This is a genomic window from Sorangium sp. So ce131 (assembly GCF_051519095.1).
Taxonomy (GTDB): domain Bacteria; phylum Myxococcota_A; class Polyangia; order Polyangiales; family Polyangiaceae; genus Sorangium.
In genome coordinates, this window is sequence record NZ_CP150455.1 from 4534558 (window position 1) to 4592228 (window position 57671).

The following is a 57671-nucleotide window of genomic DNA, read 5'->3' on the forward strand; positions in this document are numbered from 1 at the left end:
GCGCCGTCGTCCTCGCGCCCCGCTTCGAGCCCGCGGCGGTGCTCGCCTCGATCCTCCGCGACCGCGCGACGCTGCTCTCCGTCGTGCCGACGATGCTGCTCGCGCTGCTCGAGGCCGACGGCGACGGCGCGCTCGCCCGGCTCCGCGCGGTGCTCGTCGGCGGCGCGGGCGCGCCGGCGCGGGCGCTCGACGAGTGCGCGCGGCGCGGCGTCCCGGCGCTCACCACGTACGGCCTCACCGAGGCGTGCTCGCAGGTGACCGTCCAGCGCCCGCGCGACCCGCGCGCCCGCGAGCCGGGCTCCGGCGCGCCGATCTCCGGCGTCGAGCTGCGCATCGGCGGCGCCGGCAGCGACGGCGTGGGCCGCATAGAGATCCGCGGCCCCGTGCTGTTCCGGGGCTACTTCCGCGGCCCCGAGCGCGCGCCGGAGCTCCCGGTCGACGACGATGGGTGGTTCAGCACCGGGGATCTCGGCGCGATCGACGCGGCCGGGCGGCTGCACGTCGCGGCGCGCCGGACCGATCTCATCGTGACGGGCGGCGAGAACGTCTACCCGGCCGAGGTGGAGCAGGTCCTGGAGTCCTGCGCGGGCGTCGCGGGCGCGGTGGTGTTCGGCGTGCCGGACGAGCGGTGGGGGCACGTCGTCGCGGCCGCGATCGTGCCCGACGGCGCCGCGCCCTCCGGGGCGAGCGGCGGCGTCCCGCTCCCGCCCGCGCTGGTGGAGGTCGTCGCGGCCGCCGTCGCGGCGCGGCTCGCCCCGCACAAACGCCCGCGCCGGCTCTGCGCCGCGGCGGCGCTCCCGCTCACGGCCGCGGGCAAGCTCGATCGCGCCGGCGCGGCCGAGCGGTTCGCGGCCGCGCTCGCGCCGTTCCCCGCGCGCGCCCTCGCCTAGGTGAGGGCGGCGCGGAGGTCGTCGGGGAGCGGGCGCGGGGTGAAGCGCGCGCCGTCGATGCACACGTGCACCGTCTGCCCGACCGCGGCGACTCCGCCCGCGGTCGTCACGCGGTAGCCCACCGTGAACGAGGTGTCGCCGAGCTTCGGCGCGAGCACCTCGACCTCGATGGCGTCCCCGTACCGGAGCGGCAGGAGGTAGTCGGCCTCGGCATGCACGAGCGGCAGCTTGATCCCGCCGCCCGCGATCATGCCGGGCACGTCGACGCCTCGCTCCTTCAGCGCCGCCAGGTACGCGTCGCTGAAGTACTCGAGCACGCGCGGGTAGAAGACGATCCCGGCCGCGTCGACGTCCTGGAAGCGCACGCTCCGGCGCTCCACGGCGAGGCGCGGCGCGGCGTGCTTGAGCTCCTCGGCGCTGAAGGCCCGCTTCATCGCGCCGCAGGCTAGCGCAGGCCGGCGCCGCGCGCGCCGCGAAGCGCGCGGCCGGCCGCGTTTGTCCGGCCCCGCGCCCCGCGATCCCGCCCTCCGCGCCGCCGCCCCCGCGCCGCGCGGATCTCCACGCCGGGGGAGATCTCGCCGGTCCGTCCCTTTCCGCTCGCCGCCGCCGGCTGCGCGGGCCATGCTCGCCCTCGATGGCTGACCGATGTCCCGGCGGCCTCGGGGTCGGGTCCCGCTCGCCGGGTCGCGCCCCTGCGAGAGGCCGCGCCCCGGGCGCGACGCGACGTCTCGGGACCTGCACGTTGCTCCTTCGAGGCGTCGCCGCGGCGTCCGTGTGCCTCCTGCCGGCCGCGTGCGACCCGACCCCGGCGCCGACCCCGGCGCCCACGCCTTCCCAGAGCCCGCCCATCGCGTCGCTCGCGGCGCTCCCGCGGCCGCCGTCCGCGGAGGCCGCGGCGCCGACCGGCCCGGCGCACGCGTCGAACCCGCTCAACCTGCCGCCGTTCACGCTCAAGCTCGATCAGGGCCGCCGCGTGTTCACCTTCTCGGAGCGGATGCTCGCCGGGGCCAGACTCGGATCGACGCTCGTGCTGTACGCCGCGACCGTGGTCGGCTTCGAGGGCGACGACCTGATCATCGAGGGCCGGGGCGGCCCCTCGTACAAGGTCCACCCCGGCTACGTCATCCCGGTGCCCGACGTCCCCCGCCTCCGTCCCCACGATCCGGTGCTCACGGAGTGGAACGGCGTGATGAAACACGCCGTCGTCACGCGCTTCGTGAAGGACAAGATCGAGGTCCGCTACACCGACATGGACGCGCGGACCCCGCTCGGGCTGCTCAAGGGCGCCCGCTTCGTCCGCCAGGCCGAGGGGCTCGCCCCCGGCAACTTCGCCGCCTGGAAGGACGGGGACACGTGGCGCCACGTGCTCCTCGTCTCGCGGCTCGGCGGTCCCGCGGAGGCGCCGGCCGCCGCCCCGGCCACGCTGCCCGCCGGCTCGGCGCGGTGGTTCGCCCTCGCCTACGGCGGCGCCGCCTCGATCGTCGACGAGGCGTCGCTGCGCCCCATCCCCATCAAGCCCCAGCTCAAGGTCGGGGCGAACGTCTGGGCCGAGTGGGTGGGCGCGCTGCGCCCCGCGGTCGTGCAGAGCGCCGACGAGACAGGCCTCTACACCGTAAAATTCGAGCGCGCCGGCCGGCCCGCCACGGTCGGCTGGGGGTTGCTCACGCCGCCGCTCGTCGGGCCCTAGCCAGCGGCGAGCGACGCGCGCCGCGCACACCGCAAGTGCGCACGGTGCTACGCGTTTTCGCCAGACATGGAGAGTGGTAAGCGCTGTAGGATGGATCTCAAGAGCGCATGGCTGGCGACGCGCCAGTGGGTCCCCTTCGCCATCAGGACCATGGCTTACGGCACCGTGTCGCTGACGCTGGGGCCGCTCACGTCGGATCGCTCGGCGAGCCTCTGGGCGATGCGGCGCTGGTGCAGGTCGAGCGCGCGCGGGCTCGATATTGAGATCGAGGCGAGCGGCCTCGAGAACGTCCCTCCCGGGGTGTTCGTCTACTGTTCCAACCACCAGAGCGTGCTCGACATCCTGGTCCTCGGCGCGGTGCTGCCGGGCGATTTCAAGTGGGCGGCCAAGCGCTCTCTCATGAAGATCCCGTTCCTCGGCTGGCACCTCCGGCTCGCGGGCCACGTGCCCGTGGACCGCACGGTCGGCTCGCGCGCCGCGGTCGACGCGATCGCGCGGTTCGAGCAGGTGCTCCGGAGCGGCAAGCCGCTGCTCGTGTTCCCGGAGGGCACGCGGAGCGAGGACGGCATCCTCCGCGAGTTCAAGAACGGCGGCTTCTACGCGGCGGTGCGCGCGGGCGTGCCCGTGGTGCCGGTCGCCATCGAGGGCACGCACCTGCTCATGAAGAAGGGGGCCATCGACACGGGCGACGGCACGATGCGGCTCGTGCGCGTCCGGGCCGGCGCGCCGCTCCACGCGCGACAGGACGGCCGCGAGGGGGCGCGGGTGAACGATCTGCGCGCGCGCGTCTACGCGGCGGTCAACGAGCTGCACCGATCGATCGGCGGCCAGGCGGAGGCCCCCGCCGGAGGCGCCGCCTCCTCGGAGCCGCCGGCGAGCGGCGTCCGGGCCGAGCAGACGCCCAGCTGACACGCGGCCGCGCGGCCGTCGAAGCTCAGTCGCAGAGGCTCGGGAGCGCCTCGAGCTCCTGCATCAGCTCGCCGTAGTCGTCGATCCGCCGGCCCCCGAAGACATCATCGAGGAACTGGTAGAACACCCGCTGTCCGAGGGGCAGCACGCCGGCGTTGTTGTACGCCTCGGCGTCGGTCGCCGTGTTGCCGAAGGCCCACGCCGGCAGCATCCCCCTGTCGCGCAGCTGGAGGAGCTCCTCCGTCTTGTACTCTGCCGCGCTCTCGCCGAGCGCGCCGGTCAGGTCGAGCGTGGTGTGCACGACGCCCGGCGGGAAGCCGTACGTCTCGAGGAAGTCGCGCGTGCGCTGGACGAGCCAATCGGGCCGCGCGGTCAGGTACATCGGGCGGTAACCCTTCGACGCGAGCCGGTGGAACGCCGCCGCGGCGTGCGCGTGCATCGTCGGCAGCTGGCCCGTGAGCAGCGCGCCGAACTCCTCCGTCTCCGTGCCGGTCAACGTCCCGTCGACGTCGCTCACGAACATCGGGGCGCCCCGAGGGACGACCTCGATGAAGAGGTCGGTGCTCGACAGATCGCCCCGGACGACCAGGTGGACCCGGTGCCTGCCAGGGCCGAGCCGCTGCGCGGGAGGGATCTCGAAGAAGACGCGGCCGCCGCTGTCGCTGACGCCCTCGACCTCGGGGTGCGCCTCGTCGTCCTCCGTCGTGTTCGTCGAGCCGAGGTACTCCCAGTCCTCGCCGCAGTCCCGGAGCAGGTAGACGTCGACCTGCTCGTCCTTGAGGTCCTTGTCGGTGAGCCCGTAGGCGAACTTGCCGAGGATCCACTGCGGGTCGTCCGGCGTCAGGAAGAGATCGCGCCCGCGGTGGTTCGCCGTCCCCGCGCCAGCGATGATGTACGAGGACGTGTGGTTCCACGAGAGCTCCTCGCCCGGATCCGGCGGCGGCGTGTTGCACGCCGGGAGAGGCTGGCAGAAGACGCCCGGGACGCCGCCGCCGCCCTGACCCGCGCCGCCGCCGCCCTGGCCCGCGCCGCTGCCGCTGGTCGCGCCGCCGCCCTCGCCTGCGCCGCCGCCGCCCTGGTCCGCGCCGCTGCCGCTGGTCGCGCCGCCGCCGGTGCCACTCTGGCTCGACGTCCCACCGCCCGTCGGCGCGCCGTCCGGCGCGCCCTCCGTCGTCGCGTCGGCCGATCCACAGCCGATCGCGAGCGCTGTTGTGCACACCACAAGAAGGATCTTCATCTGCATCACGGCCGATTGTGGCCGAGTTGCCCGGCATCGGACAGCGGCCTTTCCGATCGTCGTCGCCGCGCAACGCGCCCGCTCGCCCCTTGCGCGCGGGGCGAACTCCAGGCAATCGTAGCGCTCCCAACGATGCCCAAGCCCAACCCGAAGGTGCTGCTTCGCCACGCCGGTGACTACCTCAAGGCTCACCCCGAGGAGATCGGGAGAGCGCTGCGCGGCGCGCTCGGCCTGCGCCTCGGCGTCCCGATCGATGCGCTGCGCTATCTGGCGCGGGAGCTCGCGGGCGGCAAACGCGCCCCGAAGGACATCGTGATCGAGGCCGCGCCCCCCGGCCTGCGCCTCGCGCTCACCATCAAGGCCATGGGCACGCCGATCCGGGCCTCGTTCACCGTCTACGCCGAGGAGCTCGACGTGCGCGCGGACGCCATCCAGGTCGGCCTCCGGGTCGAAGGCCTCACGCTCAACGTGCTCGGGGACGAGAGCTCGCCGCTCGCGGGGCTCATCAGCTCGGGGGCGATCGATCTGACCAAGCCCGGCAACCTCGTCTCCTTCATGCCGAAGCGGCCGGCCGCCCTGGTCGACGCGAAGGACGACAGGTTCACCCTGGATCTCCTGAAGATCCCCGCCGTCGGCGGCAATCCCGCCGTGGCGCGCGCGCTGCGCATCTGCGCGCCGGTGCTCGGTGTCCGTGCGCTGAAGACCAAGGATGACCACCTGGACGTGCACCTCAAGGCCACCCCCTCGGGGATCGGCGCCGCCATCGCCGCGGCGCGCGCGGGCGTCTGAGGCTCTTTCCGGTCAGGGCCGTCGCCCGCTAGACTTCGGCGTGCATGTCTCGGCTCCCAGAGCCCGCGCCGGCTGCGCTCTCGTTCCAGTTCCTCGCCGAGATCGCGTCCGGAGCGACCACCCGCGTTGATCTCTGCAGGTCGGTAGGCCCGAACCGGCCCGGGGAGCTGCTCGCCGTCAAGCGGCTGCACCCGCACCTCGCCGAGGACGCGACGGTGTCGACCCGGTTCTTCGACGAGGTGCGCACGACCGCGGCGCTCAAGCACCCCAACGTGGTCGAGGTCGCCGGCTGGGGCACGGACGAGCAAGGGAGCTACTTCGCCGTCGAGCTCGTGCAGGGCGTGAGCCTCGCGCGGCTGATGAAGACCGTCTTCGACACGGGCGAGGTCTTCCCCGAGCGGCTCGTCGTCCACCTCGGCGCGACGATCTGCCGCGGGCTCGCCGCGGCGCACGAGCTCCGATCGTCGAGCGGCCAGCTGCTCAACCTGGTGCACCGCGATCTCACGCCGGGCAACGTGCTCGTCGGGTTCCAGGGCGAGGTGAAGATCGCCGATTTCGGCCTGGCCAAGTCCGCGCTCCGCGTCGCGACCACCGCGATCGGGGCGCGGCGGCGGAGCGTGACGAAGTACATGGCGCCGGAGCAGGCCCGCGGCGGCGCCGCCGACAGGCGCTCCGATCTGTTCTCGTTCGGCGTCATGCTGTTCGAGCTCTTCGCGGGCAAGCACCCGTGGCCCGCGACCAGCGACTACGAGCTCCTGCGGGCCATGGCGACGCAGCCGCCGGCCGACCTGCGCGAGCTCCGGCCGAAGATCGACAAGGAGCTCGTGGCGATCGTGACGCGCTGCCTCGAGAAGGACGCGCCGGCGCGCTTCCAGAGCGCCGACGAGATCCTCGCGCGGCTCGACGGCTGGCTGCGCAGCCACGGCTACCACGAGGGGAACGAGGAGGCGCTCGGCCGCTTCGTGCGGCGCAACGCGATGAGGCAGATGCGCTGGTTCGAGCGCGCGGTCTCCATCGGGCCCGCCGGGGTCGCCGAGGCGCCGCGCCCCTCGCTCTCCGGCGCGGCGATGGTCCCGCGCCGGGCGCCCCTCGACCCCCGGCGCGACAAGGGGTCGAGCTCCTCGAACCGGAACGTCGGATCGAACCGGAGCGTCGGAAACGGCGCGGCGCGCGTCGAGTTCGAGGAGCCGACCGACCTCGAGCCGCGGACCGCGCGCGCCGCCGCGCCGCCGAGCCCCTCGCACCGCGAGCCGGACCCGCTGGACGAGGACCTGCGCCGCGGGCCGCCGGCCTCCGCCGAGACGTCCGACGAGAAGACGGTCGTCGTCGGGAGCAGCGGCCGCGGCCGCGAGGGCGCGCCGTCCGCCGCCGCGGGCGGCCGGTCTGCGCGCGGCAGCCTGCCCTCGTACGGCTCGATCACCGCGGCGGACGGCGACCTCCCCCTCCCGGCTTCGCCGAGGGCGGCGCCTCACACCGAGCCCTCGCGCGGCGCCGCGGCGGCCCCGGGGCGCGCCGCGGAGCGCGACACCGGCGCCGCTCCCCCGGCGCCGGGCACGCCGGAGGGCGACGCGCTCCTCCACGCGGAGGTCGATCGCCTGACGACCGAGGCGATCCGGCTCCGCGAGGAGGCGCGCTTCGCGGTCGCGCACGCGGAGCGCAAGCTGGCGATGGCCAAGGCGGCGGCCCACCTCTCGTCGATGGCCGCCGAGGCGCAGCGCCTCGCCGCGAGCTCCGACGTGCACGGCGCGGCGCGCCGGCTCGACGATGCGCACACGCTCGAGCGGGCGATGCACCGGGTGATGTCGGCGCCGCTCACGCTCTCGCCCGAGGCGGCCGCGGGACCGGTCTCGTGGAGCGGCCACGAGCAGCACGACGTGCTCGCCCAGCTCGGCCTCGAGCACCTGGCATCGCCCGCGGCGTCGCAACCCCCGGAGCTCTGCGAGGCCACGCGCGGGCGCCCCGCCGCGCCCGCCGCCGCCACCGCCGCTGCGGTCGCCGCGGCCCCGGCGATCGCGAGCGCGAGCGCGGCCCGCGCGTCCGGCGGCGTCGCGCCCGGCGCCGCCGCCACGACCGCCGTCCGGGGCGTCGCCGCCGGCGCCGACATGCCGCCGCTCAGCGCGCCGAACACTGCCGAGGCCATCCAGTTCCAGGCCAGCCTCCGGCCGATGCTCCTCGGCGTGCCGCGCTCTCTGGCCCTCGCCGTCGCGGCGGCGGCCTTCGCAGCGTTCGTCCTGCTGGCCTGGTTCTACTCCTGAGGCGCTGCGCCGCCCCGGCGCGCGCCGAGAAGCGCCCGCGATCGACGCGCGCCGCCGCACCGCCCACGCGCCGCCGGCATATCACGCGTCCGTCGTCCGCGGAGACGTCGCTTGTCCCGGCGAGGCACGGCGGGTACCGTCCTTGATCATGAGCGAGCAAGGCGACTGGGTGCTTATCGGCTTGGACGAGAACACGGCGCGCCGGCAGGGGATCCCCGCGCGCATGCCGGTACCTCGGAGCGAGTTCGAGGGGCTCGCCGACAAGGGGCTCGGCATCGACGCGGCCCGCAAGTGGATCAAGGATTTCCTCACGAACTCGGAGCCGGGCAAGAGCGGCGTCTGGCGCAAGCAGAACAGCGCGCTCGTCTCGCAATTCGAGGCCTTCCTCGACAAGGCTCCCGTCTGGGAGCGCGCCCAGAAGGCGTTCGCCGAGCGCGATTACGAGAAGGCGATCTCGGCGCTCAAGCGGATCACGGTCATGGATCCCGACGATCACGCCGCGCGGCTCAACCTCGCCTCGGCGCAGGCGAACATGGGCGACCACCCCGCGGCGCTGAAGAGCTTCCAGGCGATCCGGAAGACGTTCCAGGGCGACGCCGACTACCACGTGGCGGTCGGGCAGGTGCACCTCGCGATGCAGAAGAAGGACGCCGCCCTCGACGAGATGGTGCTCGCGCTCGAGGCGAAGCCCGACTGCCAGCCCGCGCTCGACGCCATGGTGCAGCTCGGCGTGCTCGTGCCGCTCTACGAGAACCCGCGCGACGCCGCCTCGCTCACGTACGTGCGCTCCGACTCGGTGCTCGCCTACCTCACGGGCCAGTGGGACGAGGCGCCGCGCGACAGCGCCTTCTTCCTCGAGCAGCTCGCCTACCACGAGCGCGAGCTCCGCCACGACGTCGCGCTGGCCGCGGCCGAGCGCGCCATCGCCGCCGGGGCCGAGGGCGAGCGCGGCGAGCGCGCGCAGCTCGCGCGGATCGCCGCGCTCCGGGCGCTCGGGCGCGTCGACGACGCGCTCGTCGCGGCCGAGGCGTATGCCGCGAAGACGCCGACCTCGTCGGGGGCCTGGGTCGAGCTCGCGAAGTGCCTCTCCCAGGCCGGCCGCGGCGAGGAGGCGCCCGCCGCGATCGAGCGCGCCCTGGAGAGTGATCCCGGGGACCTCGCCGCGCTCTCGCTCCGGTTCTGGCCCCAGGATCCGGCGGACATCCAGCAGGTCAACGCGGCGATCCCGGCGCTCGCCGCCTTCGTCGCGGCGCACCCCGACAGCGCCGGCGCGCGCCGCTCGCTCGCCCGCGCCGAGCTCGTCGCCGGCCGGATCGACGACGCGCTCGCCGGCTTCGCGTCGGCCGTCGCGCTCGCGCCCGAGGACGACGACCTCCGGGCCGAGTACTGGAGCGAGCTCGGCAAGCAGCAGCGTTACGAGGAGATCCTCGCCGACGCCGCGAAGATCACGGACATGGGGAAACGCGACTGGAAGCTGCGCTGGAACGAGGCCGAGGCGTACGCCGCGCTCGGGAAGAACATCGAGGCGCGCGGGGCGTTCTCGGCCATCAATTTCGACGAGTCGCTGCACGTCGACGTGCGCCGCCGGGCCAAGCGCGCGGTCAAGACGATGGACGAGACGCCGCCGGTCGCGACGTGAGGACGCCGGCCCGCCTCAGAGCGAGCCCGAGACGCCGAGCCCGACGGTGTCGCCGGTCACGATGGGCTTGACCGACAGGGCGATGTCGTTGCGGACGAGCTTCTTCTGCGGTGACACGACGCCGCCGATGATCATGGCGGCGCCGGCGACCTGCGCCAGCCCGTCGACCATGAGCACGAAGACGCCGGGGCCCTCCGCGTCTGCCGTTCCGATCGTGATGAAGGGGCCCGCGAGCGGGATGACGAGCGGCATGTAGCTGTCTCCGCTGCCGCCGTTGTCGCGCTCCGCGGTCTCCGCCGCGAGCCCGACCATCGCCGAGAGCACGTAGGTCACCCCGAGCGTCACCGTGCCGCCGATGATCAAGCCGCGGCGCACCCTCGTCTGGACGCGGTAGCCCTCCGGGATCGTCTGGCCCTCTTCGTAGTCGAGGACCCTCGGCCCGACCTGCGCCGCTCCGGGGGGCGGACCGTACCCGGGGGGCGGACCGTACCCGGGATACGGGCCGTAGCCGGGGGGCGGGCTATAACCCGGCGGGGGACCGTAGCCGGGAGGCGGGTAGTAGCCCGGAGGCGGGTAGTAGCCGGGCTGCCCCTCCTGGCCATACGCGGGGGGCGCGCCGTACGGCCCCGGGGCTCCGTAGGGCCCAGGCGGCGGCTGGGCGCCCGGCTGAGCGGCAGATCCCGCCGGAGCGGCAGATCCCGCCGGAGCGGCCGAGCCTTGCCGCGGCGCAGACGCCTGCGCGAAGGCGGGTGACGCGCTGAGCAGGACCGCGACGAGAGGCGCGGCCGTCATTGCGGCCGTCATGAAGAGAGTTCGTGAGCGCTGCGCGGAGGAGCCCTGTCCGGGGTGAATTTGCATGGTCCACGACGCTAACGCAGCTCGCGCGCCGAGATCCAGACAAGCGCACAATGCCGCTGCGGCGCTACGCGCGCGTGGTCGCGTGCTCGACCACGGGGAGGCTCCGGGCCGCGCCGTCTTCCCGGTGCGGCTCGATCTCCCGCGGGCGTCGATCCTCGAGCAGGCGCGGGGTCTCTCCCGTGATCAGCCGCGCGCCGCGCTCGTAGGTCAGGTACGACAGCGCCCACGAGAACAGCACCAGGACGCGGCTGCGGAAGCCGATCAGGAAGACGATGTGGATCACGAGCCACGCGAGCCACGCCGTGAACCCGGAGAGCTTCACCCTGCCGAAATCTCCGACCGCCGCGGCGCGCCCGATCGTCGCGAGGGAGCCCTTGTCGCGGTACCGGAACGGCAGCCGCGGCAGCCCCTCGAGGGTGCGCATGATGTTGCGCGCCGCGTGGCGCCCCTGCTGGATCGCCGCGGGCGCGACCCCCGGCACGGGCTTGCCGTCCGCCTGCTTCAGCGACGCGAGGTCGCCGATGACATAGATGTCCTCGTGGCCGGGCACCGTCAGGTCCGGCTCCACCAGCACGCGCCCTGCTCGATCGAGGGGCACGTCGAGCGAGCGGACGAGGGCGGAGGCGGCCACGCCGGCCCCCCAGAGCACGGTCTTGGCCTCGATCCGTTTGTCCCCGACCGAGACCCCCTCGCTGTCGATCCGGGTCACGAGGGCGTCCGTTCTCACGTCGACGCCGAGCTCGATCAGCTGCTCGCGCGCCTTCTGGCCGAGCTCCGGGACGTAGGTCGGCAGCACCTGGCCGGCGCCCTCCAGCAGGATGATGTGCGCCTCGATCGGGTCGATGTGCCGGAACTCGCGGCGCAGCGTGTGCCGAGCGAGCTCCGTGAGCGCCCCGGCGAGCTCGACGCCGGTGGGGCCGGCGCCGACGATCACGAACGTCATCCAGGCGCGCCGCCGCGCCGGATCGGGCTCGCGCTCGGCCGCCTCGAAGGCGAGGAGGATGCGCCGGCGTATCTCGAGCGCATCGTCGACGGTCTTGAGCCCCGGCGCGTCCGCGGCCCACTCGTCGTGCCCGAAGTAGGAGTGTGACGCCCCCGCGGCGACGACGAGCGTGTCGTACCCGATCTCGCCGTCGTCGAAGATCACCCTCTTGTGGACGGGGTCGATCGCCTTCACCTCGGCGAGGACCACGCTCGTGTTCTTCTGCCGGCGGAGCACGCGCCGGATCGGCGCGGCGATGTCGCTCGCGTTCAGGCCCGCCGTGGCCACCTGATACAGGAGCGGCTGGAATGTGTGGTGGTTGTGCCGGTCGATCACGGTCACCCGCACCGGCGCGCGCCGGAGCGCCTTCGCCGCATAGAGCCCCCCGAAGCCGGCGCCGATAATCACAACGTGCTCCATGCCGTGGCCCTGCAGCTCGTGCTCCCCGCCAGCAAGAGCCAGAACAACAGATCTCTCGACTCAGCGATGGACGTGCAGGCTCAGGCGCTCACGTGAATGAAGATGGACGGAGGGAACGGATACGAGAGGTCCACTCGTCGCTGCCCCGCGGCGCGTCGGCCGCTGGCCTCTTTGCCGCCTGGCCCGCCTGGCCGCGCGCAGCGCGCAGCGCGGCCAGCGGACGCTCGATCTGGGCCCGAGGCCATCCGGCAGGACGGCTACAGCGTCTTGCCCTGGGCGAGCCACTTGTTCATGTACACAGCGCTCGACTCCCACCCCTTCCGCAGCTCTTTCTCGGCGGCGCTCTCGATGAGGCCACCGACCCCGAAGATCTTCGCCTCGATGACGAGCTCGGCGGTCCGACGAACCTTGTTGTCGCCGATCGCCTCGGCGCGGACGGTCCCTTCGTTGCGCAGCTTGTCTGCCAGCGTGCTCGGCGTCAGCTTGAAGGTCCACACCTTCGTCGCCTTGTTGAACCTGCCTTCTTCGGTGTAGCGGAAGCCGGAGCCGAGCACCTTGAGCACCGGCGCGGGCAAATCCATCTTCGGCTGCCCCTCCGACCTGCGGATTACCTCGGACTCCGTCTCGATCTGCTCAACGATCCTGAACTCGGGAAAATGGAGCTCCTCTCGGTAGAGCGTCTCATTGAATCCCTTGTCCAGGAACAGCTTCCAGAACGTCTCGAGGTTGCAGTTGATCTCGTTCGTGACGGTGAACTTGCCCATGGATCGTTCCTTTGCGCTGCCGGTGTGGTCTTGCCCTGCGTCTACCGCACCCCGCCGGTGGCGTCCATGTTTCGCCTCGCGCGCTGGACATAGAAGCTGCGGTGACGGCGCGTCCGTCTCCGTTGCGCGTTCATTTCGTGCTGGTCGTACCGGGAGCCGCGGCCGCTGGCGCGGAGCGGGCGTGGGGGCGGAGCCGAGGTGGGGGCGGAGCCGAGGTGGGGGGCGGAGCCACGCCGGAGGACAGGCCCAGTGCCGCGCCCGTCAGCGTATGGCGCACGCCGCGCGTGGCTTGGTCAAAGACGCGCGTTCCTGGAGGCGGCGACATCCGCGTGGGGCTTCCAACGCACCCTGGGGCATGCGATCATCACCATGCCGTGACGTGTATCCTCGTCATCGACGACGACGCCGCGATCCGAGGCATGTTCGCGCGCGCGCTCCGTTCCCTCGGCGACGTGGAGGAGGCGAACGGCGGGGCGCCGGCGCTGCGCCGGCTCTCGACGCGCAAATTCGACCTGGTGCTGCTCGATCTTCATATGCCGCTGGTCGACGGCTTCAGCGTGCTCGAGTCGCTCTCGGCCAAGGGGGGGCCGAACCGGGACACGCCCGTCTTCGTCGTGACCGCGGATGAGTCGCAGCAGGCGCGCGTCCGGGCGCTGCGGAGTCACGCGATCTTCCTGCTCTCGAAGCCGGTCCACCTCGCGACGCTGGTATCACTCGCGGAGTCGTCCCTGAAGAAGGCGGCGGCGCGGGTCACGCCGGCGCCTCCTCCGCCGCTCGAGAAGTTGCCGCCCGACCGACCGAAGAAGGACTGAGGTCGCCCCCCGTCGACCTCGTGGACCGCCCCGACCGTGGGCGGAGCCGTCGTCCTTGTCCTGCGGGCGCAGCGCTCCCCGGCCGGGAGCCGCTGCGGGCCGCTACCGTGGCGCGAGATCGAGATCGATCGGCGGGGGCTGGCGCGGTGGGGCCTGGGTCGGCGCCGGCGGGCGCGGCGTCCACCCGGGCTGGACCGGGGGGCGCGGCGGGGGGAACCCGGTGGCGGGCGGGGTGGGCATCGGTCCCGGGACGCGCGTGGCCGGGGCCGCCGGGAGTGGCGTTCCCGGGGGCACAGCGCCGGGCGCAACCGCGGGCTGCCCGCTCCCGAAGGGGACCGCGGCGTCGGCCACGCCGGCGTCGGCCACACCGGCGTCGGCCACACCGGCGTCGGCCATACCGGCGTCGGCCATCCCGGCGTCGGCCATCCCGGCGTCGGCCGCCCCCGCGTCGACCGCGGCGGCTGCCGCAGCGTCGGCCATGTCGGCCGCCCCCGCGTCGGCCGCCACGTCGACCGCGGCCGCAGCGGTCGCGGCCGCGTCCGGCGCCGCCGCCGTGCCGGCGCCGGCGTCTGGCAGCTCGGCGGCGGGTGCACGTGCGCTCTCGTTCGCCCGCGGTGAGCCCCACGTGCCCGGCAGCAGGCCGCCGGGCAGCAGCCCGCCGGGCAGCTGGATGCCTGCCCGCTGGATGAGCAGGAGCGAAACGATCGCGGCCACGCCGAGGGCGAGCAGCGCGATCACCACGTTGCGGCCGAACGACCCCTTCGCAGGGACCGGACGCGGGCGCGCCTCGGGGAGCGACGCGGCGACATCGGTGGGGTCGTTCCCGAGCGCCGGTTGCCCCAGTCGCAGCGGCGGCGGCGGCGGGCCTCCGTGCGCCCCGGGCTGGGCGCCGAGCGCCGGTTGTCCCACCCGCAGCGGCGGCGGCGGCGGGCCTCCATGCGCGCCGGGCTGGGCGCCATGCGCGGGTTGCCCCACACGCAGCGCCGGCTGCCCCACATGCATCGGCTGGAGGCCTGCCATGAGCTCGATCGGCGACGCCGTCGCGTCCGGGTGCGACTTGCGGCTTGCATCCGGGCTCGACTTGCGGGTCGCGTCCGGGTTCGACTTGCGCGAGCTCGCCGGGCTCGACATGCGCGAGCTCGCCGGGCCCGACATGCGCGAGCTGGCCGGCCCCGACATGCGCGAGCTCGCCGGCCCCGACATGCGCGAGCTCGCCGGCCCTGCGCCGGACGAGGTCGGCGTCGCGTCGGCCGCCGCGCCCTCCTCCAGCATCCCCTCCGGCCCGTCCTGGAGGATCGGCAGCATGGAGATGCGCCGCAGCATCACCTCGGTCGCGTCCTCGGGGCGCGCGGCCTGCGGCTTGTGCGGCTGGTTCCGCTCCGCGATGATCCGGTCGAGCTCGTCGATCGCCTGGTCGATGCGCTCCTTGCGCGCCTCAGCCACCCCGGGGAGCAGATCGCGCACGAGCTGGCCGACCTGCTTGTCGGTGTAGCTCTCGCGCACGGCGAGGCTCACCTGCTCGAGGTCGCGGCGCAGCTCGGCGGCCGTCTGGTACCGGTCGTTCGGGTTCTTGGCGAGCGCCCGCATGATGATGCGATCGAGCTCCGGGTGGACCTCGGGCATGATCTCGCGCGGCGGCTGCGGGTTCCTGTTGGCGATCTGCTGCATCGCCTCGAGCGGGCCCTTGCCGCGGAACGGCGTGTGGCCCGTGACGAGCAGGTAGAGCAGCACGCCCACCGAGAAGAGATCGCTGCGGCGGTCGAGCGCGCCGCCCATCACCTGCTCGGGCGAGAAGTACCCCGTCTTGCCCTTGATCGCCCCGACGCGGCTGATCTGCGCGCGCGCCCGCGTCTTCGCGACGCCGAAGTCGACGACCTTGACCATGCCGTCGAAGGTCACCATGACGTTCTCGGGCGTGACGTCGCGGTGGATCAGGTTGAGCAGCTCCCCGGTGTCGTCGCGGACCTCGTGCGCCGCGTGCAGGCCGGCGCACGCGGCGGTCATCACGTGGAGCACCCAGCCGAGCGGCAGGAGCGCGCGCTTCGCCTTCTGGTTCGAGAAGATCTTCGCGATCGGCGCGCCGTCGATCCACTCCATGGCGAGGTACGGCCGGTCGCGGACCTCGCCGTACGCGAGGATGTGCACCACGTTCGGGTGGAGGATGCGCGACGCGGTGCACGCCTCGTCGAGGAACATCGCGCGCGCGTCGTCGTCGCCGCGCATCGCGTCCGACAGCAGCTTGACGGCGACGATCTGGACCGTGCCGTTCGGCCGCCTGAGCCGCGCAGCCCAGACGGCGGCCATGCCGCCCACCGCCGCAGGGAACAGCAGCTCGTAGGGGCCGATCGTATCGCCCGGCTGGAAGTTGCCGGGATCGTCGTCGTTCCAATCACTCCACGGATCTTTGGCCACGCGCTCCCCCACCATGTCGGAAGACGTGCAGCGCGACAAGACCTGGCGCTCAGCCCCGTCTTCCCGCGCGGCTGCGCGGCGGCGCCGGTGTCAGGCCCGCCGACGCTCGCCTACCATGCGCTCGAGCCGCCCGAGCGCCCGGGCGAGGACGTCCTCGCTCGGGCCGAACGAAAAGCGGACGTGATGGCGGAACCGTGACGGCCGCCCCGCCCGGCGCTTGCCTGGGTTGACGTCGAAGAACTCGCCCGGCACGACGATGACCCGCTCCCCGAGCGCCGCCCGGAAGAATCCGTGGCCATCGGAGAGCCCCGGGGGCAAGTCGGCGACCGAGCCCCAGACGTAGAACGTACCCTCCGGCTCCACGTCGAACGTGACGCCGAGCCTGCGCAGGCCCGCGAGCATCAGATCGCGCTTGCGCGAGAACGTCCGGTGGATGGCCGTCGTCTCTGCGCGGGTGTGCTCGATGGTGAGCAGCTCTGCGGCGGCGCGCTGCATCGGCTTCGACCCGCCGCCGTCGAGGAAGCTGCCGGCGCTCGCCACCGCCTCGATGACCTCGCGCGGCCCGATCGTCCAGGTCACGCGCCAGCCGGGGTAGCGCCAGTTCTTGGTCAGGCCGTCGAAGATCACCACGGGATCGCGGTCGACGTGCTCGACGTAACGCGCCGCGCTCTCCATGGGGGCGACGTCGCCCATGCCGTAGACGTAGTGCGAGTAGAACTCGTCGAGCAGGAGGGCGCAGTCGAGCTCCTTCGCGGTGCGGACCCAGGCCGCGAGCTCCTCGCCCCGCACGTGTTTGCCCGTCGGGTTGCAGGGGTTCGAGGCGAGGATCGCGCTCAGGCCGCGGCCGAGGATCTCGCGGCGGAGGTCGCCGACCGAGAACGCGTAGCCCCGCTCGCCCTCGAGCAGGATCGGGATCGGCGAGAACAGGCGGAAGACGTCGAGCAGCTCCTCGTACGCGGTGTAGTCGGGCAGGAAGTGGCCGAGGTTGATCTGCCCGAGCGCCGCCGCGGCGCGGGTGAGGGCGATGCGGCCCCCGCCGGACACGGCGACGTTCTCGGCCGTGTAACGCGACGGCATACCCCGCCGGTACGTGCGGTTGTACAGCGAGGCGATCGCCTCGCGCAGCTCCCACAGGCCGGCGACCGGCGCGTACTCCTGGTCGTCGCCGGCGATCGGCACGGCCGCGCACCGCTCGGGCGCGCCGGGGATCGGGCCCGTCTCCGGCTGACCCTGCCCGAGGTTGCACCAGCCGTCCGGCCCTTCGGCGTCGTGGCCCGGGTTGAACCCCAGCCGCGCGGCCTCGGTCGTCACGTAGATGACGCCCGTGCGCGGCACCTTCCGGAAGGCGTGGACCGCCCGCTCGTCGCGCTGGGGCGGCTTGTCGTCGCGCTCGGTCAGCGCCCCCGGGTCGGCCGGCGCCCCCGGGTCGCTCGGGCGGCCCTCGTCGGAATGGGGATCACCGGGATCTTCAGCGTGCTCTCGCTCTGCGTCCATCATCGTTCGTTTCCAGGGTTCACGAGGTGCGCGCCCGAGGTCGCCCGGCGCGTCCGGTCGGGCTCAGGCCTTGGAGGTGGCCTGGTCGCCCTCGTCGCCCACGGCCGCGGTCTCGGGCTCGCGGCGTCGCTCCCAGGGCATCGGCTTACCCGAGAACACGCACAGGAGGTAATAGCAGAAGGCGAGTGAAACGGCGGTCAGCGCCGTGTACTTGTCGTCGTTCCAGTAGGACGCCATCCAGATGAACTGGCTGAGCGCGGCCAGGCCGAACAGGGGCACCTCGATCTGCCGCTTCAGCCGGGTGAGCGGCGCGCACAGGATCATGAAGGAATAGTAATAACAGGTGAGCTGCGAGAGCAGGATGATGAAGACCTGGCCGAGGCACTGCGCCACCCACAGCGAGCGGATCCGCCGGCACACGTAGACGAAGGCGGCGAAGCTCGCGGCGATGACGGCGTAGGCGACCCAGCGGTACTTCGCGTAGCGCTCGTTGCGCATCCGCTTCCAGACCTCGAACGGATCGACGAGCTTCGTGTCCTTCGTGTACTTCATGCGGCCGGACTCGACGCCGGTGCCGGGCTTGTGGGCGATGAGCACCCGGAGGCCCATGTGGTTCGTCAGCGGCGTCTGGTCGTGCACCTCGAGCGTGTGCTCGTAGAACTGCCGGTACGAGTCCTTGCCGGAGACGGCGATGCTCGCCGGGATGAGCACGGCGGCGGCGAGCACGCCGCCGATCAGCACCTGCACGTGCGTCCGCGCCATGCGCTTGTGGCGGGCGATGTAGATCCCGGCGACCGTGAGCCAGCCGATCACCGCGAGGCCCGGGAAGATGCGCAGCAGGCCGGCGTAGACCATGCTCGCGCCCGCGAGCTTGTAGTAGCGCTTGCGGATGAGGCAGGCCGACAGGACGAGGAAGAAGAGCCAGTCCTGCCGGAGGAACGCGCCGCCCGTCCAGTAGAACGGCGCCGACGCCTGGCAGCCCCAGAAGATCGCCGCGACGGAGAAGACCCTCCACCCGAAGGCCCAGTAGATCGCGGCGAACATCCCGAGCAGATAAAGAATGTCGAAGCTCGCGAGGAACTGGAGGTAAGTCGTGCTGGCCGGGTGCAGATCCGCCCAGAACTTGCCCATGATCGTCCAGACCGGCGGCGGGTTGTAGCCGTGGTCCTTCTGCATGTCCTCCCAGTAGGTCTTGTCGGAGGACGTGCGGAAGAACTGCACGTCGCGCTTGAACATCTCCCAGCGCTCGGGCGTGAAGTGCGCCCGCGCCTCGGCCGGCACCGGCGCGCCCTCCTTCGGCGCCGCGTTCGGGCTGCAGACCTCGGGGTGGGCGAGCACCTCGCTCGCGGGGAGCAGGAGGTTGTCGCCGCCGAGGTTCCGGATCTTCTTGTCCGGGTGGCGGACCTCCTTCGCCATGTCCAGCCGGACCTGGCGCCCGGTGTCCTCGTTCGTGTACGTGACGAGCCCGAGCTCGTCCTGCGCGATCAGGGCGCATTTGTAGAGCCCGTCGTACCCCATCTCCGGGAAGTACTTGGCCCCCATGTAGTAATGGAACTGATCCCAGCGGTGGTAATACTTGGGATATCCGAAACGGAAGCCGTTGAAGTAGCTGACGATGGCGGCGACCCCGAGCGCCACGCCGACGAACCGCTTCCAGCGCTCCGCGATCGGCCGGCGCATCCCCTCGCGCTGCGCCTCGTAGAAGACGCAGAGCGCCGCGCCGAGCGCGATCAGCACCTTCGTCAGGTCCACGGCGCGGGCGTGCTCGTCGATGTACCGGTGCAGGCCATAGAAGAACAACGCGATGCCCACGGCGACCGTGCCGTACCGCGCCTGCGCCCGGAAGCGCGCCGGGAGGAACGTGTTCAGCGCGTACGCGACGCCGAAGTAGACGCAGAACGCGACGACGATCTCGATGAGTTGTTGTGACGTGAGCTTCATTGCCTGCGGTTCGGATGGGAAGCGAGGTGACGCGGGGGGCGCGCGGTCCGGTCTTTCGCCGGTCCCGCCGCGGAAGCGCGCCCGGCGCGCGGGCGCCGCCGCGCCCCGACCCGCCGCTGCGGGCTGGAGCCCGTCCGTAAGGGGGCGGCGCCGTACGTGCAGGGCGCACCCCGTCCCGGACGTGGCTCCACGGGGGAGGCGGCGGCCACCTTAGCCGAAATCCTGGGAGCGTGGCGGTCTCGTTGAGGCGGCGAGCCGGGAGCGCACACAATTGTCGCGTGTGGCCGGGGCGCATACCCCGGCCGGGCCCGGCGAGCCGCCGAGGGAGAACGTGTGCTGCGCAATTGAGCGGGCTTCCTCCGCGGAGCGGAGCTCGTGTATCGTCTCCCTTCGTGTCGACCGACGGTTTCTCTTCCGCTTCCTCGGGGGGCTCCGAGCGAGAGGGGGCTCGCGGCCCCTACGGTTTTCTCGTCCAGGTGGAGGGCGCGCCGCCGCTCTGGTGCCGGGAGGTGCGCGGCTTCCACCGCGCGGCCGTGGCCGCGGCCGACCCCGACGCGATGCCGCCCGCGCAGCTCGTCCTCGTCGGCCTCGACGAGGCGACGCGCGCGTGGCTCGCGGTGTGGGCCGAGGACAGCGAGCGGGTGCGGCGCACGCTGACGATCCGCAGGCTGCTCGACGACCGGGAGGCGACCGCGGTGGTGACGCTGGCGTCCTACGGCTACGGGGTCGAGACGGCGCTCGCCGTGGAGTCGATCGCGGTGCCCGCGGGCGAGGGCCCGGCGGCCATCCTGCGCAGCGGCGTGCACACGAAGGAAGAGATCGACGCGATGCTCGCGGTCCTCGCCACGGCGCTGCCGGAGGGCGAGGAGGCGGGCTGGTTCATGCACGTCTAGCGCGCGGCGCGGTCGGCGCCGGCTCCCGCGCGGCGCCTCGGCCCAGCCCGCAGAACGAAGCTGCACCCCGCCGCCGCGCAGCGCTTGCGAGCGTCCTCGACGGTGCCGTCGCGAGCGTCCTCGACGGCGCTCTCCAGCGCTCGGGCTGCGTGACCTGCGAGCGTCCTCGACGGCGGTCCGCAGCGCTCGGGGCTGCGTGACCTGCGTGCGTCCTCGACGGCGCTCTGCAGCGCGCGACGCCGCGCTACGAAGCTCGAGCCCGCGCGGTGAACTTTGGATTCTTTCGTGCCCGAGCCCCTTGCTCGCCTGAACAGCGGTGATACCTTGGTCCTCGGCCCCGGACGGAGCAGCCGCTCCAGGATTGGTCCTGCCACGGAGCACCGTGGCGCCGAGGTCGACACCAGATCGGCGGGTTCTCTGCCGATCCGTATCGAACACCCTAGCCATGCCGGACGATCTCGTTCGATCCGGCGCAGGGTGCCGGCACGCCGGAGGAGGGATGGACACCATGCATAGTACCAGTGGCTCTTCTACACCGGAGGCTGGGAACAGCTGACCCTCGCGGAGCGTGGCGCACGGTCATCATGACCTTGCGAGGCGCGCCCGCGCTCGGCCAGGTCCGGCGCGTGACACTCTGTTGATCGCCATCGCGAGCTCTGCGAGGCCGGCAGAGGGATCGAGGATGACTCGGGTCATCCGGAACCGATCCCACCGGCGCCCCGGAGTCAGTCGGAAGTCGCGATGGGGGTGACTGAGGCGCCGCACAGGCAGGTTCAAGCGGGTCCAGAAGGCCTCCGGTAGAGGCCCACGGGACGGGTCGGGTGCGAAGCGACGCACCCGGCCCGTTTTTTCTTTTCCATCACCAGCGCGCCGTTTCTTTGCCCTGGCGCGCCTGCGTCTGGTAGCGGGCGCCGATGCGGATGGTGCTGCTCGCGCTGCTGCCGGCGCTGCCTGGGCTGTCGGCCTGCGCCGAGCTCGTCGGGGATCAGGACGCCCACGCGCCGGGGACCGCGCTCGGGACGTTCCACGTGGTGGGGGAGCAGCGGAGGAACTCCTGCGGCGAAGGGGCGCTCGGCGCGACGCCCTCGTGGAAGTTCGACGTCGCGCTCGCGCGCGACGAGGGGGTGCTCTTCTGGAACAGCGGCGGGAGCGTCGTCCAGGGGGTGATCGAGGACGATCAGGTGAGCTTCTCGATCGAGGCGCGGGTCGTCGTGGACATGCGCACCGGCGACGCGCCGCCGGGGCCGCCGTGCTCGGTCGAGCGGCGGGACCGGGCGCGCGGGGAGCTCGACGCCGCGGGTGATGACGTCGCGGCGTTCGAGGCGACGTTGTCCTACGACTTCGCGCCCACGGCGGGATCCCGCTGCGAGGACCTCGTGGCCTCCGATCTCAGCGTGGCGCCGGTGTTCGACGCGCTGCCGTGCGGGATGGACTACGATCTGACCGCGACGAGGGGCGCGACGCCGCCCGAGTGAGCGTGGACCTCCGGGCGCGCGCCGCGCTAGGGTGCTGCGACCGTGAAGCACGTCATCCATCATCTCGGCGGGCGCGGCGGCGAGCGCACCGTCCTGGTCCACGGCGGCGCGGGCAACGTGGCCCCCGAGCGGAGGCCGCTGCACGCGGCGGGGTGCCTGCGGGCGGCGCGCGAGGGGGCGCGCGTGCTGGCCGCGGGAGGGAGCGCGCTCGACGCGGTCGAGCGCGCGGTGCGGGTCCTCGAGGACGATCCGCTGTTCAACGCGGGCACGGGCGCGTGCCTCAACGAGGAGGGGCACGTCGAGCTCGACGCGTCCATCATGGAGGGCCGCGGCCTGCGGGCGGGCGCGGTCTGCGCGCTCGCCGGCTTCGCCGAGCCGATCGCGATCGCGCGCGCGGCGCTGGAGGACGGCCGGCACGTGCTCTACGCCGCGCACGGGGCCGCGCGGTTCGCGCTGCAGAAGGGGTTCTCGCCGGTGGACGAGGCCGCGCTCATCACCGAGGCGGCGCGCGAGGCGCTCGCCGCGGCCCAGCGAGGCCAGGGCGCCGCGGGCTCCTGGGCCGGGAGCACGGTCGGGGCGGTGGCGCGCGACGCGAGCGGGCTCTCTGCCGCGGCGACGAGCACCGGCGGCACCGTGAACAAGCGGGTCGGGCGGGTCGGCGACTCGCCGATCATCGGCGCGGGGACGTACGCCGACGACGAGGCCGGCGCCGTCTCCACGACCGGCTACGGCGAGGGGATGATCCGGCTCGCCGTGGCGCACTCGGCCGTGGAGCGCATGCGCGCCGGCGCCGAGGCGACGGAGGCCGCCCGGGCGCTCATCGCGCACCTCGCGGAGCGGCTCGACGTGACCGGGGGGCTCATCGCGATCGATCGAGGCGGGCGGTTCGGGCTCTCGCGATCGACGGCGACCATGTCGTGGGCGGCGGCCGGCGACTGGGGCGAGGAGAGCGGCGTGTAAACGGTCTTTACGAAGCGCTCCCCGTCGACTGAAGTTTCTGATAAGGCTGCTGCTCCACACGGGTGGGCAGTTAAGGCGTACATCCCGGCGCAGTGACGGCGGCCGCCTTCCGGCCGTCTGCGTCCTCCGGCCGCCGCCGCCCGGGCGGCCGTCACCCGCGGCGCTTGCGCAGCGCCGCGGCGACGGCGGCGAACATCAGCACGCCGAGCTCCGTGGCGCCGCGCCGAGCGGGCTCGGCCGACGCCGCGGCGGCCAGGCGGCAGCCGCCCCGGTCGACGTAGCCGCCGTCGGGCGGCGGCGGGACGCAGTCGTGCGCGTCGCAGACGAAGCCGTCGGCGCAGTCATGGACCGACGTGCAAGGCTCCGTCCGCCGCCCGGTCTGGGGCGAGCAGGCGAACGGCAGGTACTCGGGGTGCAGCGGCGTGCAGACGCCGTCCGCCGACGCGCCCCGGTGCTCCGAGCACGCCTCGCAGAAATAGGTGGCGCAGCGCTGATCGCAGCAGACACCGTCGGTGCAGAAGCCGCTCTCGCACTCGGCGGCCGCCGTGCAGATGGCGCCGTTCGGCATCGGGCGGAACAGCTCGGCGGCGCTCAGGAGATCTCCCGTGGTGCCGACGCGGCCTCCGGCCACGAGGATCCGCCCGTCCGGCAGCAGCGTCGCGGTGTGGGCGTGGCGCTCGACCGGCATGCGGCCGACCGGGAGCCACGTGTCGGTGGTCGGCTCGAACACCTCGGCGCTGGAGAGCGAGCTCTGGTTGTCCATGCCTCCCGCGACGAGCACACGTCCGTTCGGCAGCGGCGTCGCGGTGTGGCGGTGACGGGCGGTGAGCATGGGCGCAAGGAGGAACCACATGCCCAGCGCCGGCGTGTACACCTCGGCGCGGTTGAGCGCCCCCTGATAGCCGTTGCCGCCGGCGACGAGCACGCGCTGGTCGTCCAGCTCCGTGGCGGTGTGCCCGTCGCGGCCGGTATCCATGGGCACGAGCGAACCCCACCGGCCCAGGGCTGGGTCGAGCAGATCGGCGTTGTCGAGCGAATGGTTGTCGACGATCCCGCCGGCCACGAACACGCGTCCGTGCTCCGCCGGCGTGAGGCCGTTCTTCAGCACCGTGGCCGTGTGCCTGGCGCGGGCGGTGCTCAGGGGCGCGAGCGAGGACCAGGTCCCGTCGGCAGGGTCGAACACCTCGACGCTGTCGGTCGAGTCGCGATCGGAGTGCGCGCGGAAGCCGCCGGCGACGAGCACCCGGCCGTCGCCCAGCAGCGTCGCGGTGTGCGCGTGGCGGGCGACCTTCATGGGCGCGAGCGCGCGCCACGTGCCGGCCTCCGGGTCGAACAGCTCGACGAGGTTCAGCGGGACAGGCTCGGGTACAGGGGAGCCGTCGACCTTCGCATAGGCGACCCCGCCCGTGACGAGCACGCGCCCGTTGCCCAGCACCGTGGCGGCGTGCCCGGAGCGCGTGGTCGCCATGGGCGCGAGGAGCTGCCACCTGTTGACGGACGGGTCGAACGCCTCGGCGGAGCGCTCGGGGGTATCGTGGTCATTGCCGCCGAGCAGGAGCACCCGTCCATCGCGCAGCAGCGTCTCGGTGTGCCCTCCGCGGGCGGCGTGCATCGGGTCGAGCGACATCCAGGGGGTGGACGCGGGATCGAACACCTCGACGTCGTCGAGCGCTTCCCTGAAGCCGTCGCCTCCCGCGATGAGCACCCGCCCGTACGGCAGCAGCGCGGCGGTGTGGCTGGAGCGGGCGATGACCATGGGATCGAGGCGGCGCCACGCGCCGGAGGCCGGATCGAACTCCTCGACGCTGGTGAGCGGCTCCCCGGCGCCGCGCCGGCCCCCGGCGACGAGGACGCGCCCGTTCTCCAGCAGCGTCGCGCTGTGGGCGTAGCGAGGGTCGTTCATCGGCGCGTGCGACCACGTATCCGTCCTCGGATCGAAGATCTCGGAGGTGTCGAGCCCGTCCGCGCCGAGGTCGGTGCCGGTGACCAGCACCCGCCCGTCCCGGAGCCGGATCGCCGCGTGCTCGGCGTGGGGCGCGCGCATGGTCGCCGCGTCGGACCAGCCGCCGGTCGCCGGATCGAACACGCGGGCGTCGTCGAGCGAGCCGCGGGCGTCGCTCCCCCCGACGATGAGCACGCGCCCGTCCTCCAGCAGCGTCGCGGTGTGGGCGTGGCGGGGGGCGAGCTGGGAAGCGAGCTCGGTCCAGGCTTCCCCCTCGCGCTTCGGATCGAACACCTCGACGCTGGCGAGCACGTCCGATCGGCCGAGGCCGCCGGTGACGAGCACGCGCGCGTCGCGCAGCAGCGTCGCCGTGTGTTGTCCGCGCGCTTCGTTCATGTGCCCGGCGCCAGACCAGCGGCCGGTCTTCGGATCGAACACCTCGACGCTGGCCAGAGGGCCCCCTTCGAAGTAGCCGCCCGCGACGAGGACGCGCCCGTCTTCCAGCCGCGTCGCGCTGTGCATGGAGCGGGGGCCGCTCATCGAGCCGCCGCCTCGCCACGTCCCGGACTCCGGGTCGAAGATCTCCGCCGTGGCGAGCTCCTCGGTCCTGCCGTGGCCGCCGACGACGAGGATGCGGCCGTCGTGCAGCTCCGTCGCGGTGTGCCCCTGGCGGGCCTCGCCCAGGTTCCGCTTGAGCTTCCACCGCGGATCCACGAGCACGGTCTCCCCCTCGGCCTCCACCCACAGCTCCAGCCGCGCTCCGCGCGCGACGAGCCTCGCCCCGACCGGCCTCCCCCCCGCCGCGTACGCCTCGGGCGCCGTCACGCGGATCTGCGGCGCGCCGCGTGCGTCCGCGAGCTCGACGGCCTCGCCCTCCTGGCGCAGCGCCGCCCCGTCGACCCGCCAGACCGCCGCCGGCGCGTCGCGCCGCACCGCGCTCGCGTCGAGCAGCAGCCACTCCTCGTAGCCGTCCTCCAGGGCGGTCCAGAACGACGTCCCGCCCGGTCGCGGGTAGGCCAGCGCGCTCTCCTCGACCGCGCCCGCCCCGGCGGCGCCGAGCTCCTGCACCGCGGCCTCGGAGCCGTCCGGCAGGGCGAAGCGGACGGCGCCGCCGCCGTGGCGCGGGAAGCGGGGACGCAGCCCGGCCGCGGCGGACAGGGCGGCCGCGGCGGACAGGGCCGCGCGCGCGTCGGACGGCGCGAGGGCCTCGAACCCGTCGCCCGCGGCGGCGAAGGCGAGCGGCCCTTCCAGGATCGCGTCGGCCTGCTCGGGGAACTGCCGCCGCAGCGCGCGCGCGCCCAGCGGATCGGCCGCCTCGCTGCAGCCGAGCAGCGCCGCGAGCGCGCCTGCCCCGAAGCGCGCGGTCGTCCGCTGGACGAGCGGGCGTGTCGATCCGGTCACGGGCATCAAGGGGCCACCTCCGCCGCGGTCAGTCGAACTCGTAACGAACGCCGATCCCGGGCGCGACCGTGAGGATCACGGAGCCGGCGAGGGTCTCTTTTGCCGCGAATGTCCCGCGGCCGTCGGAGCCCGCCGGCACGACCTGGGTCACGTCCCACTCCGCGTGCTGGAGGTCGACGAGCACGGGCAGCGCGACGCCCGCGTTCAGCTGGAGGCGCCGGGCGATCGGGATGCCGATGCGCACTTCGGGGGTCGCGTAGACGAAGAGGGCCGTGTGCTTCTGCGTGAAGGTGCCGAGCTTGTACGGCTCGCCGTCGCTCGCCGTGAACAAGCCGTTCGCGCGCTCGTCCAGGAGCGAGCCGACGAGGGCGCCCGCGCCGAGGCGGAACTGCAGCGGGAAGCGCTCTGCCAGCGGCAAGGTGAAGCCGAGCCACCCGCCGAGCAGCACGCCGCGCACCGTCAGCTCATCGTCGACCGTGCCCTGGTTCTCCCGGAGGCCGACCGGGGTGATCTCCGTGACGCGGCCGACGAGCTCCTGCGACGCCGCGGCGTAGCCGGCGGTGATCCCGAAGCCGAGGCCCACGCCGAGCTCGTAGCCCGCGTGGAGCACGGCGGCGACGCCGGTCCCGAGGGCGACGTCGCAGCCGCGGATGCAGGTGCCGGCGACGCCGCCGCCGAAGCTCGGCACGAGCACGCCCTCGAGGACGGCCTCGGCGACGAAGCGCGGCGGGCGCGCGGGCTTGCGCCAGAAGGGGGAGCTCGGGTCGCGCTCCAGCGTCACGCGCGCGACCTCGATCTGGTCGCGCCCGAGGACCACGCGGCGCGACTCGGGCAGGAACCCGGGCGCGGCGATCTCGACCCGGTGCGCGCCCGCGCGCAGCCGCCCTTCCCAGAGGCCGCGGCCCACGGTCACGCCGTCGACCGCGACGGTGGCGTTGACAGGCACCGGCTCGACGCGCAGCGCCGAGGCGAGCTCTTCGGCCGAGAGCGTCAGCGGCACCGTCTTGTCGACCTCGACCTGGACGCGCACCGGCGGCGTGCCGAGGTTGCGCTCGCCGCGCAGCACGACGGTGTGCTCGCCGGGCGCGAGCAGCCCTTCCCAGGGCGCCTTGGCCATGACGTTGCCGTCCACCACGACGTCGAGCGGCCGGCCCCCTCGCTCGACGACCCGCAGGCGCCCCATGCGCAGGAGCGGCCGGAGCCGCGCCCGGACGCGCACGAGCCGGTCGCCCGCGACCTCGACGCGCTGCTCGAAGGGCTCGAAGCCCTCCTTGAACACGCGCACCCAGTGGCTGCCGGACGTGAGCCGGAGCGGCGCGGGGAGCGGCGCCTCGCCGCGAGGCCGCCCGTCGACCGCGATGAGCGCGCCGGGCTCGGCGGCGTCGACCTCGAGGATGCCGACGAGCCGGCGCAGCTCGTCCAGCTGCCGTTGCGCCGCCTGCTTCGCGGCGGCGGGCAGCCGGTCGCCGAAGTCGCGGAGCAGCGTCTCGAACATCTCCAGCGCCTCGTCGTCGCGCCCGAGCTGCGTCAGGCACAGCGCGGCGCTCGCGGTCGCGGTCCAGCTCGGATAGAGCTGCCGCGCGGCGATGTACTCGGCGAGCGCCTTGGACCACTCGCGCTTGTCGTAGAAGGCCCGGCCTCGCGCATAGTGCTCGGCCGCCTGCTCCCGCGCGGCAGCCTGCGGCGCATCGGCGGCAGGCTGCGGCTCATCCGCCGTGGGCTGCGGCGCATCGGCGGCAGGCTGCGGCTCATCCGCCGTGGGCTGCGGCGCATCGGCGGCAGGCTGCGTCGGGGCGGCAGGCTGCGTCGGGGCGGCGGGCTGCGTCGGGGCGGCGGGCTGCGTCGGGGCGGCGGGCTGCGGCGCGGCGGCGGGCTGCGGCGCGGCGGCGGGCTGCGGCGCGGCGGCGGCAGCGGCCATCTCCCCCGGCGCTGCTGCGAGCAGCAGCGGCAGCGTCGCGGCGGCGAGCTTGCGCCGGCGACGAGATCCGCGGTGGCGTTCGGGCAAGGTGCGGGGACAGGTCAAAGCGTGCCTCGGGGCAAGGATTCTGTGCGCTGGGTCGGTGAGCGAACGTCGCGAGCGCGTGGGCGAGCAAGGGAGAACCAAGGCGAGGTGACCGTGGCCGATGCCGGCGTCTCGCCCTCGAGGCGGGCCGCGAAGCGGGGAAGCTCAGACCGGCGCACAAGAAGGCCTACGTGGCAGCCCCTAGGCGACACGATAGGCGGTGCTGCCGCAAGTAGCCTGTGAGGCCGCGAGGATCTAGGCTGCCGGCCGCAATGACGACGACGCCCGCTGGCCCGCTGCCCATCCTCCCGCTCACCTCGCCGCCCGAGCTCACCTGGCGTGTCCCCGGCTCGAAGAGCATCACCAACCGCGCGCTCGTGCTGGCGGCCCTGGCCGACGGCGAGAGCACGCTGGAGGGCGTGCTCCACAGCGACGATACCCGGCACATGCGGTCTGCCCTGGAGGCGCTGGGGATCCGGATCCGGGACGCCGGGCCGGACACCCTGGTGGTGGAGGGGGGACGGCACCGGCTGCGCGCGCCGGAGCGCGAGCTGTTCGTCGGGAACAGCGGCACGACCGTGCGCTTCCTCGCGGCGCTCGCGTGCCTCGTGCCCGGCGAGGTGGTGCTGGTCGGCGACGAGCACATGGCGAAGCGCCCGATCGCCGATCTGGTCGACGGCCTCCGGCAGCTCGGGGTCGACGTGGCGTGCCCGACCGGGTGCCCTCCGCTCCGCATCCGCGGCGGCCGGCTGCCCGGAGGCGCGCTCACGATGCGCGGCGATCGCTCGAGCCAGTACTTCTCGGCGGTGATGATGGCCGGCCCCTTCGCCGAGGCCGCCATCGACCTGCGCGTGTCCGGCGCGCTGGTGAGCCGCCCGTACGTCGAGATCACGCGCCGCATGGTCGCGGACTTCGGCGGCCGCATCGACGAGGCCGAAGGCGGGTTCACGGTGCACCGCGCCGAGGGGTACCGCCCGCGGACCTACCGGATCGAGCCGGACGCGTCCTCGGCGAGTTACCCGTTCGCGCTCGCGGCCGCCTCGGGCGGCGCCATCACCGTGCCCGGCCTCGGCGAGGGCGCCCTCCAGGGCGACTACCGGTTCGTCGATCTCCTGGAGCAGGCCGGGGCGCAGGTGACCCGGAAGGCCGACGCGACCACGGTGCGCGGCGGCGGGCGCCTCCGCGGCGTCGACGTCGACATGCACCACATCTCGGACACCGTGATGACGCTGGCGGCGATCGCCCCGCTCTTCGAGGGCCCGACGACGATCCGGAACGTGGCAAACATCCGGATCAAGGAGACCGACCGCCTCGCCGCCACGGTCGCGGAGCTCCGCCGCCTCGGGCAGGAGGTGACCCACGGCGACGACTGGCTCCGCATCGAGCCGCGGCCGCTGTCGCCCGCGCTGGTGCAGAGCTACAGCGACCACCGCATGGCGATGAGCTTCGCCGTCCTCGGCCTCTGCCGGCCCGGGGTGACGATCGAGAACCCGGCGTGCGTCGCGAAGACCTACCCGACCTTCTGGGAGGACGTCGCGCGGTGCCGCGAGGCGAGCCTGCCGAGGTATTGACCGATACCCCGCGAGGCACCGCGCGGTCCCTGCGGAGGTATCCATCCCTACCTCACGAGCCATCGCGCGGTCCCTGCCGAGGTATTGCGCGGTCCCTGCCGAGGTATTGACCGACACCCCGCGAGGCATCGCGCGGCCCCTGCCCAGATATCCAACGATACCTCGCGAGCCATCGCGCCACACCTGCTGATGCATTGACCAGTGCCTCGCGAGCCACCGCGCGGCGTCCTGCGGTCGATGTACCATGAGGACGCTGCGGCGTGGCTCGCCATCTCCTCCATCTCGATAGATCCATTTCGATCGAATGGAGTCCGCGGCCGTGACGCTCCGCTCGTGTCGCAGCGCGGGCGTAAGCGCGGTATCCAGTGCAAACGGCGCTCTCGCAGGAAACCGGCCCTCCGTCGGGCGGGCCGACGCTTTACAAGCTCGATCGCGTCGCGGATACTCTGGAGGTGCGGCGTGAACCCATCCTGGCCGGACGTTACTCGCTGGAGCGCCTGGCAGGGTCGGGTGGGATGGGGAAGGTGTGGAAGGCGCTCGATCGGGAGACGGGCGAGGCGGTGGCGGTCAAGGTCTTGTCCGGCGGACAGCTCGATGACGCCGCCCGGTTTGCGCGCGAGGTGCAGATCCTCGCGGACCTGTCGCATCCGCGCGTGGTCCGGCACGTGGCGCACGGGGCGAGCGCCGAGGGAGCGCCCTACCTGGTCATGGAGTGGCTCGACGGCGAGGACCTCGCGGCGCGGCTCGCGCGAGGTCCGCTTTCCGTCGACGAGAGCGTGGCGCTCGCGGTTTGCGTCGCGGACGTGCTCGCCTACGCGCACGCGCGGGGGGTCATCCACCGCGACCTGAAGCCGAGCAACCTGTTCTTGCCGGGCGGGCGCCTGGATGAGGTGAAGGTGCTCGACTTCGGCATCGCGCGGGTCGGGCACGCGACGCGGATGACACGCTCGGGAATCCTGCTGGGGACGCCAGGGTACATGGCGCCCGAGCAGGCGCGGGGCGAGGCGAGCATCGACGCGCGCGCGGACGTGTTCTCGCTCGGGTGCGTGCTCTTCGAGTGCCTGACGGGAGAGCCCGCGTTCGGCGGTCAGCACATGATGGCGGTCCTGGCCAAGGTGCTTATCGAGGAGACGCCGAGCGCGCGCAGCGTCAGGCCCGAGGTGCCGGAGCCGCTCGACGCGCTCGTGCGGAGGATGCTCTCCAAGGGGCGAGAAGAGCGGCCGCTCGACGCCGAGGAGGCGGCGGCGGCGCTGCGCGCGCTCAAGGATGTGCCCTCGAAGTCGACCGGGAAATCGAGCCGGGCGCCGTCGTTGACAGGCGGCGAGCAGCGCACGGTGGCGGTGATCCTCGTGAGCGCGGCGCAGGCGGAGGCGGCGCCGTTCGATGGCGCCTCGACCCTGGCGGCGGCCCCCGAGGACGCCGCGATCCTGCGCGAGGCCGCGGCGTACGGCGGCGTGAGCGAGCGCCTGCTCGACGGGTCGGTGGTGGTGATCATGGCCGGCGCGGGCCCGGCGACGGACCTGTGCGCGCAGGCGGCGCGCTGCGCGCTCTCGCTGCGCGCGCACGCCGGCGGGCGGCGCGTGACGCTGGCGCTGGGGCGGGGCGAGCGCAGGGGGCGGTCCTTCGGGCCGGCGATCGACCGGGTCGCCCGGCTCTCGGAGACCAGGGCGCGCGACGGCGCGCCGGAGGGCGTCGTGGTGATCGACGAGGCGGCCGCCGGGCTGCTCGACGCGCGGTTCGAGGTGCACGAGGAGGAGGGGTGCTTCGGGCTGCGTGGAGAGCGCGCGCTCGACGACGGCGCCCGGCTGCTCCTCGGCAGGGCCACGCCCTGCGTGGGGCGCGATCGCGAGCTCGGCATGCTCCGGGCGCTCTTCGCCGAGGCCGTGGAGGACGGCGCGGCGCAGGCGGCGCTCGTCGTGGCGCCGCCCGGCATGGGCAAGTCGCGGCTCGGGCGGGAGCTCGTGCAGGAGCTCAGGGGGCGCGGCGAGCCGCTGTCGATCTGGGTCGCGCGGGGCGACGCGCTGCGGGCCGGATCGCCGCTCGGGATGCTGGGGCAGGCGCTCCGGAGCGCGTGCGGGATCCGCGAGGGCGAGCCGCTCGAGGTCCGGCGGGAGAGGCTCTCGGCGCAGGTGGCCGCGTGGGTCACGCCGGGAGAGCAGCGGCGCGTCGCGGAGTTCCTCGGCGAGATCATCGGGGCGCCGTTTCCGGAGGACGAGGACAGCCTGCCGCTGCAGGCCGCGCGGCGCGACGCGCAGCTCATGGCCGATCAGGTGCGCGCGGCCTTCCTCGATTTCCTGGAGGGGGCGTGCGAGGAGGCGCCGGTGCTCGTGCTCCTGGACGACCTGCACTGGGGAGACAAGATCTCGGTGCAGCTGCTCGACGCGGCGCTCCGCAGCCTGGAAGAGCGCCCGCTGCTCGTCGTGGCCCTCGCGCGGCCCGAGGTGCACGACCTGTTTCCGCGGCTCTGGTCCGAGCGCCGGCTGCACGAGATGCGGCTCGTCGAGCTGAGCCGGCGCGCGGGCGAGCGGCTCGCGCGGCACGTGCTGGGCGAGGGCGCGGACGCCGAGGTGATCGGGCGGATCGTGCGCCTGTCGGAGGGGAACGCGTTTTACCTCGAGGAGCTGATCCGCTGGACGGCCGAGGGCCGGGGCGCGGACATGCCGGAGACGGTGGTGGCGATGGTCGAGTCGCGGCTCGCGGCGCTCGACGAGGGCGCGCGGCGGCTCTTGCGGGCGGCGAGCGTGTTCGGCGAGGTGTGCTGGGCCGGGGGCGTCACCACCCTGCTCGGCGGCGAGTCGCACCGGAGCGGGGTGATCGCCGGGTTCGGGGCGCTGGTGGAGCGGGAGCTCCTGGTGCGGCGCCGCGAGAGCCGCTTCCCCGGCGAGGAGGAGCTCGCCTTCCGGCACGCGCTCCTGCGCGAGAGCGCCTATGCGATGCTGACCGAGCGGGATCGCACGTTGGGCCACTGGCTCGCCGGGGAGTGGCTCGAGGCGCGGGGCGAGCAGGACGCGCGGGTGCTCGCGGAACACTTCGAGAAGGGCGGCGACGGATCGAGCGCGGGGAAGTACTACCTGCGGGCGGCGCAGCAGGCGAGCTGGGGCGGCGATGGCCTGGAACAAGCGTCCCTCGCGCGTCGCGGGCTCGCGCTTTCGCTGCCGGGCGAGCTGCGCATCAGGCTGCTCGGCGCGCTCTGCGAGGCGGCGATGTGGCAGCCTCACCTCGCGGCATCGATGCAGCGCGAGGCCGAGGAGCTGATGCAGGCCGCCCCGCGTGGGACCACGCCCTGGCTCCAGGGCGTGGCCGCCCGGCTCTCGGGGGCCGCCGTGACGGGCAAGACCGAGGAGATGCTCGCGGTCGCGCGTGCGCTCGAGCAGGCGGACATCGTGCCTGACGCGGTGTACCCGGCGGCGGTCACGCTCGTCTTGACGATGTACCTGCTCGAATCGCTGGGGTGTTACCCCGATGTCGAGGCGCTGTACGCGAAGTCCGATGTGCTCAGGCGGGCTGTCGGGGACCGCAGCGTGGCCGCGATGTGTGTCCTCTTGATAGGGACCGCGGACCGGGCGGCGAAGAAGGGTGATCCCGTCGGCATGCTCGAGCACGCGAAGCGGGGCTGCGAGCTGGCCCGGCAGTGCGGCCATCGGCGCATGGAGAGCATCGGGAGCCTCGGCGTGGCCATGGGCGTCTGGTGCCTCGGCGCCCCGGACGAGGCCGAGCGGATGCTGACGTCGCTGCCGATCTCGGACACCGAGTTCGGGCCCGTCTCGGCATACCGGCCGTTCGTGATGGCCTGGATGCTCGCGGAGCGCGGCGCGCTGGCCGAGGCGCGGGCGTACGCGGACCACCTCGCCTTGACCCTGGGCCGTGCCCGTGGCCTGCCGCTCGACGAGGGCCGGGGCCGCTGGGTGCTCGCGGAGGTGCTGCGGCGCGCCGGCGCGCTCGAGGAGGCGGAGCGAGAGGTCGACAGCGCCCTCCGCTTGCTGGGCACGACGTGTCTCACCGACGTCTCGGGCGTGCTGGCGACGAAGGCGGCCCTGAGGCTCGCGCAGGGCAGGCCGGGCGAGGCGCTCGCCGCCGCGGAGGAGGGCCTCTCGCGCCAGGCTGCCATGGGGCTCCACGACCGCTTCTTCCGGGGGGGCTCTTTCCTCCGGCTGGTCCACGCCGAGAGCCTCGTCGCGACAGGGCGCCACGACGAGGCCCGCGCCGCCGTCGCGAGGGCCCGCGACCGTATCTTCTCGATCGCCGCGAAGATCTCCGACGACGTTTATCGAACGAGCTTCCTCGAGAACGTCCCGGAGAACCGGCGGATCCTCGAGCTCGCCCGCGAATGGCTCGGTGAGCACGTCGCTTGAACGCCCCCGCCCTCCGCGATGAGCGGGGCGGACCTACAGATGACCTGAAGGATCTCGCGCGTGCGTCCGCGCAGCCGCGCGTGCGCCTTGCCGCTCTCGCGGCCACCGCGGGACCTGCCCAGGGTCTCCCGGAGAGGCCGAGCGGCGCCGGCCGGCCGGGACCCGCGCTACCGGACGAGCTTCGAGAGCAGCCGGATGTACGAGGCCTGGTAACCGTTGCTGTTCTCCGTCACCGCCCAGGAGTTGAGCGGCCAGCTCGCGTTGAAGTCCTTGTAGGACTTCTGCGCCGGCTGATCCTTCGGAGGCGAGACCGGCTCGGAGTCGCAGCGGGCGTTGTTCTCGGCGCTGCCGCAGCTGTCGGGGCAGCAGCCGTCCTTGTCATAGCTCGGGTTCGGACCGCCGGTGAGGAAGCCGGGAGCCGGGCCGTAGGTCGAGACGCCGACGCGATCCCAGCGCTCGCTGCCGTCGTGAAACCACGTATGGTAGAACTCGTTCACGCTCCGCTCGGCGCCGTAGGCGCTCATGTTCGACAGGTACACCAGCCCGAGCGGGTTCACGCCGTGCAGGTAATGCACGTAACGCGCGGCAGCCCGCGCGGCGTCCGCGTTCACGGAGGCGTCGAGCTCGTAGGTCGAGAGGTCGTAGAACATGTTGCCCTGGTGCGACTTGATGGCGTTGCTCCCCCACGTGTAGTCCTTGAGGTGGGCGAGGTAGGGATCGACGCCGGCGCGGAACGCCGAGAGGTTGTCGTCGCCATCCATGGCCGCGCGGTAGGCGCTCCGGATCGCGTCGGCCACGGCCGCAGTCGCGCCAGGCACCCTGGTGTAATGGAGCAGCGCCGCCTGCTGCTGCACCTCGAAGGGATACGCGTAGCCCCACTCGATCAGGTGGATCTTCTCGTAGTCCGCGTCGACGACGTCACGGTACGCCGCCTCGCCGGTCGCGTCGAAGAGGTAACAGGCGGCCTCGACCTTCAGGCTGAGGCGCCCATAATCGTCGGTCTCCTGCTGTCCCGCGCCCAGCCCGGTGGTGCCGGCCTCGGCGTCGTTGTTCCTGAAGAGCACGGCGGGGTTCGCGTCCGCCCACGCCCAGGCGCGCTCGGCGCGCGGGAGCAGCGAGTCCGCGTAGCTCGCGAGCGCGCCGCCGCCGGCGTTCTTCAGCACCTTGGCGCCGTAGGCGAAGGCCGCCGCCGTGGCGAGCGTGGCGGACGTGCTCGCGCTGCCGTAAAGGCTCGGCCCCGCGGCGGCGGACGGCGGGCTCGCGTGCGACAGCCCCACGATGCTGAGCACGGAGCCGTCCGCGTCCTGCATGCGGACGAGCCAGTCCATGCCCCACCTGGCCTCGTCGAGGATGTCGGGGACGCCGTTGCCCGACTCGGGGATGTCGTAGTCGTCGGTCCAGATGGAGGGGTTCTCGGCGTAGGCGCGGAGCAGCGTGACCACATAACCCGCGGTCCAGCTCGTGTACTTGTTGTAGTCGCCGGCGTCGTACCACCCGCCGGAGACGTCTCGCTCGGTCGAGGCGTCGTCTGGCGCGCTGTACAGGCGGGCGTTCCTGTCCTGCAGCGGACCCAGGTGGCTCGCCTCGTCGGCCCACCCTTCGCCCGCGAAGACCGCGTCCTTCTTCTGTCCGGCGCGCTGGTAGAAGAAGGCGCGCACCGCCCGCTTCAGCACCTCGCGGTAGACCGCATCTCCGATCTCGAGCTCGGCAGAGCGCACGTTGTTCTCCACGTCGAGCACGTAGTAGCGGCCAGGCGCGGTGACCGACGAGAAGTCGAACCACCACGCCTTGTCGCCGGAGGACTCGTCGGTGGCGCCATCGCGCCAGGGCGCCGGCGCCGCCGTGAAGACGCGCTCTCCCGTCGCGGAGCTCACGAGCGCGACCGTCGCGCCGGGCGTGAAGGACGCGTCGGCGTCGAAGCCCGTCTGGGGATCTCGCAGGACAGCGATCTTCTCCGCGTCCGGCAGGTAGCCGAACTGGTCCACGACGATGAACTCGCTCAGCGCCGCCGACGGATCCACGGAAGAGCCACCCGAACCGCCGACGCCGCTCGTGGCCGAGCCGTCGGCGCCAGCGCCGGAGCTGGAGCCGGAGCCGGCCGCGGCGCCCGAGCCGCCCGAGCCGGCGCTGTTGTCGTCGTCGCCGGAGCAGGCGGCGATCACCGCGCACGAGAGGAGCGCGGGGGCGAGGAGCCGATGGAAGTAGAATTGCACGATAAGTACTCCTTAGTGCGCGCAGGGTATCACGTGAATGTCACTCTGTGGACGGGTTTCGTACGCGGCCTGCGAAGGGGCAATGGCGGGCGGTCCGGTGTGTCAACCGCCGATTGTCACTGTCAACCCGCGGTTGTCTTCGGGTGCAGGCCCACGTGACGGCGACGCCTCCATCTGCAAGGCCCGGCTCGTCCGGCGGCGCCGGGGCGCTCCTGGCTCGACGTGCCTCCGGCTTGACGTGCTGGGGTCCGGGCCGCAGAGCCAGCACACCGAAGGCCATGGGAAGCCGGCTGCTCATCCGTAAACCGCTGTCGGCCATGAAAGAGGAGCTGGAGGGGGAGCACCGCCTCCGGCGCGTCCTCGGCCCGCTGCAGCTCACGAGCCTCGGGATCGGCGCCATCATCGGGACAGGCATCTTCGTGCTCACCGGCCAGGCCGCGCACGACAAGGCAGGTCCTTCGCTGATGCTGTCCTTCGTGGTCGCGGGGATGGCCTGCGTGTTCGCGGCCCTCTGTTACGCGGAGTTCGCGGCGATGGTGCCGGTCGCGGGCTCGGCCTACACGTACGCGTACGCGACGCTCGGCGAGCTGCCGGCGTGGATCATCGGGTGGGATCTCGTCCTCGAGTACGCCGTCGGCGCCGCCACCGTGGCGCACGGGTGGTCCCATTATTTCCAGGACTTCATCGGGATCTTCGGGGTACAGCTGCCAAGAGAGCTCCGGAGCGCGCCGTTCGACTACGATCCTGCGCTCGGCGAGCTCGTGTCCACGGGGGCGATCCTTGATCTGCCCGCGGTCCTCGTGACGATCGCGGTCACGATGATCCTGCTCAAGGGCATCCGCGAGAGCGCGACCTTCAACGCCGTGATGGTCGCGCTCAAGCTCGCGGTCGTGCTCTTCGTCATCGTCGTGGGCGCGTTCCACGTCGACCCGGACAACTGGCGGCCGTTCGCGCCGTTCGGGTTCGGCGGGCTCAGCTTCTTCGGTCACACGATCCTCGGCGAGACCGGCAAAGGGGGAGAGCCGCTCGGGATGCTCGCCGGCGCCGCGACCATCTTCTTCGCGTACATCGGGTTCGATTCGGTCGCGACCCACGCCGAGGAGGCGAGGCGCCCGCAGCGCGATCTCCCCATCGGCATCGTGGCCTCGCTCATCCTCTGCACGGTCCTCTACGTGGCCGTCGCGGCGATCCTGACGGGCATGGTTCCCTACACCGAGCTGAGCATCGACGCGCCGGTCTCCGACGCCTTCGCGCGCGTCGGCCTGCCGTGGGCGCAGCTCATCATCTCCCTCGGGGCGGTCGCCGGGATCACCTCCGTGCTGCTCGTGCTCATGCTCAGCCAGCCGCGCGTGCTGCTCGCCATCGCCCGCGACGGGCTCATGCCCAGGCGCTTCTTCGGATCGGTGCACCCGGTCTTCAAGACGCCGTGGAAATCCACCCTCCTCACGGGGTTCGTGGTCGCCGCCCTCTCGGCGCTCCTCCCGCTGCGGATCCTGGCGGAGCTCGTCAACATCGGGACGCTCCTCGCGTTCCTCTTCGTGTGCGCGGCGGTCCTGATCATGCGCCGGACGGCGCCGGATGCGCCGCGCCCGTTCCGGGTGCCGCTCTATCCGCTCACCCCGATCCTCGGGATCGTGATCTGTCTCCTCCTCATGTTCTCGCTGCCAGTCGAGAACTGGCTGCGTCTCGCCGCCTGGCTCCTCGTCGGGTTCGCGATCTACTTCGGCTACAGCCGCAAGCACAGCGTGATGGCGGCGAGCGCGTGACGCCGCGGCGCTCGTCCCGTGAGAATGCGCCGTAATCAACGCTCAGTCCCTCGGCGCGGAGCTTCGCGGGTGCAGCCATGCCCGGTCCGTTCCGGGGGGGCTCGCTCACGCGCCGACGGGGCCCGCGTGTCAACATCCGGTTGACACGGTAGACAACCCCACGTGGACGCCGGGGATCGCGCCTTTCGGCCGGTAGGGACGAAAGGCGGCTCATCGGCGGAAAACTACGACCGAGGCGCGCGATTCAGGTCATCGCGCCGGCGGCGCTCAGTGGCCCGAGCGTTGCTTGACCTCTCGATATTCCCTGGAGGTCGCATGCAGCACCGGGTCCTGTTCACGCGCGCCCTACCTCTGCGCGGGCTTTCTCTTGCGGTCCTGATGGCCACTCTTCCCGCCTGCGGCGGCGACGCCGCCGGCTCCAGCTCCGGTAGCTCGTCGCCCAGCGGCTCCAGCGCCTCGTCCGGCGACTCGAGCGCCTCTGCCGGCGGCTCCGGTCCCTCGTCCGGCGACTCGAGCGCCTCTGCCGGCGGCTCCGGTCCCTCGTCCAGCAGCTCCAGCGCTTCGTCTGGCGGCGGAAGCTCATCCTCCGGCGGCTCCGGCGATCCCGGCGCTTCCGGGGCCTGCATCGACCTGGTGACCAACCCGGACATCAACTGGCGCGAGTCGTCGTTGAGGACCGATCAGGAGATTGTTCAGTGTCTGGCCGAGACCCTGGGGCGGCCGGTGGGTTACGGGGAAAGAGCCCTGGGCGGCTTCGATCCCAACGGCAATAGCCGCCTGACGGTGATCACCACGCGCGCCGGCGTCTCGGTGGAGCAGCAGATCTACGACGCTGTCACCAGCGACGAGCACAGCTGGGTGGTCTTCGACAAGGACGATTTCAAGAGCGACTACGACATCGCCATGTACCGCCTAAAATGCAGCGAGCCTGCGGTTCTGTCCAAGCTGGGCGCCACCGAGCGGCAGTGCGTCAACTACCAGGAGTGGTGCAGCGCAAAGGGCGTGTCGTCGGCCGACTGTGAATACCAGTTCTTCAACGTCGCCCTGAACGACGCCAGCCTGCCCATCCGCAACGTGGTGATCGGCTCCAACACCACCATCGATGGTCGCATGAGCCGCGCGGTCTTTCGCTTCAGCGGCTTCGCCGTAGGCCGCGACAGCACCGGTACACCGACCCAGACCGCCGAGAGCGTGATCCTCACGCACTTGAGCTTCAAGGGCGCCGGGCACGTGGAGGACCATGGCCTGGATCCGGACATGATCCGGTCCACGGGCGCATCCCACGACATCTGGATCCACAAGAACAGCTTCAGCTTCACCGGGGACTCCGCGTTCGATGTGAAGGTCGGCGCCCACGACATCACCATGTCGTTCAACCGCGTCCTCGATGTGAAGCGGGCCACCCTGCATGGATCCAGCGACAGCCACACCATCGACTCGCAGATCACCACCACCATGCACCACAACGCGTTCATCACCAGCGAGTCGTTCTATGACGAGGGCCGCGGCACGGCCCGGAGGGTGCCCTTGCTGCGCCGCGGCTCCTCGCACATGTTCAACAACGTGTTCATGAACTATTACAAGGATTTCGCCAGCGTGCGGGTGGGTGGAACCTTGCTGTTCGAAGACAATGTCTTCCTGGGCGGGACCCCCGTTCAGAGCGAGAAGAGCGACCTCGGGGCCGCCTTCGACGAGTGGGTGACGCAGCGGCTGTCCAGCAGCGTGGTGGACGACGGCAATTTCGCCGCCGCCGGCTCCTTCGCCTGGTTCTCCGATGACGAGTGCATCATCGACCCGACCTACGAAGCCGCGGTCGTGGACGGCGGCGGCGCGGCGCGGGACCTCTCCCAGGATTACTCGGAAGGATCGCGCGCGCTGATCGGCACGCACAAGCTCAGCGCCGGCCAGGACTTGGTGGATTACGTCAATGCGACGGCGGGCAAATACGGCGTTGCGCCGTTCAACTCGCCGCTCTCCGAGGGGCGCGACGCCATCCTCGGATCGCCGCGCGAGGCCTGCGTTCGCTAGATACGGAGAGACGGACGCTCAGGGGTGCTCCCATCGCGGAGGGCCGCTCGCATGGGCTTCCGTTCAACAACGGCGGCCTCGCGCGCTGCGCACGACGCCGCCTCCCCGTCGGTCGCGCTGCGCGCTGGCCGCGCCCCCGGCCGAGCGCGACCCCGGGGCGGCGGTCGCCGCGCGCCTGCGCCTGCCGATGAGCTCGAGGAGCTCCGCGCGAGGCGCGGTGCTCGCGATGTCCGCCGCGGCGCACCAGCCCCGCCGCGCCTGGGTCGCAACGGCTTCGCGGCAGGCGCTCCCGACATCGCAGAGCCCGATGACACCGATACGTCGCGTCACCATGTACCCCTCGGTCCTGGGGGTATGCCGCTCGTGGATCGGGGAGAGATATGGAAAAGCTTCATTTCGAGCTCGACGAGCGCGAAGCGGAAGACATGAGGACCGCCCTGTCGATCCGGCTTCTGGGGATGCGAGAAGAGCTGGTCCACACCGACGATCGAGAATACCGGACGGACCTGAAGGCGACGATCGATCGGCTTGAAGCGGTGCTCCGGCGCCTCGATGCGATGCTGGCCGGGCCGACACGGGCGCCGTAGAGCCTCGTCGAGGAAGGGTCACGCGGCGGCGACAGGCTTCCGCCGCGCGATCGTGCGGGCGCCGGCGGCCAGCATCTCTACGGTGCTGTAACTTTTCGGATCCACAGGAACATCACGGCCAGCAGCGCAAGACGGTCGCTGTGGCGATCCATCAGAAGTTCGCGGAAGCGTCACTCCCCACCATCGACGGCCTGCTAGCTGTATTGCGTCCGGCACGTATCGCGCCTGCCTGCGGGCGGCGCGTGGACGGTCGTAGTGGAAGTGCGAGGTGTCGCAGCGCTCAGAGCGCTGGAGAGGTCCAGCCAGCCGACGTGCGTCTCCGACGCGCGAGGGCGCGCGGCGCCTTGTCGTCGGCGTGCAACGTGGAGAGTGAATCAATGCATCACGTTCTGTCTTACATCGACAAGCGGCAAAAGGGTTACGAGTGTCACCCGTTCTTCACGGAGCTGCTCGATAACCAGCGTCTCTCAGCGAGGGAGCGGCTCGCGTGGGCCCCTTGTGTGATCCCGTTCATCATGGGCTACTCGGACCTCAACAAGTACGTCTTCCGCGACGAATCGAAGGCGAAGCTCGACGATCCGCTCCAGCGGATGCTGAACATCCACACGTATGAGGAGGACTTTCACTGGCAGTGGATGCTCGATGACCTGGACAGGCTCGGCGTGAACCCGAAGCTCACCCTGTCCGATGCCGCCCGCGTCTTCTGGAGCCCGGAGATGAAGGTGTCCCGGCAGCTCTGCCTCGAGTTCGCCGCCATCGCGTCGAAGACGCAGGCCTTCGGCGTCTTCGCGATGGTCGAGGCGATAGAGGCCGTGTCCGTGACGATCTTCAAGCACTGTCAGGGCATCGTGCTCGAGAGCGGCGTCGAATGTGAGTTCTTCGGCACGAAGCACTACCTGGCGGAGGCTGGCCACCTCATCAAGTCCGAAGGGCAGCCGAAGGCGACCCAGATGGCGCTCACCCCCGAGCAGCGGGCGGAGGCGGAGGCGGTGGTCGACCGCGTGTTCGAGATCTTCGACGCCTGGTCCCACTCGCTCTTCCAGTACGCCAGGAAGCACTCGGCGGTTCCGCTCGCGGCCTATGAGCAGATGATCGACGCGAGCCAGAAATTGCCGCGCGAGGTGGTCTTGCCGGGGTATGCCAGCTAGCGGTCGGTGGCCAGCTCCGCCTGGAGCTCGGCCGGGAGCCGCGCCGCCCGGACGAGGCGCTGGAGCGCGCCGCAGTCGCGCGCAGCCCGGCCGGGTCGTTCGTCGGAGAGGGACGGGGGAGCGTTGTCCTGAGGACCGGGCTCCGGACCCGGCGCACGCTCGATCTGCTCTCCGGCGAGCAGCTGCCCCGCATCTGCTGAGACCGCGGCTCGGAGCGCGCGAAGTATTCGGGTGCGTTCACCTCGACCCCGCGGCCGCTCCCCCGCTTGGCGCCGCCCCAAGTGAGCGGCGTCCCCCGACGGGGGTACAGCCGACCTACGACGTCAGCGACGGCGCCGACGACATTGATCGAACGCGCTTCGTCGAGAACGTCCCGGAGAACCGGCGGATCCTCGAGCTCGTCCGCGAATGGCTTGGTGAGCACGTCGCTTGAACGCCCCGCCCTCCGCGATGAGCGGGGACCAAGCGACCGGCGAGGCCGTGGCGGTCAAGGTGTTGCCCGGCAACGGCACCGAGGGCGCGGCCCGGTTCGCGCGGGAGGCGCAGATCCTCGCGGACTTCTCGCATCCGGACGTGGTCCGGCACGTCGCACACGGAGCGAGCCCTGATGGAGCGCCGTACCTGGTCATGGAGTGGCTCGACGGCGAGGATCTCGCGGCGCGGCTCGCGCGCGGTCCGCTCGCCGTCGACGAGAGCGTGGCCCTCGCCGCCCGCGTCGGGCCTCGGCCAGTTTGGTGATCTCGATCTCGCCGTGCAGTTTGCGCACAACCTCCGCGACCTCATCGATCTCGACGTGGAAGAACTCCTTCCTCTCATTGATCAGGTTGACCCGCCGGTAGTGGAACTCACGGTGAAGAGCGTTCTCCAAAGCGAGGGCATCGTCGGACCAGATCATGGCGTGGACATCGAACTCGAACGGCACCGAAGCGTCGCCCAGTTCGGCTCTATTCGATGTGCTCACGGATCCCGCTCACGCGTCGGCGTCGATGCTCTTGGGCTTGGCGCCGGCGGCCAGCATCTCCTCGCGCATGCGCTTGCGCCTGTAGCTGGCTAGCTTGAGGCTGAGCGCCGGAGACAGGCGATCGAGGTACCAGAATGCCTTCCACCATTTGGGCAGGACGATGATCGCCTCGTTGCGGGCGACGGCGTCGAGCGTGCGGCGCGCGAGCTCTTCGGGGGGGATTGGGCGCAGGCGCTCCGACATGCGCATGATGGCCTCTTTGGAGACGTTCTCCACGTTGATACGGCCGTACACACCGCCGGTGAGGATGGGTGTGCGGATGGTGCCGGGGCACAGGACGGAGGCGCGGACGCCGTAGCGCTCCGCCTCCACGCGGAGGGCCTTGGTGACGGCGACGACGGCGTGCTTGGTGGCGGTGTAGGCGCCCCCGTTAAAGCCCGCGATGAGGCCTGCGACGGAGGCTGTATTCAAAATGTGTCCTGAACCCTGCTTCACCATGATCGGGTAGACTGCCTGGATGCCGTAAACGACGCCGCGCAGGTTGACGTCGATGACGTCGTCCCAGTCCTCTTGCACGTAACTGGCCATCTCGCCCCCGACGACGATGCCGGCGTTGTTGAACAGGTAGTCGATGCGGCCTGAGCGCTGCCGCGTGTCTTTTGCGATGGCCTTGAAGGCCGGCAGGCTGCGCACGTCGAGCTCGGCGGCGGTCGCGCGACCTCCGCGGTCGGTGATGCCTTTGGCGACCTCCGCGGCGACGCTGTGCTGGCGATCCGCCAGCACGACCTCGCACCCTCGACGGGCGAGCTCTTCACCGAGCGCGCGGCCGATGCCGGAGGCGCCTCCGGTGACGATTGCGACCTTGTTTTCAAGCGTTTTCTGGTTGGTGCTCATAGGGCGCAGACGCTATCACGTTCACGCGCCGCGCACGATATGCCCTTCGAGATCGATGTGTAGACAGCAGCGCCGCGGTGAGCGGTGAGAGCGGTGCCGCGGCGCGGCCGCATGTTCGTACCGGGGGCGGGGTGCTCCAGGAGGCCGCCGCCGTCCAGAGCTCGTCTCTGGCGCTTCTACGGGGCCGTCCTGCGCCCGAGCGCGTCCTCGGCGCCTCTAAGCCATCCCCGAGCTCTCTGGCGCTTCTACGGGACCGCCCTGCGCCCGAGCGCGTCCTCGGCGGCCGCCCTTCGCCCGATCTCGGGGCGACGCCCGCGAGTGGAGGCGTGCCTCGCCGAGACCAACCGTTCGGTGGACGAACACCGCGGCCACCCGGACCGCCGGCGGATGGGCGCTCGGGTGTTCGTCAACCAGTTGGTTGGCGAACACTCCCGCCGCGTAGCCGCCTGCGCACCTGCGCAACACCACCGCGGCGAAGCCCTCGAGCAGTGGCGGGGGCCGCGGGATGGTCGAGGCTGCGGGGCCTGCGGAGCCCTATTGGACGATCCGTAGCCGATCTCGTGGCCGCCCGCCGATGGCGCCGCGACGTGCGGTGCTCGCGGCCGGCGCGGACGCGAGCGCGACGTCGTGCGGCTCCAGGCGCGTGAGCGCTAGCACGTCGTCGTCGCTGATCGCGCAGGCCGCCGCCAGGCGCCGCGCTCGCGGGCGGCGTGGCCGCGCGAGTGACGGCGTGCGGCGCCCCGCGCGCGGCCGTCACAGCGCGCCGTCACCGCCGCCCGTGCACGGCGCCGCGCTGGTCAAGAACGTGGCTGTGGCGCCTGATGCAGTATACCCCATGGCGGCTACTCTCTCGCTGGCCATCCACATCCTCGAGCTGGTGGAGCGCTATACGGATGCAGAGGCACTGCACGCGCAGCTCGAGGCGATGGTGGTGGCCGCCGGCGATCGAAGCGCGATGGCGATGTGTATCCTCTTGATGGTCAAGTCGATACGAGATGCACAAGGCAGTGATCCCGTCGGCATGCTCGAGCACGCGAAGAGGGGCTGCGAGTTGGCCAGGCAGTGCGGTCACCGGCGCATGGAAGGCATCGGAAGCCTCGTCACGGCCGTCAGCGTCTGGTGCCTCGGCGCCCCGGACGAGGCCGAACGAATCCTCCAAGCGCTGCCGTTGTCGGATACCGAGTTCGGACCCGTCTCGGCATACCGGCCGTTCGTCATGGCCTGGATGCTCGCGGAGCGCGGCGCGCTGGCCGAGGCGCGGGCGTACGCGGACCACCTCGCCTTGACCCTGGGCCGCGCCCGCGGCCTGCCGCTCGACGAGGGCCGGGGCCGCTGGGTGTTCGCGGAGGTGCTGCGGCGCGCCGGCGCGCTCGAGGAGGCGGAGCGAGAGGTCGACAGCGCCCTCCGCTTGCTGGGCAGGACGTGTCCCACCGACGTCTCAGGCGTGCTGGCGACGAAGGCGGCCCTGAGGCTCGCGCAGGCAGGCCGGGCGAGGCGCTCGCCGCCGCGGAGGAGGGGCTCTCGCGCCAGGCTGCCATGGGGCTCTGCGACCGCTTCTTCCGAGGCGGCTCTTTCCTCCGGCTGGTGCACGCCGAGAGCCTCGTCGCGACAGGGCGCCACGACGAGGCCCGCGCCGCCGTCGCGGGGGCCCGCGACCGTATCTTCTCGATCGCCGCGAAGGTATCCGACCCCGCCTATCGGGAGAGCTTCCTCGAGGATGTCCCGGAGAACCGCAGGATACTCGAGCTCGCCCGCGAATGGCTCGGTGAAGGAAGCGGTTGATCCACCCCACCGTTCGCCATGAACGGGGCGGGACCTGCGGGGAGGGAAACACCACCTGTTGCGGCGTCCTGGTGCATCCGGGTTGAGCTCCGCGCGATCCTGCGCGGCGCACGGTCAGGGCTGCGCCGCGTCGACCGACAGCACGTCGAGCTGGATGAACTGACCGATGAAAGGCTCGGGCGCCGGGGGGATGCCGTCCACGACGAGGTGCTTGTAGTTGGCGATCTCGACGCCGTTCTGACCGTCGCCGACGAAAGTCACGGTGGCTCCGCCCCGAATCGGGATGGTCTTCGTGTGGTCGATGATGAACGTGTCGTGACCCACGTTGGGGTTGTCGTTGAGATAGTAGACCTCGGGCGGATCGGAGACAGCGACGCTGTAGATGTTGTACGTCGAGTTGGTGGGCGAACCGCCGACGCGGAAGTGCATGCCGTCGGATGTGCCGCCCTGGTACGTCATCGGCTCGACGACGCCGCGCAGCCGGACGGTCACCTGGTAGGTCGTGTCGGGCGAGCCGCCGAACGTCCTGGTCTCGTCGACCTCCGCGGACGTCGAGCACTCGTCACGGTCGCCTGGGTCCTGGTCGCACGGCAGCTCCCAGCGAAAGCCGTCGATGCTGGCGGCCGCGGCGCGCGGGTCCTCGCCGCCGCCGCTGCCGCCGGCTCCGCCGGCCCCGCCGGCCCCGCCGCTGCCGGCCCCGCCGGAGCTCGCGCTGCTGGAGGCGCTCGTGCTGGCGCCCGTCGCGGCTCCCCCGCCGGAGCCCCCAGCGCCCGTCGCGCTGGAGGTCGCCTGGTCGTCCGCGGGCGGGTCGGCCTCGGAGCCGCAGGCAAGAAGGACCATCGTCACAGGGATCACGAGCAGAGAAATTCTCATTTCACACCAGTCCGGCGAGGACGCCGGGATAGAAGTTGGGACCGTCGAGCGTCGTCTCGTCGATGTCGAACCAGCTGGCGTCCCGCTGCCGGATCCCCGTCGCCCAGCGCGCGCCGGCGTCGTCTTGCGACGCCGGCGCGGCTGCCGGTGCGACCGGTCAAGGCAGAGGAACGGCGACCCATGGCGCAGGCGTGCCGCGCCTCGTTCGGGTGGCTATGTCAGGTTGGGGAGCGGCCCGGTGCAGTACCGCGGGTCGCCGAACGTGGTCCGGGTGTCGCCGAACAGATTCAAGATGGAGACGAGCAGGTTGTTGTGCGGGACGCCGGGGTGACGGACCCAGCGTCCGGTGCGCAGGCCGCCGCCGCCGCCGGCCAGCAGGAACGGCATGTTCGTCTTGCTGTGCGTCGGCGGGTCCGAGATCTCGGAGCCGAAGAAGACGACGCTCTCGTCGAGCAGCGAGTGCCCGCCCATGTCGACCTTCGCCATCTCCTCCAGGAGGTAGAGGTGCTGCTTCGAGTACCAGTTGCAGATGCGCTCGCACTCGGCCGCCCTGAAGCCGCCGTCGTGCTGGTAGAAATGGTGGTGCTCGCTCAAATTGAGCCAGGGGAAGGTGTGCTTCGCCTCGGTGTCGCTCCACTGCAGGGTGCCGACCGCGGTGATGTCGCAGGCGAGCGACATCACCAGCATGTCCGTCAAGAGCTTGCCGACCTTGGGGATCGCCGCGTCCGTCGAGGTGTCCTTGATCGAGCCGGTGTCGGACGAGTTGAGCCCCGTGCGCGGGTTGTAGTCGGACGTGTCGACCATCGTCGGGACCTTGCAAGCGCTCGTCGCGACGGGAACGTTGCTGAGGCTCCGCTCGATCTCGCGGATCTTCGTCAGGTGCTGGTCGATCTTCTGCCTGTCGGCGGCGCCGAGCCGCGCGGACAGGGTGGCGTAGCGCCGGTCGAGGAAGTCGAGGATCGATTGCTTTCGCTCGAGGCGACGGGCGGCGTCGTTGCCGTCGCCGGGGTTCAGCGTGCCGAAGAGGTGGGTGAAGATCTCCACCGGATCGAGGCGCGGCGGGATCGGCTGGTGCGGCGCGCTGTCCTCGAAGTTCGCGGCGTTCATCGGCGACAGCAGGCCGTGGGACTTGCCCGTCGCCCAGCGCACCGCGATCTGGATGCTCGCCTTCGCCTTCTGGCCAGCGGAGATCCGGGAGGCGATCACCTGATCGATGGACGGCCCGCTCCCATAGCCGTTGTTCGAGGAGCCCTCCTGGGTCGTGCCCGTGAGCCAGGCGATGATCCCGCTCTGGTGCTGCTCGCCGCGCGCGCTCTTCATGTCGAGGCCGTCGACGACGAGCAGCCGATCTTGCACCGGCGCGAGCGGCGCCAGGATGGGGCCCAGGGTGAAGCTCGTCTCGGAGCCGGTCGGCCGCCAGCGGTCCATCACCGTTCCACCAGGCGTGTAGACGGCGAGGAAGCGCTTGGCGGGGGCGGGCTGCGCGTGCGCCGCGCGTTCGGTGCCCATGATCTCCAGCCAGGGGAGGGAGACGGCGATCGCGCCGGCGCCCCGCAGCATGGCACGTCGACTCAAACGAAATTTCGACATAACCATCACTCCTCTCCTGAAGCCAGGTAGTGGAAAGCGTCGGTCTGCGTGAGCTCGATCAAGAGCTGCTTCACGTTGTACCCGGACTCCTTGAAGGCGGCCTTGACGGCCTTCCCGGTGCACTCGTCCTCGGCGCGCAGGGTGAGGCCGTAGCCGTACTCGGCCCAGCGCGTCGCGAAGCAGTCCTGCACCTCTTCGGTCTCGGCGAGCTTCCGCACGAGCTCGATCGGCCCGTTCACGGTGCCCTCCGTGCCCGGCACCCCGCCGCTCGCGTCGATGGTGACGTCGTTCTCCGTGGTGCGGAACAGCCCGACCGCATCGTAGTTCTCGAACGCCAGCCCGATCGGATCCATCTGCCGGTGGCACGTCGCGCAGACCGCGTCCTGGCTGTGCTTGCTGTAGCGCTCCCGCGCCGTCGCGCCGCTGTACGGGTCCGGCGGCTTCACCCGCTCCGCGATCGCGCCGGTGGGGAGCGGGATCGTCCGGCACATCAGCTTCTGGACCACGAACGAGCCGCGTTGCACGGGGTTCGTCATGTTCGAGTGCGTCGTCCCGGCCATCATCCCCGCCTGGGTGAGGAGCCCGAGGCGCTGGGTCGTGTCGAGCTGCACCTCCTGGAACTGGTCGCCCGTCACGCCGGAGACGCCGTAAAACGCCGCGAGGGGGCCGTTCATGAACGTGTACGGGGCCGTCAAGATGGACGGCCAGGTCCCGGTCCCCTCGAAGATCTCGTGCTCCAGGAATCGCTGCGTCTCTTCCCGCATGAGCGCGCCGATCGCGCGAGAGAAGGTCGGGAACGACTCCGCCTTTCGCTCGAGATCCGTGAGGTTGCTGATGGGGAGCAGGTTGTCGAAGAAGAACCGGAGGACGGGCCGAGCCTGAGGATCGTCGAGCATGCGCTCGGCGTGCGCACGTACGCCCTCCTTCGTCGAGAGCTCGCCTGCCTGCGCGGCCTCGCGCAGGCGGTCGTCGGGCATCGTGCCCCAGAGCAGGTACGAGAGCCGCGTCGCCATCTCGTCGCCCGTCGGCCGGCGGAGCTCGGGGCGCTCGGGGTCGGGCGCGCCCCACTCGATGCGGTAGAGGAAATCCGGCGATTGAAGCAGCGCCTCGATCACCGTCGCGATGCCGGTGGCGAACGTCGCGTCCTTGCGCCCGACGGTGTACAGCGCGAGGAGCTCGTTCGCCTCGCCGTCGGCGAGGGGCCTCCGGTAAACGAGCGGCGCGATCCTCTCGACGATCGTGCGCGCGCACGCGTCCTCGCCGTCGATCTGCACGCCGCTCGCGCACGGCGCGAGCTTCGCGAGCGCCTCCGGGCTCGCGGTGGCACGCTGGGCGACGCCCTCCGCGACGGTGCCCCACTGCTCGGCCAGCAGGCTGGCGACCGACAGCGCGTCCGCGTCATTGCCGAAGCCGTTCCCGACCTCCTCGGCCGGCAGCGAGAAGGCTGGCTCCGTCGTGTCGCCGAAGATGTAACGAACGGTCTTGTTGTACTCGAAGCGCGTCAGCCGCCGCAGCGGCGCGCGCCCCGGGTGAACCGCTCCGTCGTCGCAGGCGAGCGGGGCGACCGGCGTGTCGTCCGGCGTGTCGCCGGAGCCCCCGGCAGGCTCGCCCGCGATTCCCGTACAGGCGCTGGCCAGGGCCAACACGATCGGAATGACCGACCGAGGGCCTCCGAGCGGACGCGCCTGCTCGTGATGTGAGGACCTGGACATCTTTGTCTCTCCTCGCCCGCTCCGGGCACGCTGAAGTTCTCTCATCGAACGACAGGCTTTCTTTACAAGAGGATCGGAGGATTATCGCGCAGGCCCCCCCAGCGGGGCTTACGGCCAAGCAAGGACCACCGGGATCGTCCTGGCGGATCAGCGTTCCATCGATGGAAATGAGGAATCAAAGCTCGGGACGTGCTGCCGTCCGGCGGGCGCACCCTCGCCGACCCGCCGCCGCCGGGCTCGGGCGTCCCGCCCGTGGTGGCGGACCGATCGGGAGGACGAAGCGATCAGGAAGCGTAAGTGGAGCGCCCGCCATGCAGTAGCGGATCGCCCTCGAACCGGCTCACCACCAGAGCGAATAGCGCCGAGGTGAAGTTTTCCTGTCGGAGCGTGAGCCTGCGCGCCGCGCCCGTGTGCGGGCGGCGCCAGCATTCCCGGCGCCGCGCTGGTCAGCCTCCCGACTGGCCCCCCGGGGACGCCTCGGTCCGGCCGCGAGGCCCATCAACCGGGGTACCACGTGACGCGCGGATCATCGGGCGCGCGCGCGTAGTCGAAGGCGGCATCGGTGAGCCGCGCCAGGTCGTACTTCGGCCGCCAGCCGAGCAGGAACTTGGCCTTCGTGTTGTCCAGCCACGTCGAGCGGAACGGCGTCTTCACCTTCACGCTCGGCAGGCCCCGGGTCGACTCCAGGTAAGCGGCCAGCTCGCCGTAGTCCACCGGCTCATCCATGCAGACGTTGAAGGTCTGCTGGCGAGCTCTCTCGCTGTCGATGGCCAGGAGGATCGCGTCGACGAGATCCTCCACGTGCACGAAGTTGCGCTTCACCGGCTCGCCGTCAGGGTCGAGCATCACAGGGACCGCGCCCGAGCGGACGTAGCCGTCCGCCGCCTCAGCCCCGACCAGATCGCGCCACCTCGGCCCTCCGAACACATCGTCGCCGAACGACAGCTGCGCCTTGAAGTCGTCCTTCTCCATGATCCACGGCGCGCGCAGGCAGCATCCGTTCAGCTGATATTGAATGGTGTACTGCTCGAGCATGACCTCCTCGAGCACCTTGGACAGCGCGTAACAACCCGGGTACGCGCTGTGCTTCTGGGTCTCGGTGACGGGGATGGGGTGCGGATAGAAGAAGTGACCCATCCCGGCGTCGCCCCCGACCAAGAGGAACTGCTTGAACGCAGGGCTGACGCGGCAGGCCTCGAGCAGCCAGAACATGCCTTTGATGGCCACGTCCATGATGCTCTCGGGGGTCTCTTTGCTGGTCGCGAGGTGCAGCACGTGGCTCACGCCCTCCACGGCCTCGCTGGCGACGTCGCGGTGCTCGATCGACCCGCGCACCACCTCGAGGCGCGCCGTCCGCTCCAGCATGCGGTTATGGCACAACGCGCGGACCTTCCAGGCCTCGAACCTGGGATCCAGCAGGAACCTGCGGATGAAGGCCTGGCCGACCTTGCCCGCCGCGCCCGTGACCAGGATTGTCTTTGTCTCACTCACTTGTTCGCTCCTCGCTCTCCGGGGTCATCTCTGAAGCTGCACGTCGTCGGACCGGGCTGCTCAAGGGCTGCGCGGGGCCGAGCGGATCAGGACCTGCTGCATGACGATGAAGCCCAGGAGCAACAGCCCGAGGGTGATGTGGTGCCAGGGGGACGGCAGCCGCCCGTCCAGGTTGAGCACCGCCCGCACGATGCCCGTGATCATCACGCCCATCAGGGTGCCGACGACGCTGCCGACGCCGCCGGTCAGCAGCGTGCCGCCGATGACGACCGAGGCGATGGCCTCGAGCTCCAGGCCGGCGCCGATGTTCGGCTTCCCGGCGCTGTCGATCAGCGCCGTCGCGATCCCGCCGAGGCCCGCGCACAGGCCGCTCAGCGCATACAGACACACGGTCGTGGCGCCGAGCGGCACGCCCATGAGCAGAGCAGCCTGCCTGTCCCCGCCGATGGCCAGGACGTTCCGACCGAAGCTCGTGCTCCTTTGCAGGATCACCCCGACCACGAGGACGCTCAGGAACAGCAGGGCCGTCGCGGCGACCCAGGTCCGGCCGAGGCCCGGGATCAGCAGCGCGAAGCCGAGCTCATCGACGATCCAGTCGAACGTGGGATGATCGATGCTGACGGGCTGCATGCTGACGACGAACGCCGCGCCGCGCGCGAAGAACATGCCCGCCAGCGTAACCAGGAACGGGGGCAAAGAAAATTCGTGGATCAGGAACCCCGTCACGGCGCCGAGCAGGAGCGACACCGCGAGGCCGACACAGAAAGCCAGAAGCGGATGGTAGCCGCCCGCCACCAGCGTGCCCACGAGGACCGTCGTGAGCGCGACGACGGATCCAACCGAGAGATCGATGCCCCCCGACAGGATGACGAAGGTCATCCCGACCGCGCAGATGCCCATCGCCGCGTTGCCCTTGATCAGATCGATCAAGAAACGCAGGCTGCGCGTCGAATCGTAGAACGCCAGCGCGCCCGAGTAGAGCGCCAGCAGGAGAACCGCGGTCACGACGAGCGGCAGGTGCCGCCGATCCCAGCTGCGCAATGTTATCGCCATCGCTTGACCCCGAACAGCGAGACGAGCCGCCGTCGCGGCTCCTCGGAGACGAGCAGGCAGCTCATCAGCATCACGACGGCCTTGGGCATCGGCTCGATCTCCGAGAGGACGTGCTGGCTGTACATCGTGATGGAGAGCGTCTGGATGAGCAGGGCGCCTACCAGCGTGCCGCCCAGGTGGAAGCGCCCGCCGGTCAGCGCCGTGCCGCCGATCACCACGGCGAAGATGGCGTCGAGCTCCCGCAGGCGGCCCACGCGGTCGGGGTCGGCCGTGGAGATGTACGACGCGGCGACGAGCCCGGCGATGCCGGCGCACAGGCCAGAGAACGCGTAGATCCAGAGCTTGACGCGGCGGTCACCCACGCCTGCCAGGCGGCTGGCCCGCTCGTTGTCGCCGATCGCCGCGATGAACAGGCCGAGCGCCGTCTTCCGGCAGAGCAGCGCGGCGACGACGAACACGACGGCCACGAGCACCATGGAGAACGGCAAGCCGCCCAGGTGACCGTTGCCGATGAACGCGAACGTCGCGTCCACGTGCGTCACGGGCTGCGCGCGCGTGATGAGCATGGCGACGCCGCGGACGGCGACCATGCTGATCAACGTCACGATGATGGGCTGGATGTTCAGCAGCGTGATGAGCGCGCCGTTGAACGCGCCCACGCTGCCCGCGACGACCAGGGACAGAAGCGCCGCCAAGATCGGCGGGTGGTGGAGATCCTTCATCAGCGTCACGCAGACGGCGCCCGACAGCGCCATCACCGAGCTGACCGACAGATCGATGCCCCTGACGGCGATCACCAGGGTCATGCCGATGGCGAGGAGCATCACCTCCGAGCCCTGGTTGAGCAGGTTGATGGGTGTCCCGTAGTACGCCCCGTCGCGCTCGACGATCGAGAAGAAGTTCTTCGACAGGACGAAGTTGAACACGAGGAGCGCCAGCAGGCCGAGCAGGGGCCAGGCCTCGCGGCGCCTCTGCCTGAGCAGCAGGGCGCCGGCGCCGCCGGCGAGGAGGAGGATCCCGACGCCCGTGAGGCTCGCGTTGGTGCGCAGCGCTTCAGAGACCTTATCGAGCATCGGGCGGCGCCTCGTCGCGGCCGGCGATGGCCTGGATGATCGACGTTGGGGTCACCGACCCTCCCGCGAGCTCGCTCTCTTGCTTGCGGTCTCTCAAGACCACCACCCTGGTGCAGTTGCGCGCGATCTCCTCGAGCTCCGAGGAGATCAGGAGCGTGGCGACCCCCTTCTCGCTGAGCGACCTCACGAGCCCCTCGATCTCCAGCTTGGCGCCGATGTCCACGCCGCGCGTGGGCTCGTCGAGGAGCATCACGCGCGGCTGCATGGCCATCCAGCGCGCCAGGAGCACCTTCTGCTGATTGCCGCCCGACAGCAGCTTGATGGGCGTCTCCGGGGACGGCGTCTTGATGCTCAGGGCCTTGATGTAGTGCTGGACCAGGCGATCCTGCTCGTGGCGCGGGAGCACACGCAGCGCGCCCCGGGAGGCCTGCAGGGCCAGGATGAGGTTCTCTCGCACCGAGAGGTTCGGGACGATGCCATCCACCTTGCGGTCTTCCGAGCAGTACGAGAGCCCCGCCCGGATCGCGTCCCGCGGCGTCCTGAGCTCGAGCTCGCGGCGGTCCACCGTGAGCTCACCGCGATCGGCGGGCTCGATCCCGAACAGCATCCTCGCGGTCTCGCTTCGACCGGAGCCGAGCAGCCCCGCAAGGCCCACCACCTCGCCAGGGCCCAGCGCGAGATCGATCGGCCCGACCACCCCCTTTCGCTCGAGGCCGCGCGCGGCGAGCACCGGCTCCGCGGCGCTCGCCTCCCCGAGGCGGCCAGCGCTGCGCAGCGCGGGCCTCTCCGGTGCGCCGAGCTCCACGCCCAGCATCGCCTGGACGAGCGCCAGGCGAGGCAGCTCGCTGCTCGCGTACTGCCCGACCAGGCAGCCGTTCCTGAGCACCGTGATCCGATCGCTGACGGCGTAGACCTGATCCAGGAAGTGGGTCACGAAGAGTATCGCCAGCCCCTGCGCCCTGAGCTTCCTCATCACGTCGAACAGCCGGTGGGTCTCCGCTTCATCCAGGCTGGATGTGGGTTCATCCAGGATCAGGATCCGGGCATCCACCGCGAGCGCGCGGGCGATCGCCACCATCTGCTGGAGCGCCGTGGGCAGCGATGCGACCGCGCGCGTCACATCCAGGTCCAGCGAAAGGCGCGCGAGGGCCTGGCGAGCCTTCGCGCGGACGGCGCGCTGGTCGATGAGACCGAAGCGCCGCGGCTGACGGCCCAGCATGATGTTGTCCGCGATGGAGAGGTGCGGGATCAGGCTGATCTCCTGGTGGACCGTGCTGATCCCCAGCGCCTCTGCGCGGGCGGGAGAGGTCGGCCGGATGACCTCCCCTCCGAGGCGCAGGGTCCCGGCGTCGGGCGCATAGACGCCGGTCAGCAGCTTGATCAGCGTCGACTTGCCGGCCCCGTTCTCCCCCATCAGCGCCTGGATCTCGCCCGCGTGCGCCTGGAGGTGCACGTCATGCAGGGCGCGGACGCCAGGGAAGGACTTGCCGAGGCCCTCGACGGAGAGCAATACGCCCGAACCAGGCATGCGGTCGCTACTCCGTGGGTGAGGGCCGCTCATCGTGGGAGCTCATGATCATCGTGGGAGCTCATGAGAAGACGGCGTCGGCGCCGCGGCTGCAGCGTGCTGGCACCGACGCCTGCTCAGTAAGGTCGCGCGTCGATGAGCGCGGCTGCCTGCTCGCGCTCGAAGAGCCTGCCGGGGACGATCGTCCGCTTCGGCACCTTCTCGCCGCGCACGATCTTCTCGATGGTATCGAAGAGCAGGGGGCCGTGCATGGGGTTGCACTCCACCGTCGCGTTCAGCTTGCCTTGTGTCATGGCCTCGAACGCCGGCTTCACGGCGTCGACCGACACCACCAGGATATCCTGCCCGGGCTTCAGTCCTGCCGCCTCGATCGCCTGGATCGCCCCGAGCGCCATGTCGTCGTTGTGAGCGTAGACGGCGTTGATCTCTCCCTTGTGGGCCGAGAGCAGCGTCTCCATCACCGCTTTGCCCTTGGTGCGCGTGAAGTCGCCGCTCTGGCTCGCGATGATCTTCATGTCCGGGTGCTTCGCGATGGCCTCGGCGAAGCCGGCCTTGCGCATCGTCGCCACGTCCGCCGCCGGCGTCCCCACGAGCTCGACGATGCGCGCGTTGCCTTTCGTCCGCTCCGCGAGCCACTCGCCTGCCAGGCGCCCCTCCCAGACGAAGTCGGCGACCAGCACCGTCGTGTAGAGATCCTCCTCGGCGTCCACGCCCCGGCTCGTCAGCACGACCGGGATCCCCGCGCGTTTGGCCTCCTTCAGCGTGGGCTTCCAGCCCAGGGACTCCTGCGGCGCGATCACGAGGATATCGACGCCCTTGGTGATGAACCCGTTGACGGCGTTGACCTGGTTGTTGTGCACGTTCTGGCCGTCCGCGAAGAGCAGCTGGATGTGGCGCTTCTCCGCTTCCTCCTGGATGGACTTGCCGTGCGCGATCCTCCAGGAGCTCTCGGCGCCGGTCTGCGAGAAGCCGACCACGATCTCGGACAGCTTCTTCGGCGCCCGCGCCGCGGTGTCCGTGGCCGACGCCGGCTTCGCGTCGGCGCGCTCGGCCTCGCCCTCGCCGCGGGCGCAGCCGGCGGCCATGGGGGCTGCGGCCAGGATGGACAGGACCGTCCTTCGTGACACCGGATTCCGGGGATTCATGCTCTTCTCCCTTCCTGCTCCGTCTCGGGCGCGGGTCGCTGACCGGCTCCTGTGCTCATGTCGGACCTCGCCCGCCGGGCTCGGGCGCGCCGCCCCCGGCGGCGGGCCGATGACGAAGGAGAGAGGGAAGACAAGCGCCGGTGGATCGCCCGCCACGCAGTAGCGGCTCGCCCTCGAACCGGCTCACCACGGAGACAAATACCGCTTGAGATGAAGTTTTGCGGCCGGAGCGCGCGCCGGCGCGCCGCGACGTGTCGTCAGAGACCGCTCCTTCACGGGCGAGGCCCTCCGGCGGTCTGGGAGGACGTCGCGCGGTGCCGCGACGCGATCGGCGCCGCGGTAACCCGGTGATCCGGGCCGCGGCGCGGGGCTGGGGCGCGGCGCCGGCCGCCCGTTACTGGCACTGGTTCAGGTGGCAGCGGCCGCTGCAGCACTGGACGTCGAGCGTGCACGTCGTCAACCGGTCCTGGCAGCAGCGTCCAGCGACGCACGTCATCGGGGCCGGGCAGTCGAAGCCGTCGCCGCAGGGTCCGCCCGGCGCCACCACGCAGCGGCCCCCCGCGCACTCGAAGCCGTCGCAGCAGTCCGCGTCGCCGGCGGCACGCCGCACGAGCAGTCGAGGCACCCGTGGTCGGCGCACGTCCCGCACGACGCGGCCACCTGCTTGCGCAGGGCCTCGCGGGCACGGAAGAGCCGCACGGCCGCGTTGTTCGCGGTGATTCTTCCACCGCTACGCGACGCGAGCGCCTCAAGGCCCTCCGGCGCAGGCCTCGCGCTCCCTGGCGACACTGCCGCATTCACGCGGCGCAGCGCCGGCCAGGTCGGCCTGGGCGCCGCCCGCGTCCTCCCGGGCGCGCGCGAGGCGCTCAGCGGAGCTGCGGCCGAACTTCAGGAACACCGCCGGCGTGACGACGATGTCGAGCAGCGTCGACGAGAGCAGGCCGCCGAGGATGACGACCGCGACGGGCTGCAGGATCTCCTTGCCCGGCTGGCCCTTGGACAGCGCGATCGGCACGAGCGCTAGGGCGGCGGTGAGCGCCGTCATCAGCACCGGGACGAGGCGTTCCAGCGAGCCGCGGACGATCATCGCCTCACCGAACGACTCGCCCTCTTCCTTCATCAGGTGGATGTAGTGCGAGATCATCATGATCCCGTTGCGCGAGGCGATGCCGCACAGCGTGATGAATCCGACCAGGGTCGCGACCGAGAGGACCCCGCCGGTCAGAACGACGGCGAGCACGGAGCCGACCAGCGCCAGCGGGATGTTCAAGAGGATCTGGAGCGCCACCGTCCACGAGCGGAACTGCGAGTACAGGACCACCAGCATCCCGGCGAGGCTCGCGATGGAGAGCCACCCGATCAGCCGCGACGCCGACCGCTGGCTCTCGAACTGCCCGCCATACGTCGCGTAGTAGCCCGGCGGCTTCGGGATGGCGTCCACGGCGCGCTGGATATTGCTCACAACTTGCGCCAGGTCGCGCCCCGCCACGTTCGCCGAGACCACGATCCGCCGCTGCGTATCGTCGCGGCTGATCTGGTTCGGCCCCATGCTCTCCGTCACGTCGGCGAGGTCGGACAGCGGCACCTTCGCGCCGCCGGGCGTATCGATCAGCGTGCGCCGAAGGACGTCGATGTCCTCGCGGAGCTCCGGCGGGTACCGCAGCACCACATCGATGGTCCGCTGCCCCTCCAGGATCTGCGTGACCGTGCTCCCCGCGAGGGCGAGCTCGAGCAGCTCCGAGAGCTCCCCCGCGTTGACGCCGAGCTGCGCCGCGCGCTCGCGGTTCACCTTGATGGCGATCTGCGGGATGAGCACCTGCTGCTCGACCTGGAGGTCCTTCACCCCCGCGACCCCTTGCATGGCGTCGCGTGCCGCCCTCCCGAGCCGCCGCAGCTCGCCAAGGTCCTCGCCGAAGATCTTCACCGCGACCTGCGCGCGCACCCCCGAGAGGAGGTGATCGAGCCGGTGCGAGATCGGCTGCCCCACGTTGACCGCCACGCCGGGGATCTTGTCGAGCTGGTCGCGGATGTCGCCGAGGATCACCTCCCGCTCCCGCTCGGACGCCCGGAGATCGACGTCGATCTCCGAGTAGTGAACGCCCTCCGCGTGTTCGTCGAGCTCGGCCCGGCCGGTCCGCCGCC

41 protein-coding genes (2 of these 41 only partly in view) are annotated in these 57671 nt (G+C 71.7%); 18 read left to right on the plus strand and 23 right to left on the minus strand.

Going from position 1 to position 57671, the window contains the following annotated elements; genetic code table 11:
- A protein-coding gene (locus tag WMF43_RS16655; protein WP_437681362.1) for a class I adenylate-forming enzyme family protein crosses the window boundary here: on the plus strand, positions 1–890 show its 3' portion. Its footprint begins 682 nt before the window's first position; the window shows 890 of its 1572 coding nt (coding positions 683–1572); the start codon falls outside the window, past its left edge; the stop codon is at positions 888–890.
- On the opposite strand, the gene WMF43_RS16660 is transcribed toward WMF43_RS16655, so the two are convergent.
- Positions 887–1324, minus strand: a complete 438-nt coding sequence (locus WMF43_RS16660; RefSeq protein WP_437681363.1) for an acyl-CoA thioesterase — start codon at positions 1322–1324, stop codon at positions 887–889. The genes WMF43_RS16655 and WMF43_RS16660 overlap by 4 nt on opposite strands.
- A gap of 308 nt (positions 1325–1632) precedes the next feature.
- Between WMF43_RS16660 and WMF43_RS16665 the strand changes: the two genes are divergently transcribed.
- A complete protein-coding gene (locus WMF43_RS16665; RefSeq protein ID WP_437681364.1) occupies positions 1633–2577 on the plus strand; it encodes a hypothetical protein in 945 nt (314 codons plus the stop codon).
- Positions 2578–2667: 90 nt separating this feature from the next.
- Entirely contained in the window at positions 2668–3486 is an 819-nt protein-coding gene (locus WMF43_RS16670; protein WP_437681365.1) for a lysophospholipid acyltransferase family protein, read from the plus strand.
- Between the two features lie 25 nt (positions 3487–3511).
- Here WMF43_RS16670 and WMF43_RS16675 read toward each other — a convergent pair whose 3' ends face one another.
- A complete protein-coding gene (locus WMF43_RS16675; protein WP_437681366.1) occupies positions 3512–4723 on the minus strand; it encodes a lipin/Ned1/Smp2 family protein in 1212 nt (403 codons plus the stop codon).
- Positions 4724–4855: 132 nt separating this feature from the next.
- Between WMF43_RS16675 and WMF43_RS16680 the strand changes: the two genes are divergently transcribed.
- The 3 genes from WMF43_RS16680 to WMF43_RS16690 all read left to right on the plus strand — a co-directional run bounded on the left by WMF43_RS16680 (position 4856) and on the right by WMF43_RS16690 (position 9406).
- On the plus strand, positions 4856–5512 hold the full coding sequence (locus WMF43_RS16680) for a hypothetical protein (protein WP_437681367.1): 657 nt from the start codon (positions 4856–4858) through the stop codon (positions 5510–5512).
- A gap of 44 nt (positions 5513–5556) precedes the next feature.
- A complete protein-coding gene (locus WMF43_RS16685; RefSeq protein ID WP_437681368.1) occupies positions 5557–7767 on the plus strand; it encodes a protein kinase domain-containing protein in 2211 nt (736 codons plus the stop codon).
- Between the two features lie 148 nt (positions 7768–7915).
- The gene (locus tag WMF43_RS16690) at positions 7916–9406 is read left to right on the plus strand and encodes a tetratricopeptide repeat protein (protein ID WP_437681369.1); all 1491 of its coding nucleotides are present in this window, start codon (positions 7916–7918) and stop codon (positions 9404–9406) included.
- A gap of 15 nt (positions 9407–9421) precedes the next feature.
- Here the strand turns inward: WMF43_RS16690 and WMF43_RS16695 are convergent, their stop codons facing one another.
- From WMF43_RS16695 to WMF43_RS16705, 3 genes are all read right to left on the minus strand, one after another.
- Complete coding sequence (locus tag WMF43_RS16695; RefSeq protein ID WP_437681370.1) at positions 9422–10198, minus strand: hypothetical protein; 777 nt, start codon at positions 10196–10198, stop codon at positions 9422–9424.
- Between the two features lie 130 nt (positions 10199–10328).
- Positions 10329–11666, minus strand: coding sequence for an NAD(P)/FAD-dependent oxidoreductase (locus WMF43_RS16700; RefSeq protein WP_437681371.1), 1338 nt, complete (start codon positions 11664–11666; stop codon positions 10329–10331).
- 257 nt (positions 11667–11923) lie between these two features.
- Positions 11924–12430 carry a DUF2505 domain-containing protein gene (locus WMF43_RS16705; RefSeq protein WP_437681372.1) on the minus strand — a complete coding sequence of 169 codons (507 nt, stop codon included), beginning with the start codon at positions 12428–12430 and terminating at the stop codon, positions 11924–11926.
- Between the two features lie 374 nt (positions 12431–12804).
- Between WMF43_RS16705 and WMF43_RS16710 the strand changes: the two genes are divergently transcribed.
- The gene (locus tag WMF43_RS16710; RefSeq protein ID WP_437681373.1) at positions 12805–13242 is read left to right on the plus strand and encodes a response regulator; all 438 of its coding nucleotides are present in this window, start codon (positions 12805–12807) and stop codon (positions 13240–13242) included.
- Positions 13243–13344: 102 nt separating this feature from the next.
- Here WMF43_RS16710 and WMF43_RS16715 read toward each other — a convergent pair whose 3' ends face one another.
- The 3 genes from WMF43_RS16715 to WMF43_RS16725 form a co-directional block, all read right to left on the minus strand.
- Positions 13345–15654 (minus strand): protein kinase domain-containing protein, encoded by a 2310-nt coding sequence (locus WMF43_RS16715; protein ID WP_437681374.1) that lies wholly within the window; start codon positions 15652–15654, stop codon positions 13345–13347.
- A gap of 90 nt (positions 15655–15744) precedes the next feature.
- Positions 15745–17151, minus strand: a complete 1407-nt coding sequence (locus tag WMF43_RS16720) for a pyridoxal phosphate-dependent aminotransferase (protein WP_437681375.1) — start codon at positions 17149–17151, stop codon at positions 15745–15747.
- A 60-nt stretch (positions 17152–17211) separates the two neighbouring features.
- A complete protein-coding gene (locus tag WMF43_RS16725) occupies positions 17212–19089 on the minus strand; it encodes a hypothetical protein (protein ID WP_437681376.1) in 1878 nt (625 codons plus the stop codon).
- A gap of 392 nt (positions 19090–19481) precedes the next feature.
- On the opposite strand from WMF43_RS16725, the gene WMF43_RS16730 reads away from it, so the two are divergent.
- The 3 genes from WMF43_RS16730 (at position 19482) to WMF43_RS16740 (ending at position 22417) form a co-directional block, all read left to right on the plus strand.
- On the plus strand, positions 19482–19982 hold the full coding sequence (locus WMF43_RS16730) for a hypothetical protein (protein ID WP_437681377.1): 501 nt from the start codon (positions 19482–19484) through the stop codon (positions 19980–19982).
- 914 nt (positions 19983–20896) lie between these two features.
- Positions 20897–21457: a hypothetical protein gene (locus tag WMF43_RS16735; protein ID WP_437681378.1), complete on the plus strand. Its 561-nt coding sequence runs from the start codon at positions 20897–20899 to the stop codon at positions 21455–21457.
- A 42-nt stretch (positions 21458–21499) separates the two neighbouring features.
- A complete protein-coding gene (locus tag WMF43_RS16740) occupies positions 21500–22417 on the plus strand; it encodes an isoaspartyl peptidase/L-asparaginase (RefSeq protein WP_437681379.1) in 918 nt (305 codons plus the stop codon).
- A 151-nt stretch (positions 22418–22568) separates the two neighbouring features.
- On the opposite strand, the gene WMF43_RS16745 is transcribed toward WMF43_RS16740, so the two are convergent.
- Together WMF43_RS16745 and WMF43_RS16750 are read right to left on the minus strand one after the other, a co-directional pair.
- Positions 22569–25760 carry a kelch repeat-containing protein gene (locus tag WMF43_RS16745; RefSeq protein ID WP_437681380.1) on the minus strand — a complete coding sequence of 1064 codons (3192 nt, stop codon included), beginning with the start codon at positions 25758–25760 and terminating at the stop codon, positions 22569–22571.
- Between the two features lie 28 nt (positions 25761–25788).
- The gene (locus WMF43_RS16750; RefSeq protein WP_437681381.1) at positions 25789–27765 is read right to left on the minus strand and encodes a PEGA domain-containing protein; all 1977 of its coding nucleotides are present in this window, start codon (positions 27763–27765) and stop codon (positions 25789–25791) included.
- 269 nt (positions 27766–28034) lie between these two features.
- Here WMF43_RS16750 and aroA point away from each other — a divergent pair, with 269 nt between their 5' ends.
- Both aroA and WMF43_RS16760 read left to right on the plus strand, forming a co-directional pair.
- Entirely contained in the window at positions 28035–29333 is a 1299-nt protein-coding gene (gene aroA / locus WMF43_RS16755) for a 3-phosphoshikimate 1-carboxyvinyltransferase (protein WP_437681382.1), read from the plus strand.
- Positions 29334–29785: 452 nt separating this feature from the next.
- Positions 29786–33685: a protein kinase domain-containing protein gene (locus WMF43_RS16760; RefSeq protein WP_437681383.1), complete on the plus strand. Its 3900-nt coding sequence runs from the start codon at positions 29786–29788 to the stop codon at positions 33683–33685.
- A 167-nt stretch (positions 33686–33852) separates the two neighbouring features.
- On the opposite strand, the gene WMF43_RS16765 is transcribed toward WMF43_RS16760, so the two are convergent.
- Positions 33853–35898 (minus strand): glycoside hydrolase family 9 protein, encoded by a 2046-nt coding sequence (locus tag WMF43_RS16765; protein WP_437681384.1) that lies wholly within the window; start codon positions 35896–35898, stop codon positions 33853–33855.
- A gap of 317 nt (positions 35899–36215) precedes the next feature.
- Between WMF43_RS16765 and WMF43_RS16770 the strand changes: the two genes are divergently transcribed.
- The 5 genes from WMF43_RS16770 to WMF43_RS16790 all read left to right on the plus strand — a co-directional run bounded on the left by WMF43_RS16770 (position 36216) and on the right by WMF43_RS16790 (position 42165).
- On the plus strand, positions 36216–37664 hold the full coding sequence (locus WMF43_RS16770; protein ID WP_437681385.1) for an amino acid permease: 1449 nt from the start codon (positions 36216–36218) through the stop codon (positions 37662–37664).
- 315 nt (positions 37665–37979) lie between these two features.
- Positions 37980–39692, plus strand: coding sequence for a pectate lyase (locus WMF43_RS16775; RefSeq protein ID WP_437681386.1), 1713 nt, complete (start codon positions 37980–37982; stop codon positions 39690–39692).
- A gap of 380 nt (positions 39693–40072) precedes the next feature.
- Complete coding sequence (locus WMF43_RS16780; protein WP_437681387.1) at positions 40073–40279, plus strand: hypothetical protein; 207 nt, start codon at positions 40073–40075, stop codon at positions 40277–40279.
- Positions 40280–40656: 377 nt separating this feature from the next.
- Complete coding sequence (locus WMF43_RS16785; RefSeq protein WP_437681388.1) at positions 40657–41427, plus strand: hypothetical protein; 771 nt, start codon at positions 40657–40659, stop codon at positions 41425–41427.
- Between the two features lie 450 nt (positions 41428–41877).
- Complete coding sequence (locus WMF43_RS16790; protein WP_437681389.1) at positions 41878–42165, plus strand: protein kinase; 288 nt, start codon at positions 41878–41880, stop codon at positions 42163–42165.
- Here the strand turns inward: WMF43_RS16790 and WMF43_RS16795 are convergent.
- Both WMF43_RS16795 and WMF43_RS16800 read right to left on the minus strand, forming a co-directional pair.
- Positions 42053–42388, minus strand: coding sequence for a GIY-YIG nuclease family protein (locus WMF43_RS16795; protein ID WP_437681390.1), 336 nt, complete (start codon positions 42386–42388; stop codon positions 42053–42055). The two genes, WMF43_RS16790 and WMF43_RS16795, sit on opposite strands and share 113 nt — an antisense overlap.
- Before the next feature lie 9 nt (positions 42389–42397).
- Complete coding sequence (locus tag WMF43_RS16800) at positions 42398–43282, minus strand: SDR family NAD(P)-dependent oxidoreductase (protein ID WP_437681391.1); 885 nt, start codon at positions 43280–43282, stop codon at positions 42398–42400.
- Between the two features lie 643 nt (positions 43283–43925).
- Between WMF43_RS16800 and WMF43_RS16805 the strand changes: the two genes are divergently transcribed.
- Entirely contained in the window at positions 43926–45086 is a 1161-nt protein-coding gene (locus tag WMF43_RS16805; protein ID WP_437681392.1) for a hypothetical protein, read from the plus strand.
- A 92-nt stretch (positions 45087–45178) separates the two neighbouring features.
- On the opposite strand, the gene WMF43_RS16810 is transcribed toward WMF43_RS16805, so the two are convergent.
- The 10 genes from WMF43_RS16810 to WMF43_RS16855 form a co-directional block, all read right to left on the minus strand.
- Positions 45179–45919, minus strand: a complete 741-nt coding sequence (locus WMF43_RS16810; RefSeq protein WP_437681393.1) for a hypothetical protein — start codon at positions 45917–45919, stop codon at positions 45179–45181.
- A gap of 231 nt (positions 45920–46150) precedes the next feature.
- Positions 46151–47497, minus strand: coding sequence for a DUF1552 domain-containing protein (locus WMF43_RS16815; RefSeq protein ID WP_437684022.1), 1347 nt, complete (start codon positions 47495–47497; stop codon positions 46151–46153).
- A 35-nt stretch (positions 47498–47532) separates the two neighbouring features.
- Positions 47533–49173 carry a DUF1592 domain-containing protein gene (locus WMF43_RS16820; protein WP_437681394.1) on the minus strand — a complete coding sequence of 547 codons (1641 nt, stop codon included), beginning with the start codon at positions 49171–49173 and terminating at the stop codon, positions 47533–47535.
- Between the two features lie 564 nt (positions 49174–49737).
- Positions 49738–50730 (minus strand): NAD-dependent epimerase/dehydratase family protein, encoded by a 993-nt coding sequence (locus WMF43_RS16825; RefSeq protein WP_437681395.1) that lies wholly within the window; start codon positions 50728–50730, stop codon positions 49738–49740.
- 60 nt (positions 50731–50790) lie between these two features.
- Positions 50791–51783, minus strand: a complete 993-nt coding sequence (locus WMF43_RS16830) for an ABC transporter permease subunit (RefSeq protein WP_437681396.1) — start codon at positions 51781–51783, stop codon at positions 50791–50793.
- Positions 51774–52856 (minus strand): ABC transporter permease, encoded by a 1083-nt coding sequence (locus tag WMF43_RS16835; protein ID WP_437681397.1) that lies wholly within the window; start codon positions 52854–52856, stop codon positions 51774–51776. Before WMF43_RS16835 ends, WMF43_RS16830 begins: the two co-directional genes overlap by 10 nt.
- Positions 52846–54384 carry a sugar ABC transporter ATP-binding protein gene (locus WMF43_RS16840; protein ID WP_437681398.1) on the minus strand — a complete coding sequence of 513 codons (1539 nt, stop codon included), beginning with the start codon at positions 54382–54384 and terminating at the stop codon, positions 52846–52848. The genes WMF43_RS16835 and WMF43_RS16840 overlap by 11 nt, the downstream gene beginning before the upstream one ends.
- Positions 54385–54500: 116 nt before the next feature.
- Positions 54501–55529, minus strand: coding sequence for an ABC transporter substrate-binding protein (locus tag WMF43_RS16845; RefSeq protein ID WP_437681399.1), 1029 nt, complete (start codon positions 55527–55529; stop codon positions 54501–54503).
- Positions 55530–55923: 394 nt separating this feature from the next.
- Complete coding sequence (locus WMF43_RS16850) at positions 55924–56154, minus strand: hypothetical protein (RefSeq protein ID WP_437681400.1); 231 nt, start codon at positions 56152–56154, stop codon at positions 55924–55926.
- Positions 56155–56277: 123 nt separating this feature from the next.
- Positions 56278–57671, minus strand: partial view of an efflux RND transporter permease subunit gene (locus WMF43_RS16855; protein WP_437681401.1) — the final stretch only. Its footprint extends 1789 nt past the window's final position; only the last 1394 of its 3183 coding nucleotides appear in the window; its start codon lies off the right edge, out of view; its stop codon occupies positions 56278–56280.

Excerpts from the sequence above, each read along its gene's own strand:
- WMF43_RS16660 (WP_437681363.1), bottom strand. The coding sequence starts at position 1,324 with ATGAAGCGGGCCTTCAGCGCCGAGGAGCTCAAGCACGCCGCGCCGCGC.
- WMF43_RS16670 (WP_437681365.1), top strand. The coding sequence starts at position 2,668 with ATGGATCTCAAGAGCGCATGGCTGGCGACGCGCCAGTGGGTCCCCTTC.
- WMF43_RS16675 (WP_437681366.1), bottom strand. The coding sequence starts at position 4,723 with ATGAAGATCCTTCTTGTGGTGTGCACAACAGCGCTCGCGATCGGCTGT.
- WMF43_RS16680 (WP_437681367.1), top strand. The coding sequence starts at position 4,856 with ATGCCCAAGCCCAACCCGAAGGTGCTGCTTCGCCACGCCGGTGACTAC.
- WMF43_RS16685 (WP_437681368.1), top strand. The coding sequence starts at position 5,557 with ATGTCTCGGCTCCCAGAGCCCGCGCCGGCTGCGCTCTCGTTCCAGTTC.
- WMF43_RS16690 (WP_437681369.1), top strand. The coding sequence starts at position 7,916 with ATGAGCGAGCAAGGCGACTGGGTGCTTATCGGCTTGGACGAGAACACG.
- WMF43_RS16695 (WP_437681370.1), bottom strand. The coding sequence starts at position 10,198 with ATGACGGCCGCGCCTCTCGTCGCGGTCCTGCTCAGCGCGTCACCCGCC.
- WMF43_RS16700 (WP_437681371.1), bottom strand. The coding sequence starts at position 11,666 with ATGGAGCACGTTGTGATTATCGGCGCCGGCTTCGGGGGGCTCTATGCG.
- WMF43_RS16705 (WP_437681372.1), bottom strand. The coding sequence starts at position 12,430 with ATGGGCAAGTTCACCGTCACGAACGAGATCAACTGCAACCTCGAGACG.
- WMF43_RS16720 (WP_437681375.1), bottom strand. The coding sequence starts at position 17,151 with ATGATGGACGCAGAGCGAGAGCACGCTGAAGATCCCGGTGATCCCCAT.
- WMF43_RS16725 (WP_437681376.1), bottom strand. The coding sequence starts at position 19,089 with ATGAAGCTCACGTCACAACAACTCATCGAGATCGTCGTCGCGTTCTGC.
- WMF43_RS16735 (WP_437681378.1), top strand. The coding sequence starts at position 20,897 with ATGCGGATGGTGCTGCTCGCGCTGCTGCCGGCGCTGCCTGGGCTGTCG.
- aroA (WP_437681382.1), top strand. The coding sequence starts at position 28,035 with ATGACGACGACGCCCGCTGGCCCGCTGCCCATCCTCCCGCTCACCTCG.
- WMF43_RS16770 (WP_437681385.1), top strand. The coding sequence starts at position 36,216 with ATGAAAGAGGAGCTGGAGGGGGAGCACCGCCTCCGGCGCGTCCTCGGC.
- WMF43_RS16775 (WP_437681386.1), top strand. The coding sequence starts at position 37,980 with ATGCAGCACCGGGTCCTGTTCACGCGCGCCCTACCTCTGCGCGGGCTT.
- WMF43_RS16780 (WP_437681387.1), top strand. The coding sequence starts at position 40,073 with ATGGAAAAGCTTCATTTCGAGCTCGACGAGCGCGAAGCGGAAGACATG.
- WMF43_RS16785 (WP_437681388.1), top strand. The coding sequence starts at position 40,657 with ATGCATCACGTTCTGTCTTACATCGACAAGCGGCAAAAGGGTTACGAG.
- WMF43_RS16790 (WP_437681389.1), top strand. The coding sequence starts at position 41,878 with ATGAGCGGGGACCAAGCGACCGGCGAGGCCGTGGCGGTCAAGGTGTTG.
- WMF43_RS16800 (WP_437681391.1), bottom strand. The coding sequence starts at position 43,282 with ATGAGCACCAACCAGAAAACGCTTGAAAACAAGGTCGCAATCGTCACC.
- WMF43_RS16815 (WP_437684022.1), bottom strand. The coding sequence starts at position 47,497 with ATGCTGCGGGGCGCCGGCGCGATCGCCGTCTCCCTCCCCTGGCTGGAG.
- WMF43_RS16830 (WP_437681396.1), bottom strand. The coding sequence starts at position 51,783 with ATGGCGATAACATTGCGCAGCTGGGATCGGCGGCACCTGCCGCTCGTC.
- WMF43_RS16835 (WP_437681397.1), bottom strand. The coding sequence starts at position 52,856 with ATGCTCGATAAGGTCTCTGAAGCGCTGCGCACCAACGCGAGCCTCACG.
- WMF43_RS16840 (WP_437681398.1), bottom strand. The coding sequence starts at position 54,384 with ATGCCTGGTTCGGGCGTATTGCTCTCCGTCGAGGGCCTCGGCAAGTCC.
- WMF43_RS16845 (WP_437681399.1), bottom strand. The coding sequence starts at position 55,529 with ATGAATCCCCGGAATCCGGTGTCACGAAGGACGGTCCTGTCCATCCTG.